At 60.1% G+C, this 50,766-nt stretch carries 37 protein-coding genes and 10 pseudogenes; 16 read left to right on the forward strand and 31 right to left on the reverse strand.

Features of this window, described 5'->3' with window-relative positions; translation table 11 throughout:
• Positions 1 to 50 precede the first annotated feature (50 nt).
• Positions 51 to 944, reverse strand: coding sequence for a LysR family transcriptional regulator (locus F0169_RS05080; RefSeq protein WP_058411319.1), 894 nt, complete (start codon positions 942 to 944; stop codon positions 51 to 53).
• Positions 945 to 1,098: 154 nt separating this feature from the next.
• Here F0169_RS05080 and amaB point away from each other — a divergent pair, with 154 nt between their 5' ends.
• The 9 genes and pseudogenes from amaB (at position 1,099) to F0169_RS05130 (ending at position 12,121) form a co-directional block, all read left to right on the forward strand.
• Positions 1,099 to 2,589: an L-piperidine-6-carboxylate dehydrogenase gene (amaB, locus tag F0169_RS05085; protein WP_152745904.1), complete on the forward strand. Its 1,491-nt coding sequence runs from the start codon at positions 1,099 to 1,101 to the stop codon at positions 2,587 to 2,589.
• Between the two features lie 174 nt (positions 2,590 to 2,763).
• Complete coding sequence (gene amaA / locus F0169_RS05090; RefSeq protein WP_152745905.1) at positions 2,764 to 4,047, forward strand: L-pipecolate oxidase; 1,284 nt, start codon at positions 2,764 to 2,766, stop codon at positions 4,045 to 4,047.
• A 360-nt stretch (positions 4,048 to 4,407) separates the two neighbouring features.
• Positions 4,408 to 5,543, forward strand: a pseudogene (locus tag F0169_RS05095) (branched-chain amino acid ABC transporter substrate-binding protein).
• Positions 5,544 to 5,657: 114 nt separating this feature from the next.
• The gene (locus F0169_RS05100) at positions 5,658 to 6,572 is read left to right on the forward strand and encodes an ABC transporter permease subunit (RefSeq protein WP_152745906.1); all 915 of its coding nucleotides are present in this window, start codon (positions 5,658 to 5,660) and stop codon (positions 6,570 to 6,572) included.
• Positions 6,573 to 6,574: 2 nt separating this feature from the next.
• Positions 6,575 to 7,852, forward strand: a complete 1,278-nt coding sequence (livM, locus tag F0169_RS05105; RefSeq protein WP_152745907.1) for a high-affinity branched-chain amino acid ABC transporter permease LivM — start codon at positions 6,575 to 6,577, stop codon at positions 7,850 to 7,852.
• Positions 7,849 to 8,724 carry an ABC transporter ATP-binding protein gene (locus F0169_RS05110; protein WP_058411313.1) on the forward strand — a complete coding sequence of 292 codons (876 nt, stop codon included), beginning with the start codon at positions 7,849 to 7,851 and terminating at the stop codon, positions 8,722 to 8,724. Before livM ends, F0169_RS05110 begins: the two co-directional genes overlap by 4 nt.
• Positions 8,721 to 9,437, forward strand: coding sequence for an ABC transporter ATP-binding protein (locus tag F0169_RS05115; RefSeq protein WP_152745908.1), 717 nt, complete (start codon positions 8,721 to 8,723; stop codon positions 9,435 to 9,437). Before F0169_RS05110 ends, F0169_RS05115 begins: the two co-directional genes overlap by 4 nt.
• An 819-nt stretch (positions 9,438 to 10,256) precedes the next feature.
• Positions 10,257 to 11,021 (forward strand): SDR family oxidoreductase, encoded by a 765-nt coding sequence (locus F0169_RS05125; protein WP_058411311.1) that lies wholly within the window; start codon positions 10,257 to 10,259, stop codon positions 11,019 to 11,021.
• A gap of 194 nt (positions 11,022 to 11,215) precedes the next feature.
• On the forward strand, positions 11,216 to 12,121 hold the full coding sequence (locus F0169_RS05130) for a cation diffusion facilitator family transporter (RefSeq protein WP_172979337.1): 906 nt from the start codon (positions 11,216 to 11,218) through the stop codon (positions 12,119 to 12,121).
• A 99-nt stretch (positions 12,122 to 12,220) separates the two neighbouring features.
• Here the strand turns inward: F0169_RS05130 and F0169_RS05135 are convergent, their stop codons facing one another.
• The 5 genes from F0169_RS05135 to ureE form a co-directional block, all read right to left on the reverse strand.
• On the reverse strand, positions 12,221 to 13,342 hold the full coding sequence (locus F0169_RS05135; RefSeq protein WP_152745909.1) for an AGE family epimerase/isomerase: 1,122 nt from the start codon (positions 13,340 to 13,342) through the stop codon (positions 12,221 to 12,223).
• Between the two features lie 168 nt (positions 13,343 to 13,510).
• Positions 13,511 to 14,083, reverse strand: coding sequence for a HupE/UreJ family protein (locus tag F0169_RS05140; protein WP_152745910.1), 573 nt, complete (start codon positions 14,081 to 14,083; stop codon positions 13,511 to 13,513).
• 25 nt (positions 14,084 to 14,108) lie between these two features.
• On the reverse strand, positions 14,109 to 14,723 hold the full coding sequence (gene ureG / locus F0169_RS05145) for an urease accessory protein UreG (protein ID WP_017849719.1): 615 nt from the start codon (positions 14,721 to 14,723) through the stop codon (positions 14,109 to 14,111).
• A 38-nt stretch (positions 14,724 to 14,761) separates the two neighbouring features.
• Positions 14,762 to 15,436 (reverse strand): urease accessory protein UreF, encoded by a 675-nt coding sequence (locus F0169_RS05150; protein ID WP_152745911.1) that lies wholly within the window; start codon positions 15,434 to 15,436, stop codon positions 14,762 to 14,764.
• Positions 15,433 to 15,933 (reverse strand): urease accessory protein UreE, encoded by a 501-nt coding sequence (gene ureE, locus F0169_RS05155; protein WP_058411306.1) that lies wholly within the window; start codon positions 15,931 to 15,933, stop codon positions 15,433 to 15,435. The genes F0169_RS05150 and ureE overlap by 4 nt, the downstream gene beginning before the upstream one ends.
• A 281-nt stretch (positions 15,934 to 16,214) precedes the next feature.
• Between ureE and F0169_RS05160 the strand changes: the two are divergent.
• Positions 16,215 to 16,379: pseudogene (locus F0169_RS05160) on the forward strand (C40 family peptidase); the annotation flags it as partial.
• 5 nt (positions 16,380 to 16,384) lie between these two features.
• Here the strand turns inward: F0169_RS05160 and F0169_RS05165 are convergent.
• Positions 16,385 to 17,016, reverse strand: a pseudogene (locus tag F0169_RS05165) (TetR family transcriptional regulator).
• 176 nt (positions 17,017 to 17,192) lie between these two features.
• Complete coding sequence (locus F0169_RS05170) at positions 17,193 to 17,564, reverse strand: hypothetical protein (RefSeq protein ID WP_152745912.1); 372 nt, start codon at positions 17,562 to 17,564, stop codon at positions 17,193 to 17,195.
• Positions 17,565 to 17,931: 367 nt separating this feature from the next.
• Here F0169_RS05170 and F0169_RS05175 point away from each other — a divergent pair.
• A pseudogene (locus tag F0169_RS05175) lies at positions 17,932 to 19,996 on the forward strand (AsmA family protein).
• A 137-nt stretch (positions 19,997 to 20,133) separates the two neighbouring features.
• Here F0169_RS05175 and F0169_RS05185 read toward each other — a convergent pair.
• A complete protein-coding gene (locus F0169_RS05185) occupies positions 20,134 to 20,664 on the reverse strand; it encodes a ferritin-like domain-containing protein (protein WP_058411302.1) in 531 nt (176 codons plus the stop codon).
• A gap of 160 nt (positions 20,665 to 20,824) precedes the next feature.
• Positions 20,825 to 21,714, reverse strand: a pseudogene (locus tag F0169_RS05190) (DMT family transporter).
• Between the two features lie 180 nt (positions 21,715 to 21,894).
• On the opposite strand from F0169_RS05190, the gene F0169_RS05195 reads away from it, so the two are divergent.
• A complete protein-coding gene (locus F0169_RS05195; RefSeq protein ID WP_058411300.1) occupies positions 21,895 to 22,197 on the forward strand; it encodes a PsiF family protein in 303 nt (100 codons plus the stop codon).
• A 194-nt stretch (positions 22,198 to 22,391) separates the two neighbouring features.
• Positions 22,392 to 23,404: pseudogene (locus F0169_RS05200) on the forward strand (AI-2E family transporter).
• Positions 23,405 to 23,606: 202 nt separating this feature from the next.
• On the opposite strand, the gene F0169_RS05205 reads toward F0169_RS05200, so the two are convergent.
• The gene (locus F0169_RS05205; RefSeq protein WP_152745914.1) at positions 23,607 to 24,875 is read right to left on the reverse strand and encodes an Hsp70 family protein; all 1,269 of its coding nucleotides are present in this window, start codon (positions 24,873 to 24,875) and stop codon (positions 23,607 to 23,609) included.
• Between the two features lie 238 nt (positions 24,876 to 25,113).
• Here F0169_RS05205 and F0169_RS05210 point away from each other — a divergent pair, with 238 nt between their 5' ends.
• Positions 25,114 to 26,052: a DnaJ C-terminal domain-containing protein gene (locus F0169_RS05210; RefSeq protein WP_099237383.1), complete on the forward strand. Its 939-nt coding sequence runs from the start codon at positions 25,114 to 25,116 to the stop codon at positions 26,050 to 26,052.
• A 79-nt stretch (positions 26,053 to 26,131) separates the two neighbouring features.
• Positions 26,132 to 33,139, forward strand: a complete 7,008-nt coding sequence (locus F0169_RS05215) for a dermonecrotic toxin domain-containing protein (protein WP_152745915.1) — start codon at positions 26,132 to 26,134, stop codon at positions 33,137 to 33,139.
• Between the two features lie 139 nt (positions 33,140 to 33,278).
• Here the strand turns inward: F0169_RS05215 and ureC are convergent, their stop codons facing one another.
• The 20 genes and pseudogenes from ureC to F0169_RS05315 all read right to left on the reverse strand — a co-directional run bounded on the left by ureC (position 33,279) and on the right by F0169_RS05315 (position 49,998).
• Positions 33,279 to 34,979 carry an urease subunit alpha gene (ureC, locus tag F0169_RS05220; protein WP_058414485.1) on the reverse strand — a complete coding sequence of 567 codons (1,701 nt, stop codon included), beginning with the start codon at positions 34,977 to 34,979 and terminating at the stop codon, positions 33,279 to 33,281.
• Between the two features lie 103 nt (positions 34,980 to 35,082).
• Positions 35,083 to 35,388: an urease subunit beta gene (locus F0169_RS05225; protein ID WP_106577667.1), complete on the reverse strand. Its 306-nt coding sequence runs from the start codon at positions 35,386 to 35,388 to the stop codon at positions 35,083 to 35,085.
• Positions 35,385 to 35,918: a GNAT family N-acetyltransferase gene (locus tag F0169_RS05230; RefSeq protein ID WP_152745916.1), complete on the reverse strand. Its 534-nt coding sequence runs from the start codon at positions 35,916 to 35,918 to the stop codon at positions 35,385 to 35,387. The genes F0169_RS05225 and F0169_RS05230 overlap by 4 nt, the downstream gene beginning before the upstream one ends.
• Positions 35,919 to 35,923: 5 nt before the next feature.
• Positions 35,924 to 36,436, reverse strand: coding sequence for a GNAT family N-acetyltransferase (locus F0169_RS05235; RefSeq protein WP_058414488.1), 513 nt, complete (start codon positions 36,434 to 36,436; stop codon positions 35,924 to 35,926).
• A 9-nt stretch (positions 36,437 to 36,445) separates the two neighbouring features.
• Positions 36,446 to 36,747: pseudogene (gene ureA, locus F0169_RS05240) on the reverse strand (urease subunit gamma).
• Between the two features lie 85 nt (positions 36,748 to 36,832).
• Positions 36,833 to 37,672, reverse strand: a complete 840-nt coding sequence (locus tag F0169_RS05245) for an urease accessory protein UreD (protein ID WP_058414489.1) — start codon at positions 37,670 to 37,672, stop codon at positions 36,833 to 36,835.
• A 31-nt stretch (positions 37,673 to 37,703) separates the two neighbouring features.
• Positions 37,704 to 38,402 (reverse strand): urea ABC transporter ATP-binding subunit UrtE, encoded by a 699-nt coding sequence (gene urtE / locus F0169_RS05250; protein ID WP_152745917.1) that lies wholly within the window; start codon positions 38,400 to 38,402, stop codon positions 37,704 to 37,706.
• Positions 38,403 to 38,482: 80 nt separating this feature from the next.
• Complete coding sequence (gene urtD, locus F0169_RS05255; protein WP_152745918.1) at positions 38,483 to 39,331, reverse strand: urea ABC transporter ATP-binding protein UrtD; 849 nt, start codon at positions 39,329 to 39,331, stop codon at positions 38,483 to 38,485.
• Positions 39,328 to 40,407 (reverse strand): urea ABC transporter permease subunit UrtC, encoded by a 1,080-nt coding sequence (gene urtC, locus F0169_RS05260; RefSeq protein ID WP_152745919.1) that lies wholly within the window; start codon positions 40,405 to 40,407, stop codon positions 39,328 to 39,330. The genes urtD and urtC overlap by 4 nt, the downstream gene beginning before the upstream one ends.
• On the reverse strand, positions 40,407 to 41,909 hold the full coding sequence (gene urtB / locus F0169_RS05265) for an urea ABC transporter permease subunit UrtB (protein WP_152745920.1): 1,503 nt from the start codon (positions 41,907 to 41,909) through the stop codon (positions 40,407 to 40,409). The genes urtC and urtB overlap by 1 nt, the downstream gene beginning before the upstream one ends.
• Positions 41,910 to 41,935: 26 nt before the next feature.
• A pseudogene (gene urtA / locus F0169_RS05270) lies at positions 41,936 to 43,200 on the reverse strand (urea ABC transporter substrate-binding protein).
• A gap of 241 nt (positions 43,201 to 43,441) precedes the next feature.
• On the reverse strand, positions 43,442 to 44,452 hold the full coding sequence (locus F0169_RS05275; protein WP_152745921.1) for a FecCD family ABC transporter permease: 1,011 nt from the start codon (positions 44,450 to 44,452) through the stop codon (positions 43,442 to 43,444).
• Positions 44,449 to 45,389, reverse strand: a pseudogene (locus F0169_RS05280) (ABC transporter substrate-binding protein). The gene F0169_RS05275 and the pseudogene F0169_RS05280 overlap by 4 nt, the downstream one beginning before the upstream one ends.
• Before the next feature lies 1 nt (position 45,390).
• Positions 45,391 to 46,179 carry an ABC transporter ATP-binding protein gene (locus tag F0169_RS05285; protein WP_058414497.1) on the reverse strand — a complete coding sequence of 263 codons (789 nt, stop codon included), beginning with the start codon at positions 46,177 to 46,179 and terminating at the stop codon, positions 45,391 to 45,393.
• A 209-nt stretch (positions 46,180 to 46,388) separates the two neighbouring features.
• On the reverse strand, positions 46,389 to 47,873 hold the full coding sequence (locus F0169_RS05290; RefSeq protein WP_241679057.1) for a PepSY-associated TM helix domain-containing protein: 1,485 nt from the start codon (positions 47,871 to 47,873) through the stop codon (positions 46,389 to 46,391).
• Between the two features lie 93 nt (positions 47,874 to 47,966).
• On the reverse strand, positions 47,967 to 48,368 hold the full coding sequence (locus F0169_RS05295; protein ID WP_152745922.1) for a DUF2946 domain-containing protein: 402 nt from the start codon (positions 48,366 to 48,368) through the stop codon (positions 47,967 to 47,969).
• A gap of 11 nt (positions 48,369 to 48,379) precedes the next feature.
• A complete protein-coding gene (locus F0169_RS05300) occupies positions 48,380 to 48,862 on the reverse strand; it encodes a copper chaperone PCu(A)C (RefSeq protein WP_152745923.1) in 483 nt (160 codons plus the stop codon).
• A gap of 46 nt (positions 48,863 to 48,908) precedes the next feature.
• Positions 48,909 to 49,304, reverse strand: coding sequence for a DUF2946 domain-containing protein (locus F0169_RS05305; protein ID WP_152745924.1), 396 nt, complete (start codon positions 49,302 to 49,304; stop codon positions 48,909 to 48,911).
• Between the two features lie 97 nt (positions 49,305 to 49,401).
• Positions 49,402 to 49,692 (reverse strand): addiction module antidote protein, encoded by a 291-nt coding sequence (locus tag F0169_RS05310; RefSeq protein WP_152745925.1) that lies wholly within the window; start codon positions 49,690 to 49,692, stop codon positions 49,402 to 49,404.
• A gap of 3 nt (positions 49,693 to 49,695) precedes the next feature.
• Positions 49,696 to 49,998: a type II toxin-antitoxin system RelE/ParE family toxin gene (locus F0169_RS05315; protein WP_122249817.1), complete on the reverse strand. Its 303-nt coding sequence runs from the start codon at positions 49,996 to 49,998 to the stop codon at positions 49,696 to 49,698.
• A gap of 523 nt (positions 49,999 to 50,521) precedes the next feature.
• On the opposite strand from F0169_RS05315, the pseudogene F0169_RS05320 reads away from it, so the two are divergent.
• Positions 50,522 to 50,766: pseudogene (locus F0169_RS05320) on the forward strand (DUF6124 family protein); the annotation flags it as partial.

The raw sequence follows: 50,766 nt of genomic DNA on the forward strand, positions 1-50,766 counted from the left end.
AACACATTCAAACTGTGGGAGGGGGCTTGCTCCCGATGGCGGTAGTTCAGTCACTCAATAACCTGCTCCATCATCCACCTCACAAAATCGCGCACCTTGGGCACTTCCGCCGAGTGCTCGGGGTACGCCAGGTAATACGCGTCCTGGCTCGGCAACGCATGCTGCCAGGGAATCACCAGCTTACCCTCGGCCAATTCCTCTTCCACCAGAAACCTTGGCAGCAACGCCACGCCGCAGCCCACTTGCGCCGCACGAATGCACATATAGACGGTGTCGAATCGCGGCCCATGGTAGCTGTGCTCGGTGTGCAAACCCTGGCTGGCGAACCAGTCATGCCAACCCTGCGGTCGTGAGGCGTTTTGCAGCAGCACCAGTTCGCTCAATTGCGTGGGGTCGCTGAACGGCTGCGCGGGCAGGCTCTCGGGCGCACACACCGGCACCAGTTCTTCGCTGAACAGTTTCAGGCTTTCGGTGCCAGGCCGCGAGCCCTGGCCGAAGTAGAAGGCCATGTCGGCCTTGCCTTGCAGCAGCTCATCGGGTGCCTGTTCATTGCACAGGTCGAGGTGGATGTGCGGGTGCCGCAAGCGCCAGCCCTTGAGGCGCGGCACCAGCCAGCGTGCGCCGAAGGTGTAGGGCGTGGACACGCGCAGCACTTCGGTCTCGCCGCCATAGGAGCGCAGGTAATGCGTGGACATCTCGACCTGCGTGAGAATTTTGCGCACTTCCACCAGGTACAAATCGCCCGCCGGGGTCATCTGCAAGCGGCGGCGCACCCGGCGAAACAGCAGGTGTTGCAGCAATTCTTCCAACTGCGCCACTTGCTTGCTCACGGCGCTTTGCGTGAGGTTCAGTTCCTCGGCGGCGCGTGTGAAGCTCAGGTGGCGGCTGGCGGCTTCGAAACACTGCAGGGCGGTGATCGAGGGCAAATGTCTTCGGTTGAGCACGGCATGCCTCTTTTTATTCTTTGCATGAATAAACGGAATGATATCTCGCCTAATCGTCGTTTGTTGGCACGTCTTCTGCCAGCTAAAAATAAACCCACGGATCGTCGTGTGGGCCGCGGCGCAATTTTTTCTGTATAGATTGAAGGAGTGACCCATGGTTGCCGCATTGCTTGACCGTCTCGGGATTGACCCGGCGCTGTACCAGTCGGGTAAACACCCTGTGCATTCGCCGATTGATGGCAGCGTGATCGGCAACGTGCACTGGGAAGGTGCCGCCGAGGTGGAGCAGCAGGTCAGTCGCGCCGAGCATGCATTCGACGCTTGGCGCAAGGTGCCGGCACCGCGACGCGGCGAGTTGGTGCGCCAGCTCGGCGACGTGCTACGCGAATATAAGGCCGACCTGGGCGAATTGGTGTCGTGGGAAGCCGGCAAGATCACCCAGGAAGGCTTGGGTGAAGTGCAGGAAATGATCGACATCTGCGACTTCGCCGTCGGCCTGTCCCGTCAGTTGTACGGCTTGACCATCGCCTCCGAGCGCCCCGGCCACCATATGCGTGAAACCTGGCACCCACTGGGCGTGGTCGGGGTGATCAGCGCGTTCAACTTTCCGGTCGCCGTGTGGGCGTGGAACACCACGCTGGCGCTGGTCTGCGGCAACGCGGTCATCTGGAAACCGTCGGAAAAAACCCCACTCACCGCGCTGGCCTGCCAGGCGCTGTTCGAGCGCGTGTTGAAAAACTTCAATGACGCGCCCGAGTACCTCAGCCAAGTGGTCATCGGCGGCCGTGACGCTGGCGCAGCACTCGTGGATGACCCGCGTGTGGCCCTGATCAGCGCCACCGGCAGCACCCGCATGGGCCGCGAAGTGGCGCCCAAAGTGGCCGCACGTTTTGCCCGCAGCATTCTGGAGCTGGGCGGCAACAACGCGATGATCCTCGGCCCCAGCGCTGATTTGGACATGGCCGTGCGCGCCATCCTGTTCAGCGCCGTCGGCACCGCCGGCCAGCGTTGCACCAGCCTGCGCCGGTTGATCGCGCACGCGTCGGTCAAGGATGAAATCGTCACCCGGCTGAAAGCTGCGTACGCCAAAGTGCGCATTGGCCACCCGCTGGAAGGCAATCTGGTCGGCCCGCTGATCGACAAACACGGCTTCGAGACTATGCAGGACGCCCTGGAACAAGCGTTGAGCGAAGGTGGCAAGGTGTTCGGCGGCAAGCGTCAGTTGGCAGATAAATTCCCGAACGCCTACTACGTGTCGCCAGCGATTGTGGAAATGCCCGAGCAAAGCGAGGTGGTGTGCACGGAAACCTTCGCGCCGATTTTGTATGTGATCGGCTACACCGACTTCAGCGAAGCGCTGCGCCTGAACAATGCCGTGCCGCAAGGCCTGTCGTCGTGCATCTTCACCACGGATGTGCGCGAGGCGGAACAGTTCATGTCGGCGGTGGGCAGTGACTGCGGCATCGCCAACGTCAACATCGGCCCGAGCGGCGCGGAAATCGGCGGCGCGTTTGGCGGTGAGAAAGAGACCGGTGGCGGGCGCGAGTCGGGTTCGGACGCGTGGCGCGGGTACATGCGCCGCCAGACCAATACCGTGAACTACTCGCTGGAATTACCCTTGGCGCAGGGCATTACCTTCGACTGAGGTTACTGAGGTTACTGAGGTCAATGTGGGAGGGGGCTTGCTCCCGATTGCGGTGTGCCAGTCAACAGAGATACAACTGACACACCGCCATCGAGAGTAAGTCCCCTCCCACAGTTGATCGGGTTGGTCATTAACAATAACAGTTGTTTGTTGGGTCCTCTGCGGAGTCTGGCAATGCGCTTACGCGAAGCATGTTTGTGGGAACAACTCACCCCCGGCCGCCCGGACCGTGCTGCGCTTAACGGCGAGGTGAAGGTTGATGTGTGCGTGATCGGCGCCGGCATCACCGGCCTCTCGGCGGCGATTCATTTGCTTGAGCAGGGCAAAAGCGTCGCCGTGCTTGAAGCGCATCGCACCGGCCATGGCGGTTCGGGGCGCAACGTCGGGCTGGTTAACGCGGGCCTGTGGATTCCCCCGGACGAGATCGAGGCCGGTTTCGGCGAAGCGGTCGGCAGCCAGCTCAACCGCATGCTGGGTGCGGCACCGTCTTTGGTGTTCAGCCTGATCGACAAATACAGCATCGATTGCCAATTGCGCCGCGAGGGCACCTTGCACATGGCGCACAACGCGCGTGGCGAGGCGGATTTACGCAGCCGTGAAGCACAATGGAAGCGCCGTGGCGCGCCAGTTGAATTGCTCACCGGCCAAGCCTGCGAGCAAGCCACCGGCACCCAAAAGATCGCCGCCGCCTTACTCGACCGGCGCGCCGGCACCTTGAACCCGATGGCCTACACCTGTGGTTTGGCGAGTGCCGCCGCCGGTATTGGCGGGCAACTGTTCGACCATTCCCCGGTCACCCAGCTTGAACGCCAGGGTTCATTCTGGTCGGTGCAAACCGCGCAAGGTTCGGTGCAGGCGGCGCACGTGGTGATCGCCTCAAACGCCTACACCGAAGGCGAATGGACCGAACTGCGGCGCAATTTTTTCCCCGGTTATTACTATCAGGTCGCCTCGGCACCGCTGACCGGCGACGCCGCCCAACAGGTGCTTCCCGGCGGGCAGGGCTCATGGGACACGCGCCAAGTACTCAGCAGCATCCGCCGCGACGCCGATGGCCGCCTGTTGCTCGGCAGTTTGGGCAACGGTAACCAAAAACCTGCGTGGTTCCTCAAGGCGTGGGCCGATAGGGTGCAGCAGCATTACTTTCCCTACCTCAAAGCGGTGCAATGGGAATACACCTGGACCGGCTGCATCGCCTTTACCCCGGATCACCTGATGCGCCTGTTTGAACCGGCACCTGGCCTGTTGGCAGTCACGGGCTATAACGGGCGTGGCGTGACCACCGGCAGCGTGGTGGGCAAGGCGTTCGCTGATTATGTGTGTGACCAGAATGCCCAGGCGTTGCCGATTCCCTTTGCACCGATGCAGCCGCTGGCCAGCCCGGGCCTGCGCAGTTGCCTGTATGAAGCGGGGTTTTCGCTGTATCACGCCGGGCAATGCCTGCGGATCGTCATCTGATCAGCGAAAGGCGGGTTTTTCTTAGCAGGCTACTCATCTGTATTGGTGCGAGTTGTAGCAATCACGCACTGTAAATGTGCAGTTCCGTTACGCACGTTGTTACACGGGCAGGAACTGTCGTTTATTCGTCTGGTCGCGGGTGCGACCTGTCAAGGTTGTACCTTTTTTGCCTGCGGTTGCACCTGTGCGAGCCAGACGGTTGCACGTGCAGCCAAAAGGAGGTGCCGAGCCCTGAATAATAATGACACCGTGTCTTTTTGAAGAATAAAAACGTAATGGCACGCGCCTTGCTCTGAGCTTTGAGTGAAGGGTTGAACACAAGTCGTTGTGCCAATAATCAAAAATATCGGAGCACCACTCATGTCCCAGACGTTTTACAAGAAAGGTTTTCTGGCCCTCGCCGTTGCCGCGGCGTTGGGTGTTTCTACGTTTGTTCAAGCTGATGTGAAGATTGGCGTTGCGGGGCCGATGACCGGCGCCAACGCGGCTTTCGGTGAGCAGTACATGAAAGGTGCCCAAGCGGCAGCCGATGTGATCAACAAAGCGGGCGGTATCAACGGCGAGCAGATCAAGCTGGTCGCGGCGATGACGCCTGTGAGCCCAAGCAAGCGGTGGCCGTGGCCAACCGCCTGGTCGACCAAGAGAAGGTGATCGGCGTGGTCGGCCACTTCTGCTCCTCGAACACCATTCCAGCCTCTGAAGTGTACAGCGACGCGGGCGTGATCATGATCACCCCGGGCTCCACCAACCCGACGGTCACCGAGCGCGGCCTGTCGGCGGTGTTCCGCATGTGCGGGCGTGATGACCAGCAAGGCATCGTCGCCGGTGACTACATCGTCGACGTGCTCAAAGGCAAAAAAATCGCAGTCATCAACGACAAGGACACCTACGGCAAAGGCTTGGCTGACGCCACCTCAGCCCAGTTGACCAAGCGCGGCGTCAAGCCGGTGCTGGAAGAAGGCCTGACCCGTGGCGAGAAAGACTTCAGCGCCCTGGTCACCAAGATCCGCTCCGTAGGGGCTGACGTGGTTTACTTTGGCGGCCTGCACCCGGAAGCCGGCCCGTTGGTTCGCCAACTGCGTGAAGCTGGCCTGAAAGACGTCAAGTTCATGTCGGATGACGGCGTGGTCACCGACGAACTGGTTGCGACCGCCGGTGGCAAGCAGTACGTGGATGGCGTGTACATGACCTTCGGCGCCGACCCGCGCCTGCTGCCAGACAGCAAAACCGTCGTGGAAGAATTCAAGAAGAGCGGCTACGAGCCTGAAGGCTACACCCTGTACGCCTACGCCTCGGTTCAGGCACTGGCGGCTGGCTTCAACGGCGCCAAAAACAACAAAGGCGAAGACGCCGCCAAGTGGCTCAAGGCTAACCCGGTGAAAACCGTGATGGGTGAAAAAGCCTGGGATTCCAAGGGTGACCTGAAAATCTCCGACTACGTGGTTTACCAGTGGGACAAAGACGGCAAATACCACCAGCTGGAAAAGCAGAAGTAAGCCTGAGCGCCACATAACCCCTGTGTGAGTGGCGCTGTGATCGATCTCTGTTTTTTCCTCCAGAAGGGCCGCACACCCATGGGTGTGCAGGCTCTCACCGCGTGAGATTGCGTTATGGATGGTATTTTCCTGCAGCAACTGGTCAATGGCCTGACCCTCGGGTCGGTCTATGGCCTGATCGCCATCGGCTACACAATGGTCTATGGCATCATTGGCATGATCAACTTCGCCCACGGCGAGGTTTATATGATTTCCGCTTACCTGGCGGCGATCAGTCTGGCACTGCTGGCTTACTTCGGCATCGAATCCTTCCCGCTGCTCATTCTCGGCACCCTGGTGTTCACGGTGGTTGTCACCGGCGTTTACGGCTGGGTCATTGAACTTGTCGCCTACAAACCGCTGCGCAACTCCACCCGACTGGCACCGCTGATCAGCGCCATCGGTATTTCGCTGATCCTGCAGAACTACGCGCAAATCGCCCAAGGCGCCAAGCAACAAGGTATTCCAACCCTGCTGGCCGGCGCCTGGCGTGTCGATATTGGCAGCGGGTTCGTGCAGTTGACCTACACCAAGGTGTTTATTCTGGTGGCCGCGTTTCTCGGCATGGGGCTGCTGACCTACATCATCAAGTACACCAAGCTCGGCCGCATGTGCCGCGCCACCCAGCAAGACCGCAAGATGGCGTCGATCCTCGGTATCAACACCGACCGCGTGATCTCCTACGTGTTTGTCATCGGCGCCGCCATGGCCGCGCTGGCCGGCGTGCTGATTACCCTCAATTACGGCACGTTCGACTTTTACGCAGGCTTCATCATCGGCATCAAGGCGTTTACCGCAGCGGTACTCGGCGGCATCGGTTCCCTGCCTGGGGCCATGTTGGGCGGGATTATCCTGGGTATCTCCGAGTCGTTGTTCGCGGGGATGATCAACTCTGACTACAAAGACGTGTTCAGTTTCTCGCTGCTGGTGGTGATTCTGATTTTCCGTCCTCAGGGCCTGCTGGGTCGCCCGCTCGTGGCTAAGGTGTAAACATGTCTGCTGCCAAACCTATTGATATCAAGAAGAGTGTGGTCGATACGGTCTTAGCCGGGCTGATAGCGCTGATCGTATTCGGGCCAATCGTCGGCGTGGTGCTCGACGGCTACAGCTTCAACCTGCAACCTGCGCGTGTGGCTGCCCTGGTCGCCATTGTGATGGTTGGCCGCTTCGCCATGAGCCTGTTCCTGCAAACCCCCAAGGGCCTGAAAGTGCTGCAGGGCTTTGAAAGCAGTGGCTCGGGCGTGCACGTGCTGGCGCCGGACTACAAATCACGCCTGCGCTGGATCATCCCGGTGCTGATCGTGATTGCTATCGTGTTCCCGATCTTCGCCAACAAGTACCTGTTAACCGTGGTGATCCTCGGGCTGATCTACGTGTTGCTCGGCTTGGGCCTGAACATTGTGGTGGGCCTGGCCGGTTTGCTCGACCTCGGTTACGTGGCGTTCTATGCGATTGGCGCCTACGGCCTGGCGCTGGGGTACCAATACCTCGGCCTCGGGTTCTGGACGGTGTTGCCGTTGGCCGCCATCGCGGCGGCGCTGGCGGGCTGCATACTCGGCTTCCCGGTACTGCGAATGCACGGTGACTACTTGGCCATCGTGACCCTGGGCTTTGGTGAAATCATCCGCTTGGTGCTGAACAACTGGCTGTCGTTTACCGGCGGCCCGAACGGCATGCCGGTGCCTTCGCCGACCTTCCTCGGCCTGGAGTTCGGGCGCAAAGCGAAGGATGGCGGCATTCCGTTTCACGAGTTCTTCGGCCTCGATTACAACCCCAACATCAAGTTCATGTTCATCTACATCGTGCTGTTCCTGGTGGTGCTGGCTGTGCTGTACATCAAGCATCGCCTGACCCGCATGCCGGTCGGCCGCGCCTGGGAAGCCTTGCGTGAAGACGAGATCGCCTGCCGTTCGATGGGCCTCAACCACGTACTGGTAAAACTGTCGGCGTTCACCATCGGTGCCTCCACGGCCGGTTTGGCCGGGGTGTTTTTCGCCAGTTACCAGGGGTTCGTCAACCCGTCGTCATTTACCTTCTTCGAGTCGGCGCTGATCCTCGCCATCGTGGTGTTGGGCGGCATGGGCTCGACGGTGGGCGTGGTGATCGCGGCGTTCGTATTGACCGTCGCCCCGGAGCTGCTGCGCAGCTTCTCTGAATACCGCGTGCTGCTGTTTGGCGTGCTGATGGTGGTGATGATGATCTGGCGCCCACGCGGCTTGATCCGCATCAGCCGCACCGGTGTGACACCGCGCAAGGGGGTGGCGCCATGAGCAAAGAAATCGTGCTGTCGGTGGAACACCTGATGATGCACTTCGGTGGCATCAAGGCCTTGAGCGACGTGAGCCTCAAGGTCGAGCGCAACTCGATTTTCGCCCTGATCGGCCCCAACGGCGCCGGCAAAACCACCGTGTTCAACTGCCTCACCGGCTTTTACAAAGCCAGCGGCGGCAAAATCGAACTCAACGTGCGTGGCAAGCAGACCAACGTGATCCAGTTGCTCGGCGAGCGGTTTAAGGCCGTCGATTTCGTGTCGCCGAAAAGCTTCTTCAGCCGGGTGTACTACAAGATGTTCGGTGGCACCCACCTGGTCAACCGCGCAGGCCTGGCGCGTACATTCCAGAACATTCGCCTGTTCAAGGAAATGTCGGTGCTGGAAAACCTGCTGGTGGCCCAGCACATGTGGGTCAACCGCAACATGCTGGCCGGCATCCTCAATACCAAGGGTTACCGCAAGGCCGAAAGCGACGCCCTCGACCACGCGTTTTACTGGTTGGAGGTGGTCGACCTGGTGGACTGCGCCAACCGCCTGGCCGGTGAGCTTTCCTATGGCCAACAGCGCCGCCTGGAAATCGCCCGCGCCATGTGCACGCGGCCGCAGATCATCTGCCTTGACGAACCGGCAGCGGGCCTCAACCCTCAGGAAACCGAAGCCCTCAGCGCGATGATTCGCCTGCTGCGCGATGAGCATGACCTCACGGTGGTGCTGATCGAACACGACATGGGCATGGTGATGAGTATTTCCGACCATATCGTGGTGCTTGACCACGGCAACGTGATCGCCGAAGGCGGCCCGGACGCGATCCGCAACGATCCGAAAGTGATCGCCGCCTACCTGGGCGCCGATGAAGAGGAGCTGGTATGAACGGGCCTATCCTCGAACTGAAAGACCTGGACGTGTTTTACGGCCCGATCCAGGCGCTTAAAAAAGTCTCGCTGCACATCAACGAAGGTGAAACCGTCAGCCTGATCGGCTCCAACGGCGCGGGTAAATCCACGCTGCTGATGTCGATCTTTGGCCAGCCACGCGCCGAGTCGGGGCACATTCTTTACAACGGCGTCGACATTACCCACAAGTCGTCGCACTACATCGCTTCCAACGGTATTGCGCAGTCGCCGGAAGGGCGGCGGGTGTTCCCCGACATGACCGTTGAGGAAAACCTGCTGATGGGCACCATCCCGATTGGCGACAAGTTTGCCGCCGAGGACATGCAGCGCATGTTCGAGCTGTTCCCACGGCTCAAGGAGCGGCGCACCCAGCGCGCGATGACCATGTCGGGTGGTGAGCAGCAAATGCTCGCCATCGCGCGCGCGCTGATGAGTCGCCCCAAACTGTTGTTGCTGGACGAACCGAGCCTGGGCCTGGCGCCGATTGTGGTGAAGCAGATTTTCGCCACCCTGCGCGAGTTGGCGGCCACCGGGATGACCATCTTTCTGGTGGAGCAGAACGCCAACCATGCACTGCGCTTGTCGGACCGGGCGTATGTGATGGTCAACGGCGAGATTCGCCTGACCGGCACCGGCAAAGAGCTGCTGGTGAACGAGGAAGTGCGCAACGCCTACCTCGGCGGGCACTGATCTAAAGGCTTGATGCAACAACCCATGTGGGAACCGGCTCTCTGTGGGAGCTGGCTTGCCTGCGATGGCATCTCCTCGGTCTAACTGAAAGACCGAGGTGCTTGCCTCGCAGGCAAGCCAGCTCCCACATGAAACGGTTCCCACATTTTTTTTTGGGGTGTTTTCAGTGCCCCGCCAAATTGTGGAAAACAAATCTGCACACCCTCTAAAGCGCGACATATAGCCGCCGCAAATGCCTGTTTTGTCACAGTTTTGACTTGTCCCCATTCGCTGTGGAACCGGCTGTGGGTAACGTGGGAGTAGCTGGCTGAAAGCCTTTGATTACGGGGCTTGCAGCGCGGTGGTTGTTTTATGATCAGCGGCTTTTTCGCGACCTGTCGAGGGGTTTGTCAACCTGTTTAAAGACACAGGTATATGACCGATTTATGTAAAGTCAGCCTGTGGATAAGTCTGTGACTAAACTCTGGAAAGACCTCCACAGAGGCCGGAATGACTGGCCTGGAGCCATCGTTCTAAATGACCTTCAGTGCACACGCGTACATACGCCCCGGCCCAGGTCAAGCAAAAAACTTTCTAAAACCGCCTGCAGGCCTTGTATAAAGCGGCCTGAAGCTTTTTGCACTTGCCCCCAAAGACTGTGGGCGCAGTTGTGGATAACCTGCGCGTATATGGCTGCAGGCCACGGTTCATAAGGCGTTGCGCGTATTGGTTAAAAACTGATCAGGTATTCGCGAGTTGGTGCGCTTAGCGGTTGCCGCAACGAGCGCGTAAGGGCATTCTGCTGGCTGATTTTTTCTCGATGCCCGCAAGGAGAACACCATGTCCGACACGCTGTTTATTACTGGCGCAACTTCAGGCTTCGGCGAAGCGTGTGCCCGTCGTTTTGCCGACGCCGGCTGGAAACTGGTGCTCACCGGCCGTCGTGCCGACCGCTTGAATGCCTTGGTCGAAGAGCTTTCCAGGCAAACCGAAGTGCACGGCCTGGTCGTCGACGTACGTGACCGCAAGGGCATGGAAGACGCCATCGCCAACCTGCCGCCAGCCTTCGCCACGCTGCGCGGGCTGATCAACAATGCCGGGCTGGCCGTGGGCACCGACCCTGCGCCCAAGTGCAGCCTCGACGATTGGGAAACCATGGTCGACACCAACATCAAAGGCCTGCTGACCACCACCAGCCTGCTGCTGCCGCGCCTGATCGCCCACGGGCGCGGCGCCGGTATCGTCAACCTCGGTTCCATCGCCGGCAGTTACCCGTACCCGGGCAGCCACGTGTATGGCGGCTCCAAGGCATTCGTTAAGCAGTTCTCGTTGAACCTGCGCTGCGACCTGCAAGGCACCGGCGTACGCGTGACCAACCTTGAGCCAGGCCTGTGTGAGAGCGAGTTCTCGCTGGTGCGCTTCGGCGGTGACCAGTCGCGCTACGACGCAACCTACGCAGGCGCCGAGCCGATCCAGCCGCAAGACATTGCCGACACCATCTTCTGGGTGATGAACACCCCGGCGCACGTCAACATCAACCGCCTGGAGCTGATGCCGGTGAGCCAGACCTGGGCCGGGTTTGCGATTGAGCGTGGCGCCAAGTAAGGCGTTAGACCGAGTCGCCTGCATCGCGAGCAAGCCCGCTCCCACACTTGACCGGGTTCCAGCATGAGAGTGCGGTCAATGTGGGAGGTGGCTTGCTGCCGATGGCGGCATATCTGCCAAAACACGACATAAGGTACACTCCTCCGCTGAAGCCCATGCGCACTGTATGGCTTTAGGTGTTAACAGGAGGAAATGTGAGTAACCGGGGTGAGCAGGCACTGCTCAAACAATCGACCATCCTGATGTTCGCCGTTGCGATCGCCGGGATTGTCACGGGTGTGATGTCTGGCGCCCAATCGATTCTATTCGACGGCTTTTTCTCGCTGATCGCCACCGCCATCAAGGTGTTGATGCTGATCACCGCCAAGCTGATCGCTAAAAAAAGCAACCAGCGCTTCCAGTTCGGCTATTGGCACCTGGAGCCGATGGTGCTGCTGATCGAGGGCAGCTTTTTGCTGTTGATCGCTCTCTACGCGTTTCTCAATGGCGTGTTCGGCATCATCAATGGCGGGCGTGAGATCGAGTTGGGGCTGGTGATTGTCTATGCGGCGGTATTTACCGTTGTCGAATTCGCCTACTTTTTCTATGTGCGCTACCGCAACCGCAGGCTCAAATCATTGCTGATCCAGTTCGACAATATCAGTTGGCTGGTGGACGCGATGCTTTCCGTGGGCTTGCTGATCAGTTTTCTCGCCGCGCTGTTGCTCAAGTCCCAGGGCTATGACGAGTGGGCGGTGTACGTCGACCCGCTGATCCTGATTGTGTTGGCCCTGAGCATGCTGGCGCCGGCGTTCAAGATCCTGCGCCCGGCGTTGCGCGAGGTGCTGGGCATCGCCCCGGACCACCTGGACGACACGGTGCGCGAGGTCATGGACGCGGCGCAGGCCAGGCATGGTTTCGACGACTACATGACCTACGTGCAAAAGCACGGGCGGGCGCGGTTTATCGAGATTCATGTGGTGTTGCCGGCGAATTACCCGGTGGCTAACGTCGCCACTCTCGACGCGCTGCGCGAAGAAATATCCACAGCGCTCGGCACCCCGGACGCGGCGCGCTGGTTGACGATCAGCTTTACCGGGGATCGCAAGTGGATTGCGTGAAGCTTTCGCGAGCAAGCCCGCTCCCACACATGCTCGCATTCCAAAGGTTGAACGCGGTCAAGTGTGGGAGCGGGCTTGCTCGCGAATAGGCCCTGGCAGTCAGCTCAGATGCTGGATCAAACCCTGGTAGCAGGTTGCCAAGTGATACGGCGTAGTCGACGGCATGTCGCGGCGGCTTACGGCACCGCTGGCATCCAGGCATTCATGCCAGCCTTTGGCATGTAAAAAGTGCTGTTGCAGCGCGAGCAATTGGCGCTGCAACACCGCCTCACTGCCGGGGCGCAAGGTCAGTGCGCGCAGGTATTCGGCCTGTGCCCAAATCCGTTGAGTGCCGTCGCGCACGCTGCCGTCCAAGGCGAGCATGCCGCTGACCGCACCGCTCTGGTTATCCACACCCTTAAGCTCTGCGTAGGCAAATGCCCGCGTCAAAGAGGCATGCAGCGGTGTGCCGCGCAGCACCGCCGAAGATTCGAGCAGAAAGAACCACTCGAACTGGTGCCCGGGTTCAAACCAGTTATCCACAGCCCCCAGCGGTTTTTCCATCATCACGCCGTGTTGAGGGTCGATGAAGCGTTGCTGCATGGCCGTCGCCAATCCCAGCAAGGCCGCTTGTACATTGGCGTCGTCACGCGCAGCCAAGGTGGCGAGGAAGCCTTCGGCCAAATGCATCAACGGGTTTTGCAGCGGGCCGGAGTTGAGGCACGACCAGTGTCGCTCCAATACCGCTTCGTACAAGCCATCGCCGCTGGCGAAACGTTCGGCGACCACCGCCAGGGCCGCATTCAGTACCGACTCCACTTGCGGCTCACGCACCTTGGCCCAGTAGTGGGCGCAGGCGAAGATAATGAAGGCGTGGGTGTAAAGGTCTTTGCGCGAGTCCAACGGCTGGCCGGCCGGGTCGATGCTGTAGAACCAGCCGCCGTGCTCGGCGTCATGAAAGTGCTGTTGCAAGGAGCGGAACAGCGCGGCGGCACGTTCTTCGGCAAAGCCCGCGCCGGGCTCGCCGATCAGGCTGGCGAACAGGTACAACTGCCGGGCGCACGCCATGGCGCGGTAGCGTTGCGGGGGCAATGGCCGGTGGTCGGCGTCCAGCGCCTCATACGGCAGCGCCAGTTCAGCATTCCAGCCCGGGCCTTGCCACAGTGGCACGATCAGGTGGTGGAAGTGCGTGAGCACGGCATTCAACGAAGGTTGGGAGGCGGAGTCTGGAGCGATGGGCATCGGCTGGCGTCGTCACGGCAGGGGCGTAGGCGCGCATGTTAGCAGGCTTGGGATGGATGGTGGTTTTGAGACCGCCTTCGCGAGCAAGCCCGCTCCCACAGTGGATGTGTGAATACAGTCAACTGTGTGCGGGCTTGCTCGCGAAGAGGCCCTCAGCAGCGCCGCAAATCAGCCCGCCAGCAACCAAACCCCGGTTGCCGCCGACGCTGCACCGGCAACCCGCACCAGCGGTGCGGCTGCGGCTGGCAGGAAGCGCACCACGGCATAACCGGCAGCATGCAGCATTGCCGTCGCACCGACGAAGCCTGCGGCATACGCCCAAGGGCTGGACATGGCCGGCAGCTCAAGGCCATGCGCCACGCCGTGGAACAGCGCAAACAATGCCGTCGCCCCCACGGCCACGAACAGCGGTGGTCGCACCGCCAGCGCTACCGCCAGGCCCAGCGCGAGGACCGACGCGGCAATCCCGCTTTCCAGTGCCGGCAACGCCAGGCCTTCAAAGCCGAGCAGGCCGCCAATCAGCATAGTGCCGACAAACGTGCACGGCAGCGCCCAACGCGCCGCGCCTTTTTGCTGGGCCGCCCACAGGCCCACGGCGAGCATGGCGAGCAAGTGATCGATGCCGCCCAATGGGTGGCCGATACCGGCCATCAGCCCGTTATCGCCATGCCCGGGGTGAGCGAAGGCGAGGGCGGGGGTGAGCAGCAGGGCGGCGGTGGCGAAGAGTTTTTTCAGGCCCATGAGCAGGCTCCTTTTTAAAGTGAGATCAGGCAGCGGTCAGCAAGCCCTGACGTTCGATAAAGGCGACGATTTCATCCAGGCCGACGCCGGTTTTCTGGTTGCTGAATACAAAGGGTTTACCGTTGCGCATGCGCTGGGTGTCGCTGTTCATCAGTTCCAGCGAAGCACCTACCAGCGGCGCCAGGTCGATCTTGTTGATCACCAGCAGGTCGGATTTGCAAATACCGGGCCCGCCCTTGCGCGGCAGCTTGTCGCCCGCGGACACATCGATCACGTAGATGGTCAGGTCCGACAACTCAGGGCTGAAGGTCGCCGACAGGTTGTCGCCGCCGGACTCGACCAATATCAAGTCCAGGCCGGGAAAGCGCCGGTTGAGTTGGTCCACCGCTTCCAGGTTGATCGAGGCGTCTTCGCGAATCGCCGTGTGCGGGCAGCCGCCGGTTTCAACGCCGATGATGCGTTCAGGCGCCAGGGCCTGGTTGCGCACCAGAAAGTCTGCGTCTTCGCGGGTATAAATGTCGTTGGTCACCACGGCCAGGTTGTAGCGATCGCGCAGGGCCAGGCACAGGGCCAGGGTCAGCGCCGTCTTGCCGGAGCCCACCGGGCCGCCGATGCCGACACGCAAAGGTTGTGTGTTCATGTGCTTCTCCAAGATATAAGGCCCCCAATAAAAAGCGTTTAGGAACGGAACAGGCGGCTGTACTGGCGCTCGTGGGCCATGCACGCCAAGGCCAGGCCAAACGCGGCACTGCCCAAGGAATCAGGTTCGATGCAACGGGCGTCCTGTTGGGCTTGTTGCAGCAGCGGCAACAGTTCACTGGTCAGGCGCTGGGCGGCTTGCTGGCCCAGGGGCAGGGTTTTCATCAGCACGGCGAGCTGGTTTTCCAGCCAACTCCATAGCCAGGCGGCGAGCGCGTCGTCGGCGCTGATGTGCCAGGCGCGGGCTGCCAGCGCCCAGCCCAAGGCCAGGTGCGGTTCGGCGCATTCCTGCAAAAATGCACGCGCGGCCGCGTCCAGCTCCGGTAAACCATTCAGCAGTTGCTGCAGCGAATAACCCATCTGCCGGCTCTCGTGATACAGCTCGCGGGTCTCGCGGCTGGCGCGGTGTTGCTCGCACCACTGCGCAAGACGCGGCCAATCCTGCTCGGCGGCGGCCTGGCAATGCGCGAGCAGCAACGGTGCTTCGAAGCGCGCCAGGTTGAGCAACAACTGGTCGCTGATCCAGCGGCGGGCGCTTGCGGCATCGGTCACGCGGCCATTTTCCACGGCCATTTCCAGGCCTTGGGAGTAGCTGTAGCCGCCAATCGGCAATTGCGGGCTGGCCAAGCGCAGCAGCGCCCACGCTGGGTTCATAGGCGCACGCCGAACTGGTGCAGCTTGGGCGGGTAATTGAAGTCTTCGTCGCCATGGCGCGAATGGTGATGGCCGCCGCCGTAGGCGCCGTGTTCCGGTTGGAACGGCGCTTCGAGGGTTTCGGTGTGGGCGCCTAACTGATCAAGCATGGCCTTGAGCACGTAATCATCGAGCAGGCGCAACCAGCCATCGCCGACTTGCAGCGCCACATGGCGATTACCCAGGTGATAGGCGGCGCGGGTCAGTTCAAACGCGCTGCTGCACGTAACGTGTAGCAGTTGTTCAGGCCGAGCATTGACGCGTACGACACGTCCGTCTTCAGCTTGCAGGAATTCGCCATCGCGCAGCGGCGGCTGGCCGCGCTCCAGGAACAGGCCGACGTCTTCACCGTCGGCACTGAAACAGCGCAGGCGGCTTTTGCTGCGCGCTTCGAAATTCAGCAGCAGTTCTGCGGCCCAAAGGGCTTGCGGGGCGATTCGGCGGTGTATCACCAGCATCGGAAGGCTTCCAGCTATGAGCGGTTGGGGATCAGCAATAAAAGACTTAGAGCAAGGGGCTTGCCAATCACGCAGGCAGTTCGGAAAACCCTGTAGGCAAGCGCGGTTATGCAACCGAACGGTGCGCGAGCCTGCACGGGTAGCGCTTTAATTTGGTGCGACAATGGTTTTATAGCACTGGAACGGGGCGTTCCGAGTGGAAATGAGAAAGCGCCTGTATGAATATTCCTTCATCTAACTCGCTCAGGTGTTTTTAAGCCTGTTCCTGCGCGTCCATCGCGCGCGCCGATGGGCGCGGTCAGGTCGGCCACGTCGGCCTGTATATCGGCGAAGGCAAGTTCATCCATTCACCGAGTACCGGCAAGCGCGTGCGTATCGACTCGCTCAGCAGCCGCTACTGGAACAAGCACTACACCACGGCCAAGCGCTTCCACACGGCGGGCTGACCGGCTTACTCGGTGCTGCCCAGCCCTTGCCAGTGCTTGAGGCCGATGAAGATAAAGCGCAATTGCTGGGTGATTTTTGCTTGGGGTGTCAGGTGCGCAGGCAGCGCTTGGGCGGGCGGGTCGATGATGTCGGGCAAGGTCGCGAACACACTCTTGACGATCAGGTCGGCCATGACGTGCAGCCCTTCAGCATCCAGGTGCTGGAGTTTGGGCATGCGCGTAAGGTCGGCAGCCAGGTCGCTGGTGATGTCTTCGCGCAACGCGCCGATGGCTTGGCGCACCGCCAGGCAGCCGCCGTATTGTTCGCGGGCGAGGAACAGGAACTGTGAACGGTTGGCCGAGACCACATCCAGAAAAATGCGCACGGAGGCATCGATGATGCCGCCCATCACGAATTCATTGTGGCGCACCAGGCGAATCGTCGCGCGGAAGGTCTGGCCGACTTCACTCACCAATACCAAGCCCAGCTGGTCCATGTCGTCGAAATGACGATAAAACCCGGTGGGTACTATGCCGGCGGTTTTCGCCACTTCGCGCAGGCTGAGGCTGCGAACCCACGGCCACACTCCATCAGATGGCGGGCTGCGTCCATCAAGGCGAGTCGGGTCTGTTGCTTCTGTTCGGCGCGGGGCAGCATTGGCGGGCGGGCTTTGTCGGCAAGTCAGCGAAGCACTCTAGCAAAACAGCTTCGTCGGCGTCGAACTTGGCGCACGCTATGCGCGGCAAATGGGGGGCACAGGCGGTTTAAAACCAATCTTTAGAAAGTCAAAAGCCCGATCCACAGACCGGGCTTTTTTCTGGGCTACCACAGGCTTAGCTCTGTGCTTGATGCAGGTCTTGCAAACGGTCTGAACCACCTTCAGCAACACCTTCGGTGTAAGCGCGTTCGTTGGCTTTTTCCGAACCGCCTTCTACCAGGCCTTTTTGTTCCAGGCGATCACGGCCACCTTCGGCAACGCCTTCGGTGTAGGCACGTTTGTTGGCGTGTTCCGAACCATTTTCGGCAACAGCGCCACTGGCGTAGTCACGGTTTTCTTCTTCTTGCGAACCGCTGCGGGCCAGGGTTTGGCTGGTTTGCACGGCTTGGGCGGAATTCTGTGGGGTAGCTTGTTCAGCGGCTGGCAGGGCAAAAGCGCTGGAAGCCAGGACCGACAGCATAACGGTAGCGAGTAATTGGCGTTTCATGAGGGTTGCTCCTTGGGAGTGCGATAAAGTGGGTACATGGCTAATGCTACTCTCGATAAGTCGATATAAAAGTTCATAAACACAATGGTAATAATCAACAGAATTGATTGTTCCAGGCGGAGGCTCTAGCACGCACCTCTCAAGCCCGCGGTTTTGCACCAAGGTGGGTATTTTCGACTCGCTTGTGGGTAACACCGGTGCAGTGTTGATGGTTTATTCGACTGCGGCTGTAGGATGAATCGCTTTTTTTGCGATGAATTCGTACTCCGGCTAAACCCCCAGACCGTTTGTCAGTCGTAGCCTTATGAGCTGTAGTTAAAAGGTGCGCGCAGCGCGCACCCTCAGTCGTACTCAGGAGTTATGTGCAATGACGCGCACTCGTAAAATCGTCGCTTGGAGCTGCGCCAGCTTCGTTGTGTTAATCGCCGTGGTGGTATTGGTTCTGGTGTTCTTTGACTGGAACCGCATCAAGCCGCCGCTCAATGCCAAAGTCTCCGAAGAGTTGCATCGCCCGTTTGCTATCAATGGCAACCTGGCGGTGGTGTGGGCGCGTGAGCCGGATGAAGGCGGCTGGCGGGCGTGGGTGCCGTGGCCGCACGTGATTGCCGAAGACCTGAGTTTGGGCAACCCCGACTGGTCGAAAAAGCCGCAAATGGTCACGCTCAAGCGCGTGGAGCTGCGTATTTCGCCGTTGGCGCTGTTGGTGCAGCGCGTGGTGATCCCGCGTATCGACCTGACCGAGCCGAGCGCCGACTTGCAGCGCCTGGCCGATGGTCGCGCCAACTGGACCTTCACCTTCGACCCCAAAGACCCCAACGCTGAACCTTCCAGCTGGTGGTGGACATCGGCGCGATTGGCTTCGACAAGGGCCATGTAACGCTCGACGATCAAACCCTCAAGACCCAACTCGATGTGATCATCGACCCGCTGGGCAAGCCGATTCCGTTTGGTGAAATTGTCGGCGACGCCGATGCCAAAAAGGCCTTGGAAAAAGGCTCGGCGCCGCAGGACTACGCGTTTGGCCTCAAGGTCAAAGGCCAGTACCACGGCCAGAAACTTGATGGCACCGGCAAGATCGGTGGCCTGATCGCCTTGCAGGACGCGACCAAGCCGTTCCCGTTGCAGGCCCAGGTTAAAATCGCCGCACCCGCATTGCGCTGGCCGGCACCCTGACCGACCCGCTGAACCTCGGCGCGCTGGACCTGCGCCTGAAACTGTCCGGCAGCAGCCTCGGCAACTTGTACCCATTAACCGGCGTGACGCTGCCGGATTCGCCGGCGTACTCCACCGACGGCCACCTGATCGCCAAGCTGCACGAAGCCAGCGGCGCCTCGTTCAGCTACGAGAATTTCAACGGCAAGATCGGCGACAGCGACATCCACGGCAACCTTGGTTTTGTGGCCAGCCAGCCACGGCCCAAGCTCAGTGGCGCGCTGGTTTCCAACCAGTTGCTGATGGCCGACCTCGCGCCGTTGATCGGCGCAGACTCCAATGCCAAGCAAAAAGCCCGGGGCGGTGAAAGCAAGCAGCCTGCGACCAAAGTGCTGCCGGTGGAAGAGTTCCGAACCGAGCGCTGGCGTGACATGGACGCCGATGTGGAATTCACCGGTAAACGCATCGTGCACAGTGCCGACCTGCCGTTCACCGACCTCTACACCCACGTGGTACTCAAAGACGGCGAACTGAGCCTCGAACCCCTGCGTTTTGGCGTGGCCGGCGGCAAGCTTGATGCGCAGATTCGCTTGAATGGCCGCACCACACCGATGGAAGGCCGCGCCAAACTCACGGCTCGCAACTTCAAGCTCAAGCAGCTATTCCCGACGTTTGAGCCGATGAAAACCAGCTTTGGTGAACTCAACGGCGATGCCGATATAACCGGGCGTGGCAACTCTGTAGCAGCGCTGCTGGGCAGCTCGAACGGCGATCTGAAAATGCTCATCAACGACGGCGCTATCAGCCGTGGCCTGATGGAAATCGCCGGGCTTAACGTGGGCAATTACGTGGTGGGCCGGCTGTTTGGCGACAAGGAAGTGAAGATCAATTGCGCGGCGGCGGACTTCGGCATCAAGACCGGTCTGGCGACCACGCGCTTGTTTGTGTTCGATACCGAGAACGCGATTATTTACATCGATGGCACCGCGAATATGGCCACCGAGCAGTTGGACCTGACTATTACGCCGGAGTCGAAAGGCTTCCGCCTGTTCTCGCTGCGCTCTCCGCTGTACGTCAACGGGCCGTTTATCAAGCCGAATGCCGGGGTCAAGGCGGTGCCGCTGATGCTGCGTGGCGCGGGCATGGTGGCGCTGGGTGTGGTTGCCGGCCCTGCAGCAGGGTTGCTGGCACTGGTTGCACCGAGCACGGATGAACCCAACCAATGTGCCCCGTTGTTGCAGCAGATGCAGCAAGGCAAAGCGCCGAAGACCGTGAAGTAACGATCAAACCCCATAAACCAATGTGGGAGCGGGCTTGCTCGCGATGGCGGTGGTTCAGTCAAGATGTATATCGACTGTTACTCCGCTATCGCGAGCAAGCCCGCTCCCACAGGGGTGGGGTGTTGCAGTGTTGCTGATTACAGGCTGCTGAGGATGTCAGCCATGTCGTCTGCGTGTTCTTCTTCCTGTGCCAGGATTTCTTCGAACAGGCGGCGAGTGGTTGGGTCCTTGTCACCGATGTACTGGATAATCTCGCGATAGCTGTCCACCGCGATGCGCTCGGCCACCAGGTCTTCGTAGACCATTTCCTTCAAGCTGTTGCCCGCCACGTATTGAGCGTGGGAGTTTTTCGACAGCAGGTCCGGGTTGAACTCCGGCTCACCGCCCAATTGCACGATGCGCTCGGCGAGTTTGTCGGCGTGCTCGGCTTCTTGGGTGGCGTGCTCAAGGAACTCTTCGGCGGCAACGTGTGCCTTCACGCCGGTTGCCATGAAGTAGTGGCGCTTGTAGCGCAGTACGCACACCAATTCAGTGGCCAGCGAGCCATTGAGCAGGCGAATGATCTCTTCGCGGTCGGCGTCATAACCCTCGGTCACGGCACCGTTTTCGACATTCTGGCGGGCGCGTTGGCGCAGCGTCGCAACGTCAGTCAAGTTTGCTTCAGTCATCTCAATCTCCTGGTGCTAATCCGGTTTTACGCCACGCTCTACCGGCGTGATCGCTCGAAGTTGTGAGTACTTGAGGCAGCAAAAAGTTTTATCGGATTTGCCCGCAGCGTCATACGTCAGGCTCAACGGTGGGAGCGGGCTTGCTCGCGAAGGCGATGTATCAAGCGACGCGGGCAGCCTGACTGCGCACCGGCGTGGTCCAGCGCTCCGACAAAATCACCCCGCCCAAGGTCAGCAAGCCACCGACCAGGTGGTACAGCGCCAACGCTTCCTTCAACACCAGCGCCGCAATCAACGCGGTGATCAACGGCAGCAGGTTGAAAAACAGCGTCGTCCGGCTTGGTCCCAGGGTTTTTACCGAGTGCATCCACGCCAGCGGCGCGAGCATCGACGCCAGCAAGCATGCGTACATCACCAGCGGAATATTCGCCCAGCTCAAACCGGCTTTGGTCGAAAACAGGAACAGCGGAAACAGCACCACCACTGCCACCAGCACCTGCAAATACAGCAACACCAATGGCGGCAGGCGCAACTGCCATTTTTTCAGCAGGGTGCTGTAGACCGCGTAGGCCAGGGTGGCCACCAGCATCATGCCATCGCCCAGGTTGACCCCATGTTGCAGCAGCGCGCTGAGGCTGCGGCCGACACCACCACCACCACGCCTGCGAACGACAGCACCGCGCCGGCCAGCGCGCCAAACGTCAGGCGTTGGCCGAGGCTGATAATGGCGGCGGTCAGCGCCATCAGTGGCATCAGCGAGAGGATGATGCCCATGTTGGTGGCGCTGGTCAGCGTCGCAGCGTAGTAGGCCAGGCTTTGATACACCGCCATGCCGAGCACGCCGAGGATGAAGATCTTGCCCAGGTTCGGGCGGATCAGCGGCCAGTTGGCAACCACCGGCTTGAGCATGAACGGGGTAAACAGCAGCGCCGCCAGCAACCAGCGGTAAAAGCCGATTTCGGCAGGGAAGATCGCGCCCACGGCCAATTTGTTGATAACCGTGTTACCGGCCCAGATAAAAATGGCGAGCAGGGGATACGCATATTGCATCTAAAAAAACCAAGTGGGTTGAAGAGGCGCGATTATCCCCTGTCTGGAAAAATCCTGTACGGCGATCAAGGCTGCCGCAGTATCGGCGGTCGAATATTTATGGCCCCTGACAGGTAACAGGCTTTGACTACACTGCTGGTAGGCCGTGCCCCTTCGGCACGGTAACAAGGAGAAAACTCCATGAAGATGCTGCGTATTCCGCTGTTGATGATGGGCTTGCTGTTGTGTTCTCAAGGGTTTGCCGCGACCGCCCAGCAAAATAAAATGACCACCTGCAATGCTGAAGCCAGCACCAAGACGCTTAAAGGCGATGACCGCAAGGCCTTTATGAAGACCTGCCTGTCGGCGCCGGCGGCCAACGACGCGAAGACCCTGACCCCACAGCAGCAGAAGATGAAAGACTGCAATGCGTCGGCGAAAACCAACGCCCTGGCCGGCGATGCGCGTAAAACCTTTATGAGCACCTGCCTCAAAGGAAGCTGATTACGCGAATCCGCTGTGGGGGCGGGCTTGCTCGCAAAAGCGGTGGGTCATGCAACACATCAGTGACTGGGCTACCGCATTCGCGAGCAAGCCCGCTCCCACACTGACGGTGTTCACAGCAATCAGACCTCTCGCTTGATTGTCTCAAGGCTGGCAGACTGCCCATCCTTTAACGCCGTTCGTTTTGAGGCTGTATGCCAACGTTTTCTCAGCGTCACGTGTTGTTGCTGGTCAGTTGCGTCATCATTTTCGGTGGTTTACTGCTGGTTCTGCCGCTCAAGCTGCTGCCCAGCCTGTTGGCCGGCCTGCTGGTGTATGAACTGGTCAATATGCTCACCCCGCAGTTGCAACGGCTGATCGAAGGCCGCGCGCGCGTTGGCTGGCCGTGGCGTTGCTGGGCACCTTGATCGTCAGCGTGCTGACCTTGATCTTCGCCGGCGCCATCAGCTTTTTGCTCCACGAAGCGGAAAACCCCGGCGCTTCCCTGGATAAATTCATGGGCGTGGTCGACCGCGCGCGTGGCCAGTTACCGCCGTTCCTTGACGCGTACTTGCCGGCCAGCGCCGCCGAGTTCCGCGTGGCCATCGGCGATTGGCTGAGCAAACACCTGAGCGAGCTGCAGCTGGTCGGCAAAGACGCCGCCCACATGTTCGTCACCCTGCTGATCGGCATGGTGCTGGGCGCGATCATCGCCCTGCAACGCGTGCCCGACGTGACCAAACGCAAGCCACTGGCTGCCGCCTTGTTCGACCGCCTGCACCTGCTGGTTCAAGCGTTTCGCAACATCGTATTCGCGCAGATCAAGATTGCTGCGCTCAACACCGCCTTCACGGCGATCTTTCTGGCGGTGGTGCTGCCGTTATGCGGGATTCACCTGCCGCTGACCAAAACCCTGATCGTACTGACCTTCCTGCTCGGCCTGCTGCCAGTGATCGGCAACCTGATGTCGAACACGCTGATCACCATCGTCGCGTTGTCGCTGTCGATCTGGGTGGCGGTGGCGGCGCTGGGGTATTTGATCGTGATTCACAAGGTCGAGTACTTCCTCAACGCGCGAATCGTCGGTGGGCAGATCAGTGCCAAATCGTGGGAATTGCTCCTGGCGATGCTGGTATTCGAAGCCGCATTCGGCCTGCCGGGCGTGGTGGCGGGGCCGATTTATTATGCGTATTTGAAGAGTGAGCTGAAGCTGGCGGGGATGGTTTGACTGTATTCCGGCAGGGCGACTGAAGAGCCGCCCTGTTCCCGCTTAGGACGCAGGGGTTTCAGGTGTACACAGATCAAACTGTGGGAGCGGGCTTGCTCGCGATGGCGGTGTGACAGTCAATTAATGTGCTGGCTGTCACACCCTCATCGCGAGCAAGCCCGCTCCCACAGTTGATTTTCAGTGTTGGTGACATCGGGGCCGGTCAGTTGCCGTAGCGCTTGCTGGCCTCAATCGCCAAACCGCTGCCGATGCTGCCGAAGATATTCCCTTCCACGTGCCGCGCGTTCGGCAACATCGCCGAGATGCTGTGGCGCAGCGCCGGAATGCCGCTGGAACCGCCGGTAAAAAACACCGTGTCCACTTGCGCCACGTCTACCGAGGCGTCGGTGAGCAATTTGGTCACGCTGTTGCGCACGCGCTCCAGCAAGCCATCAATCGCCGACTCGAACAGCGTGCGGCTCAGGTCCACACTCAAGCCCGGTTCAACCCGGTCCAGCAGCACGTGACGGCTGTGTTCGTGGGTCAGCTGGATCTTGGTTTCTTCGACTTCCATGGCCAACCAGTGCCCGGCACGCTGTTCGATCAGCTTGAACAGGCGGTCGATGCCGCCGGTGTCTTCGATGTCGTAGCGCATGCTGCCCAGCGCCAGTTGGGATTTTTGCGAGTACACCGAGTTGATGGTGTGCCAGGTGGCGAGGTTCATGTGGTGGCTGGTGGGCATGTAGGCGCCGCTTTTCATGCGGCTGCCGTAGCCGAACAGCGGCATCATGCCGGCGAGCGACAGTTGCTTGTCGAAGTCGGTGCCGCCGATGTGCACGCCGCCGGTGGCGAGGATGTCGTCGTGGCGGTTGTCGTTATGGCGACGGTCCGGCGACAGGCGTACCAGCGAGAAGTCTGACGTACCACCGCCGATGTCGACGATCAGTACCAGCTCTTCCTTTTGAATGGTGGACTCGTAGTCGAAGGCTGCCGCAATCGGTTCGTACTGGAACGAGATGTCCTTGAAGCCGATCGCGCGTGCCACGTCCACCAGGGTATTTTCGGCTTCCTGGTCGGCCATCGGGTCGTCGTCGACGAAGAACACCGGGCGGCCCAACACGACTTCTTCGAACTCGCGGCCGGCGGTGGCTTCAGCGCGGCTTTTGAGTTGGCCGATAAACAGCCCAAGCAGGTCGGTGAACGGCATGGCCGTGCCGAGTACGCTGGTGTCGTGCTTGATCAACTTGGAACCGAGCAGGCTCTTGAGCGAGCGCATCAGCCGGCCTTCGTAGTTTTCCAGGTACTCGTGCAGGGCCAGGCGGCCGTACACCGGGCGACGTTCCTCGAAGTTGAAGAACACCACCGACGGCAGGGTGATTTTGTCGTCCTCCAGCGCGATCAGCGTTTCCATGCCGGGGCGAATCCAGCCGACGGTAGAGTTGGACGTGCCAAAGTCGATGCCGCAGGCACGGGCTGGGGATGAGTTTTCCATGTCTATCGGGTTCCGGTTGAAAAACGGCCGCGCAGTGTATGCCAGTCGAAGGCGGATGCGTAGGCCGACCATCCGTTAAATCGTGCTTGAAACCTCAGGTTTTGCCCCCACATCTGTTGCATACGGCTAGCGCCGATAACACTTTGACGCACCCTCAGGCCACAACACTCAACAGGTGCAAAGCAGCGCACGTTGTGCCCAAGGCTGTGCGATCTCGATTAAGGATGGTGAACCGCCGATGGATTTCAAAGACTACTACAAGATTTTGGGTGTCGAGCCGACGGCCGACGACAAGGAAATCAAGGCCGCCTACCGCAAGCTCGCGCGTAAATATCACCCGGACGTGAGCAAGGAAAAAGACGCCGAAGAACGCTTCAAGGACGCCTCCGAAGCCTATGAAGCGCTTAAAAGCGCAGACAAACGCGCGGAATACGACGAGCTGCGCAAATACGGCCAACATGGCCAGCCGTTTCAGGGCCCACCGGGCTGGCAGAGCCGTGGCGGTTTTGGCGGTGGCCAGAACACCGAGGACTTTTCGGACTTTTTCAGCTCGATCTTCGGCAACCGTGGCGATGCCTTTGGTGGCGGCCAGCGCCGGCCTGCCGGGCGCAAGGGCCAGGATGTCGAGATGCACTTGACGGTTTCGCTTGAGGACACGCTGTCCACCGAGTCCAAGCAGATCAGCTTTCAGGTGCCGCAATACGACGCCTCGGGTCGGCACGTGAGCAACACCACCAAGAGCCTCAACGTGAAGATCCCCGCCGGGGTGGCCGACGGCGAGCGCATCCGCCTCAAGGCTCAGGGCGCTCCGGGCATTGGCGGTGGGGCGAATGGCGACCTGTACCTGATCATCAAGTTTGCGCCGCACGCCAGGTTTGAAGTGGACGGCGAAAACCTGATTATCAACTTGCCCCTGGCACCTTGGGAGCTGGCGCTGGGCGCAGAAGTGGCGGTGCCGACCCTCACCGGCAAGATCAACCTCAAGGTGCCCGCCGGTAGCCAGAACGGCCAGCGCATGCGTGCCAAAGGCCATGGCTTACTGAACAAGGCCGGGCAGCGCGGCTACCTGTTTGTGCAGCTCAAAGCCGTGATGCCCAAGAGCAGCGACGAGGAGGTCAAGGCGTTGTGGCAGGAACTCGCACAGAAAGCGGCGTTCAATCCGCGTGAGCATTTTTGATCGGTATAACTATCTAGGCTTCTCAGGCAAGGCTATTCGATAGGTTGGTTGTTTTACAGCCCATCATGGATAGCCCGCTATGTCAGAACAACCCGTCACTTCTACCCCCGAAGGCACTTTCAACGTTGACCTTCGGGGCGTGCATTACGACTTCCTCAAAGACCGTGTGCCCGCCTGGTTCAATCAGGCCACCGCACAACGCCAGCAAGAACTCGCCAGCCATGAAATGGAGCTGCCCAATTGGTACCTGACTGCCACGGTTCAGCAACGGGCGGCACTGGCCGACAGCCATATCCGCTATCGCGAGACCTTGAACCAGGTGGAAAACAACCTGGGCAACATTCAGGATGTGTTGGCGTTTGCCGAGCAACCGCTTAAAGAGGCGATCAAGCAACGCTTCAACCTGGACCTGGACGTCAAAAACGTCTATTTCGCGCGCAAATATGGGTATAAAGGCCGCGACGATCTGTTCGGTGCGTTTGTCTTCGACCAGACCCGTGACCCGGCGTTACGCTATGAGTACCGCACGGTATCCTTGCTTGAGGCCGCCCTTGCCAATTTTGAACCTGACGAAGAACAAGCAAGTTCCTGTAACGATTGCCAGATCATAACGACCTTGAGCGCGTCTTATGGCGGTGATGTCATCCCGACTTTAAGTGTGTTCAAGTCGCGCGCTCTGGCCATCGCTCCACATGAATTTATCCAGATGTGTCGCACCCTGGACGTGGGGAATTTGTATCAGCAGCACATCAAAGCCATCGTCGAACCCACAGATGACGCAAAACGCAGCGCACTGCAAACCCAACTGCAAGAGCATCATCGCCAACAGCTGGCGTTGAGTGCCGAAATTGCCTCTCACAAGATCGAGTGGGGCATCAGTGCCGATGCCTACCAGATGATCAAACAGGTCATCACCGACCAGAGCAGCGCCACCCTCGATGGCAAGCCGGTGACATTTGCCGCGCTGAAAGTGTTTGGCAGTGTATTGGTGGGGCCGGTGATGATCGGGCCAGACCGTAAAGACAGTGGCAGGGTTGAACGCCTGGTGGTGTTCATCCCCAATGACCCACAGCAGCCGCTCAAGGAATACGCCTCCAGCGCCGAGTTCATGGTTGAGCTCAGGGGCCGCTTGCACAGTGCCTCGTACCGGCGCTTTTTCAGCCGATTCGTGCCTCAGCGCGAGCAGGGCGTGTTTTTTCAGCAATTTAATCTGTTGTACAAACCTGCCAACGGCAATGGCGCAGCAGGCGATTACCCACAGGTGCCAAGGCCGGTAAGGTTGCCCCTGGATGCGTTGGACATTAATGGCGACCTGTGGGAGCAACTGCGCGAGGCCCAGGTACGCAAGATCTTGGCGGATGCCCGCGCCGTGGCCGTGCCTACCGGGGACGAGGACAGCAAGGCGCGAATGGAGCGCTTGTCGAGCTACCTGGACGCTGTGCTCAGCGTGTTCAACCTCGCCGCTTTCGTGGTGCCGGGGCTGGGGCCGATAATGCTGGCCGTGGGTGCGGCGCAGATGTGCACGCAAGTGTATGAAGGCATAGAAGCCTATGAGCAAGGCGATATGAAAACCATGTGGGCGCACTTTTCCAGCGTGGCCCTGAATGCGGCAATGCTGGGTGTCGGGGCCAAGGTGTTACCCGAAATCAAGCTGGCGAGCATGGTCGACAACCTCAAACCGGTCACGCTGCCTACGGGTAAGCAGGTGTTGTGGAACCCGGACCTTACGCCCTATAAGGTGCCCGTCGAACTGGCTCCAGACGCCAAGCCAAACACCTTGGGACTCTACCAGCACAATGGGCGGACAGTGTTGCCGCATGAAGGTGACCACTATCAGGTCAGGCAGGAGGCCGATACCGGCCAATACCGCATTCAGCACCCCAGCCGTCCCGGCGCCTATGAACCGCAACTGGCACATAACCATGCCGGCGCCTGGAGTCATGAAGTCGAAGAGCCACTGACCTGGGACAAACCGACTCTGATGCGGCGCCTGGGGCTGGAACAACGTGGGCTTGGCAGTGAAACGTTGGAGCAGGCCCGTATCGCCAGTGGCGTCGAAGAGGACACCTTGCGGCAGACCTTTGTCGAGCATGAGCGGGTGCCTTTGCTGCTGGAAGACACCCTCCAGCACTTCAAGGTTCATCAGGCGCTGACGACTTTTGTCGAGCAAATGTACAGCAGCGACCCGGCGCTTTACGCCAAGGCTGACCCGGCGCTGCAACTGAACATGATGCGGCGTAGCGGGATGTTGCCCGTCGACGTAGCGCTTCGAGTTCTGGACGGCAACAACCGGATACTTTGGCAAGATGATGCCTCGGCGACTGCTTCCAGGCGCGTGGTGGTTGTCACTGAAAGCCAAATGGCGCGCGGTGGGTTGCTCGATCAAGTGTTGAGTACCTTGCAAAGCGTTGACCCCATTCTTAAGGAAATCCCCGGCAGTGCCGAAGATTCGCTGGCAGTGCGGGCCGGCAAGTTGCGCGAACATATCGCCAATGTCGTCGATACGTTCAAGGGCCAACTGGTCGAAGAGCGCTACAAAGCGCTGAGCGCGACCGACGACCCGGATGTGGGGCTGGTACTGGGTACTTACACCCGGCTGCCGGTATCGATGGCTGCCGAGTTGGTCAAAAGCCTGACGGGCGAACAATTGCAGGCCTTTCGCGACAGCGGGGTTCTGCCTGAGGAGCAGCGTCAGCAGGCGCGATGGTTTGAACAGGAAACACGCGTGTCGCGTGCCTATGAAGGGCTGCATCTGGACACCCTGGCAGACATCGACAGCCAGCGCCTGGCCTTGCACACCCTGGAAACCTTGCCTGGATGGCGGCCCGGAACGCGGGTGGAACTGCGCCAATATTCGGCCGAGGGCACGCTGCTCGATGCTATTGGTTCTGCGGACTCAACAACCCCCATGACCTTGGTGCTCAAAGACAACGGCTTGTTTGAAGCGCCCGTGCCCAGGGACTTTTACACCGCAACCTGGGAACTGCTATCTGCCGCAGAGCGCCAGGGCCTCAGGTTCACCGATGTGTTGCAAATGAAGGCCGCGATTGTTCAATCGCCGTTGCCTCGTGTACCGCTGCGCGCGGTGTTGCTGGAGCATCCGGTGCGCAGGCCAGCCGTTGAAGCGGGGCTGCGCTTGCTGGGCGGTGGTCGTGGGTTTCGAAAGCTTGTGGCCGGCGTTTTTGGTCCATCAGAGGCGTCGATAAACGCTCGGGTGCGCAAATTGTACCCCTCCCTGGACGATGAGGCGGTCGCTGCCTTTATCCAGTCATTGGGTAAGGATGTTAACGCTGGGTTGAAACTTCGGGAAGCTGAGTTCGAGACGCTGAAGAAGGAATTGGATGTTTGGGTTCACGCCAATACACCGGAATCAGAGCGGTTGGACCTCTCTGCCCCAGCACCTTTCATCGCCCAGGAGATTATCGGCCAATGGCGTCGCACGGGCAGAGGCCCCATGCAGTTACGAATGGGTTGGGACCCGCTGGAGCTGCCGATATTGAGCGCTAACTTCAGTCATATCGAAACGCTTGAGCTCTCCGGTGTAAGGCGTTTTGGCAACGCTGACGCTTTCCTTAAAAAATTCACCCACCTCAAAGGTTTGAGGATTAGCAGTTGCGGGCTCACCGAGTTGCCCGCCGCCATTGGTGAAATGAACAACCTGACCTCGCTGGATCTGGCCTCTAACAGCCTTCGCTTGACCCCACAAAGCGCCAGAATGCTGAGCACCCTCGGCAACCTTGAAGAACTCTACCTCACCAATAACCCGCTGGGGATTGCTCCGGACTTCAGTGCGATGACCCGCTTGAGAGCGCTGAGTTTGAGAAATACGCAGCTGGATCAGTGGCCAACGGGGCTGGACGCGCGCACAGGTCTGGAGCTGGTTAACTTGAGCCATAACTTTTTGCGTGAGGTACCCGAGCAATACCTCAACCCGACCGATGAACAGCTGGACGCGACGGCGCGACTCAATGGTGTCACCTTGCTTGAGGGCAACCCATTCCCCGCTGATTACTGGCAGAAGTTTGATAACTATTGGCGACGCCTGAATCAAGCCCTGCCGGAGTTGGTCAAAAGCGCTCGCGACGGCGCGTTCGACAGTGACAACCCCAGGCTTGAAAAGATTCGACGCATGTACCCGGACAAACCCATGTACGAGGCCAGGGAGTTTATCTGGGGGTTGGGCGAGGGCGCCGATGCAGAACTGGCCAGGCTTGAACTGGAATTCAACACGTTGGACCGGCAGTTGAACGCCTGGACGTTTTCGGGCGGCGGTGAACGCCAACGCTACGTGCGGGCCGATCAACGGCAAGCCAATGCAGGCGGGCTGGACGATCGTAACCAGGCCCAGCAACGGATCCGCGCTTGCTGGCGCCGGGACACCGCGCAAAAGCTTAACAATGACGGGCAACCGATAGGCCTGGAACTGGACTTGAGTGGCCTGACATTACCGAGCTTGCCGGACTTGGATGTCGATTTCAGCCATGTTGGCTCACTCAAGTTGAACAACATGAACCTCAGCACTTCGCCGGAAGGGTTCCTTACGCGTTACCGGCATCTGCGCTGGCTGGACCTGTCAAATAATCAGCTGCGCGAACTGCCTCCGGCCCTGGGGGAGATGCATGGCCTGACCCGCTTGTTTTTGCAGAACAACCAGATTCGCCTGAGTCCCGAAACGGCGCAGATTCTGTCGCAGCGCGTGACCCTGCGAGCGCTATGGATGCAGGGTAACTCGCTGGGCATTGCGCCGGACTTCAGCCTGATAACCGATATGCGTTCACTCTCCTTGAGCAACGCAGGCATTGATACCTGGCCTGCCGGTTTGGCGGAACAACCGAACCTGGACCAGATAGACCTGCGCAATAACAACATCACGAGCATTCCGGCCTCAGTCATTGCGCCGCCTGACGCACAGTTGGCGCAAACCGCACGGGTTAATAATGTGACCTCGGTATCCGGTAATCCTTTGACCGAGGGTACCCTGCAACAGGTCAGGCAATACAACCTGCGACTTGAACAGGCAGACCTGGCATCAGCGCAGAATCCCAACCTGTTGGTCGCCACCGCGCTGCACCCACGTGCCGCGGTTGTGCCCAGTGTCGGTGTGCAGCAGCCGTTCTTGCGGTGGACCCAGGATTTGTCTGTGGACCAGGTGTCAGCCAGACAGACTCAGTGGCAGGCACTGCGTGGTGAAGAGCGCGCCGGCCCGTTCTTCGACATCCTCAATCGCCTGCAGCAAGCTGGTTCCGGGCATGCCGACCTGCAACGTCGCGTCTGGGAAGTGATCGACGGCATCAGCGAAAACACACCTGAATCGGAAAAACACCGCGAGGAACTATTTGGCCAGGCCGGCGAGCCAGGTTGCTGTGATCTCGCCGCGTTCTCCTTCAGCAATTTGGAAGTCAAGACGCTGGTCTACAGGGCGCGCGCCCAGGCTGCCGGGCAGGTGCAAGGCGCGCAGCTGTCGAATTTGTCCAAAGGTTTGTTCCGTTTGCACGAAGTCGACAAGGTTGCCTCGGCAGACATCCAGCGCAGTGAGGCCATCGTCCGTGACCCCGCAGTGTCGATGGCCGATAAGTTGCCCCATACCCAGCGCTTGTCGGAAGAGGTGGAGATCAGGCTGGCGTATCGCTTCGGCCTCAAGGACCGGCTGCAATTGCCGGGGCAGCCGCAAAATGTCAGGTTCACCAGCCTGGTTGGCGTCACGCCGGCGATGCTGGATGCTGCCTACGCAAAAATCATCGCCCTGGACAACTCCGTCGCAGAGTTTCAGGCGCTGTTGTCCCGTGAGTTTTGGCAGGATCATGTGACACACAAGTACCGCGAGCAATTTGATGCGCAAAGCGAGCCCTATCAGCAGCAGTTAAGCGCACTGCATGAGAAGCACGTTGCCAAGTCGTTGTCCGACACGGTCTATAAAGCCAAAGCCGATGAGTTGCAGGCGCAGCTGGCGATTAAGGAAGGCGCCCTGATCCAGGCGCTGAGCCGACAGGAAATCGCGGAGATTCTGCTGCCACGCGAAACCCTTGAAGTGCTGATTGAACCCAGCACGAACACAACGCGTGAGTTACAGCTCTCACAGTCGCGAGCCATCGAGTTCAATGGCAAACAGTACTTTGTGGCAAGCCTGCCGGATGCGGATGGCGAGCACTACCTGTTGTGGGTGCAGGCGCCGGATAATCCGTTTGTGTTGGCCAGTAGCGGGATCATCGCCAAGCCCAATGCCGAGGGGGTCTGGAAGCGACCACGTACGCCGGGAGGTATGAGGCCCGCGGTTTCCGATGATGAATTTGAAGACGCACCCGAGTCCATGCCGATGGCTCCCTACACGGCGCAAGAACTCAGTTTCATGAGACGTGAGGTTCATTTTACTGAAGCGCCAAATCGCGTCGGCAGTTATAACCGCGCGAACAACGCTAAGTACCCGCTGAGGGACTATCAGGGCAGGCCGATACGTATTCGAAAACTGCAAAGAAACGTCGAGCTGGTGGACCAGGGCATTCAATACACTTCAGATCAGGTCAAACCTTACATTAAGTTTGAAGGGTATGAGGAAGTGGGCGCCCGTTATGAAGAACAACTGCAGTGGCGTACGTTCACTGCGCAGGATATGAAAGTGCCCCAGGAAAGCGCGTTGATAGGGCAGTCCATGGTGGTAGCCAACAGACGTATCGTCAAAGGCGAAATAGTCGGCGTTTATGGCGGGACAGTACTTCCCACTGGAATGTTTGGCCCCTCAGGTCAAACCTACACGATGCTGGTCAGCGAACGACCGGTGTTTGGGGGCATGCACATGGGCAGGGAGCCGGTCCACCTGTCCGGGGACAACATCCTCTCCAGGATCAATACCAACTTTGAATATGATGTTGATGGCAAACCCGTACGCCAGGCCTTGGGGGGATATAACGTGGAGGCAGTGCCATTCGACGTTGAGGCGGATATGTGGCTTGGCGTGGGGCCTGAGGCCATACTAAAAAGAAAGAAATTTACACTGACGACGGTATTTGCGACCGAGGATATTGCGGCCGGCACCGAGCTGCGAATGGATTATCAATACACCGAAGGCATGATTAAAACGCTGTTCGTATAAGGCGCTGTTGATCAGCTAAACCACCGTCGGCGTGGGAGCGGGCTTGCTCGCGATTGCGGTGTGTCAGATAAGTATTTTTCAACTGACACACCGCCATCGCGAGCAAGCCCGCTCCCACTGTTGACTGCGTTCGGCTTGGCTAGAACAAAAAGTAGCGCTGGGCCATCGGCAGCACTTCCGCCGGTTCGCACCACAGCAACACGCCGTCGGCCTTGACCTGATAGGTCTGCGGGTCCACCTCTATATCCGGCAGGTAGTCGTTGTGGATCAAGTCGGTTTTCTGCACGTTGCGGCAACCTTTGACCACCGCGATTTGCTTCTTCAAACCCAACGCTTCGGGCAACCCGGCGTCCTGCGCAGCCTGGCTGATAAAGGTCAGGCTGGTGGCGTGCAAAGCGCTGCCAAAGCTTGCGAACATGGGGCGGTAGTGCACCGGCTGCGGGGTGGGAATCGACGCGTTGGCGTCGCCCATCAGGCTTGAAGCAATCGCACCGCCCTTGAGAATCAAGGTCGGCTTGATGCCGAAAAACGCCGGGCGCCACAGCACCAGGTCAGCCCATTTGCCCACCTCGATGGAGCCGACAATGTGGCTGACGCCGTGGGTGATCGCCGGGTTGATGGTGTACTTGGCGATATAGCGTTTGATGCGAAAATTGTCGTTGCCGGGGCCGTCACCGGGCAGCGCGCCGCGCTGCTTTTTCATCTTGTCGGCGGTCTGCCAGGTCCGCGTAATCACTTCGCCGACGCGGCCCATGGCCTGGCTGTCGGAGCTGATCATCGAGAACGCGCCGAGGTCGTGCAGGATGTCTTCAGCGGCGATGGTCTCGCGGCGGATCCGGCTTTCGGCGAACGCCACGTCTTCGGCGATGCTTGGGTCCAGGTGATGGCAGACCATCAACATGTCCAGGTGCTCGTCGATGGTGTTGCGGGTGAACGGCCGGGTCGGGTTGGTGGAGCTGGGCAACACGTTCGGCAAACCGCAAGCCTTGATGATGTCCGGCGCGTGGCCGCCACCGGCACCTTCGGTGTGGTAGGTGTGAATGGTGCGGCCCTTGAGCGCGGCGAGGGTGGTTTCGACGAAGCCGGATTCGTTGAGCGTGTCGCTGTGGATCGCCACCTGCACATCGTACTGATCGGCCACGTTGAGGCAATTGTCGATGCTGGCCGGCGTAGTGCCCCAGTCTTCATGCAACTTCAAACCAATGGCGCCGGCCTTGACCTGTTCGATCAACGGCTCGGGCAGACTGGCGTTGCCCTTGCCGGTAAAACCGATGTTCATCGGGAACGAATCGCTGGCTTGCAGCATGCGCGCCAGGTGCCACGGCCCCGAGGTGCAGGTGGTGGCGTTGGTGCCGGTGGCCGGTCCCGTGCCGCCGCCGATCATGGTGGTCACGCCGCTGGTCAGCGCTTCTTCGATCTGCTGCGGGCAGATGAAGTGCACATGGCTGTCGATGCCGCCGGCGGTGAGGATCATGCCTTCACCGGCGATCACTTCGGTACTGGCGCCGATGGCCATGGTTACGCCCGGTTGAATGTCCGGGTTGCCGGCCTTGCCGATCGCGTGAATGCGCCCGTTCTTCAGGCCGACGTCAGCCTTGACGATGCCCCAGTGGTCGATGATCAGCGCGTTGGTGATCAGCGTGTCCACGACCTCATGGGCGAGCAATTGGCTCTGGCCCTGGCCATCGCGGATCACCTTGCCGCCGCCGAATTTGACTTCTTCGCCGTAAACGGTGAAGTCCTGCTCGACTTCGACGAACAGCTCGGTGTCGGCCAGGCGGACCTTGTCACCGACGGTGGGGCCGTACATGTCGGCATATGCCTGACGACTGATTTTCATGTGTGTGAACCCTGAAAAATGTGTGTTGAATGTGAGTCCGTCATCGGCAGCAAGCCCGCTCCCACCTTTGACGTGTGGGAGCGGGCTTGCTCGCGAAGAGGCCCTAAAGGTCGCCCATAATCCGGCCAGCAAACCCGAACACCCGCCGCCCACCGCTCAAATCGACCAACTCGACTTCACGACTCTGCCCCGGCTCAAAGCGCACCGCCGTGCCCGCCGGAATATTCAGGCGCATGCCACGGCTCGCGGCGCGGTCAAAGGTCAGCGCGTCATTGGTCTCGAAAAAATGATAATGCGAGCCCACCTGAATCGGCCGATCACCGCTGTTGGCCACGCTCAGGCTGACGGTGCGCCGGCCCACGTTGAGTTCGATGTCGCCAGGCTGGATCTGATATTCGCCAGGAATCATGCAGGTTGCCCCAAGGTCTTGAAGTAGATGGCGGTCGGCGTATAACGCCCGTCCGGGCTTTGGCAATAGTCGGGCAACTCACCGATCTTGGTGTAGCGCAACGACTGGTAAAAAGCTTCGGCACCCGAACCGGCCTCGGTGTCGAGGTACAACAGGCCGCGCTTGTGCTGGCGCGCGGCGAGTTCCAGAGTGCTCATCAATTGCTGCCCCAAACCATGGCGGCGCGCGTTGCTGTGCACCAGCAGTTTTTGCACCTCGGCGCGGTTCTGGCCATTGGCTTTCTGGCACAGCGCCAATTGCACGCTGGCGATCACTTTTTCGTCGCGCACCACCACCCACAGCAGCAGGCTCGCGTCTTCAATGCTTGCCTGCACCCCGCTCAGATAGGCACGCGCCTGGGCCTCATCGAAGTCATCCATGAAACCCACCGAGGCGCCATGCTTGACCGCGTCGAGCAGCAGCTCGATCAAGCCCTGGCGGTAATGCGCAAAACTTTCAGCATTCACTCGACGCAGTTGAGCAGTGTTCATCGATCTCACTCCTTGGGCGGTTCGGCGCCCGGATTCAATGTCAGTTGCATAAAGGTCAGGTCCAGCCAGCGGCCGAACTTGATGCCCACGTGCGGCATCTGCCCGGTGGTGACGAACCCAAGGCGCTCGTGCAGGCGCACAGACGCCTGGTTGCCGCTTTCGATGGCCGCGACCATCACATGCTTGCCGCAGGCGCGGGCACGTTCGATCAGTGCTTGCATCAGGCGCGGGCCAAGGCCTTTGCCGCGCTGGTCATTGCGTACATACACCGAGTGTTCGACGCTGTAGCGGAAACCCTCGAAGGGCCGCCAGTCGCCGAAAGAGGCGTAGCCGGTGACTTCAGCGTTTTCCACCGAAACCAGAATCGGGTATGCCTGCGCCTGGCGTGCGCTGAACCAGGCCTGACGGTTGGCCAGGTCTACCGGTTGTTCGTTCCAGATCGCCGTGGTGTTGAGCACCGCGTCGTTGTAGATGTGCAGAATCGCCGGCAAGTCTTGCCAGGTGGCATCACGAATCATGGCCGGGCCTCACGCGATAGGCTGATGGACGGTGACCAGCTTGGTGCCATCGGGAAACGTGGCCTCCACCTGAATGTCGGGGATCATTTCCGGGATGCCCTCCATCACTTGTTCGCGGCTGAGCAGCGTGGTGCCGTAGTGCATCAGTCGGCGACCGTGCGGCCATCGCGGGCGCCTTCCATCAAGGCGGCGGAAATGTAGGCGATGGTTTCCGGGTAGTTGAGCTTCACACCCCGCGCCAGGCGACGTTCGGCGACAAGGCCTGCGGTGAAGATCATCAGTTTGTCTTTTTCCCGTGGGGTCAAATCCATGGTTCAAGGTCCTTCGTGGCATACATTCTTAAATACAACAGAGATCCAGGGTGGGAGGCGGCTTGCGCCTCCCGCCTTGTGATCTTCATGTGCTCCAGATTCGGGGTGCGACGGCCGCTCGCCCAAGCACCGCCGGGCGCAGCAACTTCCATAGATCAATCAACCAGCCCCGCGCGTGCAGCGCTTCACTGGCCAGGCAGCGCGCCACCAACACACCCGGCAACTGGGTCAGGTCGCCGCGCACCGCATGCGGCAGGCTGCGGCAGGCCTCAAGCAATTCAGGTTCGATGTCGCCAGTCAGCAGCAACGTCGCAAACACCGGTTGCCCGTCCAGCCCGATGGGCGAGTCGAGCAAGCCATCGGCGCCCACAATGCGCTGGCGCTCATGCCAGAGCAACTGGCCGTCGCGGCGAATATCCAGGTGCGATTGAAAGTGGCCGAGGTCGAAACGCTCGCCACTGGCGGGGCGGCCGAGGGCGACCACGTCCCAATAGAACAGCCGCGCATCGCCTTGCAAGTCGATGCGCGTGGTGAGTTCGGCCTGGGCGGCGCTGAACACAATGGTTTCCTGCGGCAGCCATTCCAGCGTCGCGCCGGCTTCCACGCTCAAGTCGAGCTGTTGAAACGCCGGGCCGCTGGCGCGATACCACTTGGCCGCGCCGGGGCTGGTCAATTGCGCCCAGGCGCCGGCGCCGACAGTGGCGCGAATATCCAAACGGTCACCACCGGCAATTCCGCCCGGCGGGTGCACGATGATGTGCTGGCACACCTCGGGGCCTTCGGCGTACAGGTGCTTTTGCACGCGCAGCGGGCCGACGTGGCGGCGCATCACCGGGCGCGTGGTGTCGCCGAAACGCGCGTAGCCGAGTTCCAGCTCGGCGTGCCAGCTGGGGGTGAACAGGGCAGGGGAAACGGGCAGGTTCATGGTTCAGTGCTTATCGTTAGGACGCTACAGATTAGATGGTAACCAAGCCGCGCACACCCTCACTTTCCATATTTTCACCTCGGCCTTGTTGGACGATTTCCCCGCGTGACATCACCAGATACTGGTCGGCCAGCTCGGCGGCGAAGTCGTAGAACTGCTCCACCAGCAGGATCGCCATGTCGCCGCGCGCCGCCAGTTGCTTGATCACCGCGCCGATCTCTTTGATCACCGACGGCTGAATGCCCTCGGTCGGCTCATCCAGAATCAACAGGCGCGGGCGGCTGGCCAGGGCGCGACCAATCGCCAACTGTTGTTGTTGGCCACCGGACAAGTCGCCGCCACGGCGGTGCTTCATTTGCAGCAAAACCGGGAACAACTCATAGATAAATGCCGGCACTTCCTTGGCTTCGGCGCCCGGGAAACGCGACAGGCCCATCAGCAGGTTTTCTTCCACCGTCAGCCGCCCGAAAATCTCCCGGCCCTGGGGCACGTAGGCGATACCGGCGTGCACGCGCTGGTGTGGTTTGAAGCCGGTGATGGTCTTGCCTTCCCAGTTCACCGCGCCTTCTTTGGCCGGCAGCAAGCCCATCAGGCACTTGAGCAGGGTGGTTTTGCCGACGCCGTTACGGCCGAGCAGGCAGGTGACTTCGCCGATCTTCACGTCAAAAGACAGCCCGCGCAAGATGTGGCTACCGCCGTAGTACTGGTGCAGCTTGTCGACTTGCAGCATGTTCAAAATCTCCTCAAAACCACCCTGTTTGCCGGGGCTTGCTAGCGCTTCCTGTGGCGAGCGTTCGCTTAGAGCTTGTGTCAGCGGCCGAGGTACACCTCGATCACCCGCTCGTTTTCCTGCACCTGTTCCAGCGACCCTTCGGCCAGCACGCTGCCTTGGTGCAACACGGTCACGTGGTCGGCAATCGAGCCGACAAAGCCCATGTCGTGCTCCACTACCATCAACGAATGCTTGCCCGCCAGGCGCTTGAACAGTTCAGCGGTAAACTCGGTTTCGGCGTCGGTCATGCCCGCCACCGGTTCGTCCAGCAGCAACAGTTGCGGGTCTTGCATCAACAGCATGCCAATTTCCAGAAACTGCTTTTGCCCATGCGACAGCAGCCCGGCCGGGCGCTGCACCGAGGCGGTCAGGCGCAGGGTGTCGAGCACTTCATCGATGCGGTCTTTCTGCTCGCCGCTCAGGCGTGCACGCAGGCTGGCCCACACCGACTTGTCAGCCTTTTGCGCCAGTTCCAGGTTTTCGAACACGCTGAGCGCTTCGAACACCGTGGGTTTCTGGAACTTGCGCCCGATGCCCGCCTGCGCAATCTGCACTTCGCTCATGCTGGTCAAATCGAGGGTTTCGCCAAACCAGGCCTTGCCATGGCTCGGCCGGGTCTTGCCGGTGATCACGTCCATCAGCGTGGTTTTGCCCGCACCGTTGGGGCCGATGATGCAACGCAATTCGCCGACGCCGATGTACAGGTTCAAGTCGTTGAGCGCCTTGAAGCCATCGAAGCTGACGCTGACGTCTTCCAGGGTCAGGATAGTGCCGTGGCGCGTGTTCAGGCCGACGCCTGCGGCCTGGCCGATGCCGATCGCATCACGGCCGCTGCCCGCATCAAGAATGGGTTCGAGCATAAATTCCGCCGTCGCTGTGACTCTCATTGTTCACCCCGTTTCTTCAACAGGCCGATCACACCCTTGGGCAAATACAAGGTGACGAGGATGAACAACGCGCCCAAAAAGAACAGCCAGTATTCCGGGAAGGCCACGGTGAACCAGCTCTTCATGCCGTTCACCACGCCCGCGCCGAGTAACGGCCCGATCAAGGTGCCGCGCCCGCCCAAGGCTACCCACACGGCGGCTTCAATCGAGTTGGTCGGCGACATTTCGCTGGGGTTGATGATGCCCACTTGCGGCACGTACAACGCGCCGGCCAAGCCACACAACACCGCGCTCAACACCCACACAAACAACTTGAAACCACGCGGGTCATAGCCGCAGAACATCAGGCGGTTCTCGGCATCGCGCAGTGCGGTCAATACCCGCCCGAACTTGCTCTGCGCCAAGCGCCAGCCGGTGTACAGGCTCGCCACCAGCAGCACCACCGTGGCCACAAAAAGCACCGCCCGCGTGCCCGGTTCGGTAATCCCGAAGCCCAAAATACTGCGGAAATTGGTGAAGCCGTTATTGCCGCCAAACCCGGTCTCGTTGCGAAAAAACAGCAGCATCCCGGCAAAGGTCAGCGCCTGGGTCATGATCGAGAAATACACGCCCTTGATCCGCGAGCGAAAGGCGAAGAAACCGAATACCAGCGCCAGCAAACCCGGCGCCAGCACCACCAGGCACATGGCCCAGAGGAAGTGCTCGGTGCCCACCCAATACCACGGCAATTCGCTCCACGACAAAAAGGTCATGAACGCCGGCAGTTCATCGCCGGACGCCTGGCGCATCAGGTACATGCCCATCGCATAACCGCCGAGGGCAAAAAACAAACCGTGGCCGAGCGACAACATCCCGGCATAACCCCACACCAAGTCCAGCGCCAGCGCGACAATCGCGTAGCACAGAATTTTGCCCACCAATGTCAGGGTATAGGCCGACACGTGCAGCGGGTTTTCCGGTGACAGCAGTGAACACAACGGCAGCGCCAACAGCAGGGCCAACATCACCCCGCCGAGCGCTATGGTCATCTTGGGGCCGACCTTTTGCGTGGCCGTAAGCATCAATGGCTGGTTCATCAGTCGATCACCCGTCCTTTCAGTGCGAAGAGTCCTTGCGGGCGCTTCTGAATAAACAGAATGATCAGCGCGAGGATCAGGATTTTGCCGAGCACGGCGCCGATCTGCGGTTCGAGAATTTTGTTGGCAATGCCCAAACCGAAAGCCGCCATTACGCTACCGGCCAACTGGCCGACACCGCCGAGTACCACCACCAGGAACGAGTCGATGATGTAGCTCTGGCCGAGGTCCGGGCCGACGTTGCCGATCTGGCTGAGTGCTACGCCGCCAAGGCCGGCGATGCCGGAACCGAGGCCAAACGCGAGCATGTCTACGCGCCCGGTCGGCACGCCGCAGCAGGCGGCCATGTTGCGGTTCTGGGTAACCGCGCGCACGTTGAGGCCCAAACGGGTTTTGTTCAGCAGCAGCCAGGTCAGCACCACCACGCACAGCGCAAACGCGATGATCACGATGCGGTTGTACGGCAGCACCAGGTTGGGCAGCACTTGAATGCCGCCCGACAGCCACGCCGGGTTCGCCACTTCAACGTTCTGCGCGCCGAACACCAGGCGCACCAGTTGGATCAGCATCAAGCTGATGCCCCATGTCGCGAGTAGCGTTTCCAGAGGGCGGCCATACAGGTGACGAATCACCGTGCGTTCCAGCACCATGCCGATGGCGGCGGTGACGAAAAACGCCACCGGCAGCGCAATCAGCGGGTAGAACTCAATGGCGCCGGGCACATAGCGCTGCATCATTAATTGCACGACGTAGGTGGAATAGGCGCCGAGCATCAGCATCTCGCCGTGGGCCATGTTGATCACGCCAAGCAGCCCGAACGTAATCGCCAGGCCCAAGGCGGCGAGCAGCAGGATTGAACCGAGCGACATGCCGCTGAAGGCTTGGCCGAGGATCTCGCCGAACATCAATTTACGTTTGACTTGGGCCAGGCTGGTCTCGGCGGCGGTGTGCACGGCGGCGTCGGTTTCGACACCCGGCGCGAGCAACGCTTCAAGGCGCGTGCGCGCCAGCGGGTCACCGGTACCGCCCAGCAAACGCACGGCTTGCAGGCGAACGGCCGGGTCGCTGTCGACCAGTTGCAAGTTGGCCAGGGCCAAACTGAGGGCGGTGTGTACGTCCTCATTGGTTTCGGCGGCAACGCGCTGGTCGAGGAATTTGAGTTGCGCAGGTTGTGCGCTTTTTTGCAGGGTTTGCGCGGCGCCAAGACGCACTTTGGGGTCAGCAGCGAGCAGTTGCTGGCTGGCTTGTACGTTGTCGATCAGGCCGCGCAGACGGTTGTTCAGGCGCACGGTTTTGGTTTCACCGTTTAGCGTAAGTTGACCTTGTTGCAGCGCGTCGACCAGCTCGATACGCGCCGGGTCGGGCTGAGCGGCCCAGTCCTGCAGCAGTTTGGCTTGCTGCGTCGGGTTGGCCACGAGGAAATCTTCGGCGTCGCTGGCATGTGCGGCGAAAGGCAGCAACAGCAGGGCGGCGAGGATGAAGCGGTGGAGGGCAGTGGGCATAGAAAAGTGTCCTGATCATGCGCGGCTTAGTTGCTCTTCACCGCGTAATCCGGCTTCTTGTCATTGCCAGGAATGTACGGGCTCCACGGCTGTGCACGGATCGGCTCGTTGGTCTGCCATACGACGGAGAACTGCCCATCCGCCTGGATCTCGCCGATCATCACCGGCTTGTGCAGGTGGTGGTTGGTTTTATCCATGGTCAGGGTAAAGCCCGACGGCGCGGCGAAGGTCTGGCCGGCCAGTGCTTCACGCATTTGTCGACGTCGGTGGACTTGGCTTTTTCCGCCGCCTGCGCCCACATATGAATGCCCACATAGGTGGCTTCCATTGGGTCGTTGGTCACGGCTTTATCCGCGCCCGGCAGGTTGTGCGCCTTGGCATAGGCCTTCCAGTCGGCGACGAATTTTTTGTTCACCGGGTTCTCGACCGACTGGAAGTAGTTCCAGGCGGCAAGGTTGCCCACCAGCGGCTTGGTGTCGATGCCGCGCAGTTCTTCTTCACCCACCGAGAACGCGACTACCGGTACGTCGGTTGCCTTCAAGCCCTGGTTGGCGAGTTCTTTGTAGAACGGCACGTTGGAGTCGCCATTCACGGTGGAGATCACTGCGGTTTTGCCGCCGGCGGAGAATTTTTTGATGTTGGCGACGATGGTCTGGTAATCGGCGTGGCCGAACGGGGTGTAGACCTCTTCAATATCTTTATCCGCGACGCCTTTAGCGTGCAGGAACGAACGCAAAATCTTGTTGGTGGTGCGTGGGTAAACATAGTCGGTGCCCAACAGGAAGAAACGCTTGGCACTGCCGCCTTCTTCGCTCATCAGGTATTCCACCGCAGGGATCGCCTGCTGGTTCGGCGCCGCACCGGTATAGAACACGTTAGGCGACATCTCTTCGCCTTCGTATTGCACCGGGTAGAACAACAGGCCGTTGAGTTCTTCGAACACCGGCAGCACCGATTTACGCGACACCGAGGTCCAGCAACCAAACACCACGGCGACTTTGTCCTGGGTCAGCAACTGGCGGCCTTTTTCGGCAAACAGCGGCCAGTTAGACGCCGGGTCTACGACCACCGGTTCGAGCATTTTGCCGTTGACGCCGCCCTTGGCGTTGATCTCGTCGATGGTCATCAACGCCATGTCTTTAAGCGAGGTTTCGGAGATGGCCATGGTCCCCGACAACGAATGCAGGATGCCGACCTTGATGGTCTCGGCGGCCTGTACAGTCCAGGTCAACCCCATGGCGACAATGGATGCCGACAAAGTAAAAGCCTTGATCAAGCTACGACGCTGCATGGTGCGATCTCCGTAAACCGATATTTTTGTGGGCAGATACGCAGGACTTTGCAAAGGCTGTGCCTGCGGCACTTAACACCGGGTTAAAGGGCAACTGAGCGCTGAGGCTGACGGTGGCGCGCACCAACTTGGCGCCGCAATCGCCACCGAGTGCACGGCAGGCCCTTAAAAAGGGCGCAGGCACAGGCAGGCAGTGCGATTGCGCGATTTGGTCTGCGCCGGTAACGGCTGAACGCTGACCTCAGCGTTTGCGCATCAAGCCGATAAAAAACAGCCCGCCGATGGCTGCCGTCGCCACGCCAATCGGTAGGTCTTCGGGGGCGATCAGGGTGCGGGCTGCGACGTCCACCCACACCAGAAACACACTGCCCAGCAGTACGCACACCGGCAGCAATCGGCGGTGCTCGGCGCCGACCAAACGGCGGGCGATGTGCGGCACCATCAGGCCGACAAAACCGATGGAACCGCTGATGGACACCAGCACGCCGGTCATCAAGGACGCGACCAGGAACACTTTCAGCCGCACGTTGCGCGCGTTCAGGCCCAGGGTCACGGCGGTTTGCTCGCCAGCCATCAAGGCATTCAACGGCCGCGCCATGCCCAGCAGCAATACCAGCCCCAGCAGCACGGTAGCGGCGGGGATCGCCAGCAGCTCCCAACGCGCCAGGCCCAAGCCGCCAAGCATCCAGAACATCACCGCCGACGCGGCGCGGTGGTCGCCCATAAACAGCAGCAGGTTGGCCACCGCCATCATCACGAACGACACCGCCACGCCGCACAGCAACAGCCGGTCACTTTCCAGGCGGCCGTTACGGCTGGCCACCGCCAGCACCACCAGCATGCTCAACAAGGCCCCGATAAACGCGGCAATCGGCAAGGTCAGCACACCGATGATTTGCCCCACATGCAGCACCACAATCACCGCGCCGAGGGTGGCGCCGGAGGTCACGCCCAACAGATGCGGGTCGGCCAGCGGGTTGCGCGTCACCGCCTGCAACACGGCACCGATCAACGCCAGCCCAGCGCCCACCAGCGCACCCAGCAGCATGCGCGGCACGCGGATCAGCCACACAATATGTTCCTGCCCCGCGCTCCAGTTGACGGCACCGATACCGAACGCCTTGTTCAGCAAAATTTGCCACACCACCTCCACCGGCACCCGCGCCGAGCCGAACCCCAGCGAGACCACACACGAGACCAGCAGCAACGCGCCCAGCGCAATCAGCAACAGCCTGTAGCGACGAGTGATCATTCGCCGTGAAACCCCTTGGCCAGCGTTTCAACCGCCAACACGTTGTCGATACCCGGCGTTGCCTGCACGTAGGGGATCACGATAAAGCGCTGGTTCTTGATCGCGTCCACCGACTGCAGGGCCGGGTTATTGAGCAGGAACTGTTGTTTTTGCTCGGCGGTGGTTTCGCTGTAGTCGACGATCACGATCACCTGCGGGTTGCGCTCCACCACGGTCTCCCAGTTGACACGGGTCCAACTGCGTCGACGTCATCGAGAATATTGCGCCCACCGGCGGCGGCGATCAGCGCGTGCGGCATGCCCAGGCGGCCGGACGTCATGGCGCGGTCTTCGCCGCTGTCATACAGGAACACGCGCGGTTTGCTGGCAGGCAGGTGTTTTTGCACCTCGGCAACCTGCGCCTGCATCTGCGCGATCAAGGCAGCGGCGCGGTCTTGCACATCGAAGATCTTGCCCAGGTTGCGCAGGTCGTTATAGGTGTCGTCCAGCGTGGCGGCCGGGCGCTTCATCACAAACGCGCACGACTCGGTCAGCTCATACACGTTGATCCCCAAGGGTTGCAGGGTTTGCGGCGTGAGGTCACCGCCCACGCGCATGCCGTAGTCCCAGCCGGCGAAGAAGAAATCGACGTTGGCATTCAGCAGGGTTTCCACCGACGGGTACTTGCTCGCCAGCTCCGGCAGGCCGTCGAGGATCGCCGCCATTTGCGGCGTGACCGACTTCCAGCCGGTGACGCCGCTGTAACCGGCCATGTGCGATTTGAGGCCGAGTGCGAGCATCATCTGCGTCATGTTGATGTCGTGGCTGACCGCGTGTTTCGGCGCTTCCTGAAAGGTCACGTCGCGGTTGCAGCTTTTGATGGTCACCGGGTAATCGGTCGCCGCGGCGAAGGCGTGGGCAGTGCCGAACAACAGGGCGAGAGAGAGCAGGGCGCGCAGGTCATGGTTGGGTTATCCAAGTGATTCGGGGGTAGCCGGACAAGGGGTGAGTGTCGATCAGGGCGTCGACGCCAAACACGTCGCGCAGCAACTCGACGGTCAGTACGTCGTGGGGCGTGCCGCTGGCGACGATGCGCCCGTGGTTGATCACGTACAGGCGGTCACAGAAGGCGGCGGCCAGGTTGAGGTCGTGGATGCTCGCCAGCGTGCCGATGTTCAAGCGTTTGACCAGCTTCAGAAGCTCCAGCTGATAGCGCGGGTCGAGGTGGTTGGTCGGCTCATCCAGAATCAGCAGTTGCGGTTGCTGCGCCAAGGCGCGGGCGAGAATCACCCGCTGTTTTTCACCGCCCGACAGCGTGGCAAACGCATGGTCTTCGAAGTCCTGCATGCCCACCGACGTCAACACGCTGCGCACCCGTTGCTGGTCGTGCAGCGTGTCGCCATCGAACAAGCCTTTGTGGGGCGTACGGCCCATGGCGACCACTTCATCCACACGCAAACCGAAGGCATCGGGGAACTCCTGCAGCACCACGGCGACGCGTTGCGCACACCACTTGGCGCTGTGTTTCCAAACGTTCTGATGCGCGAGCAGCACCTCGCCGTGTTGCGGTTTGCTGAACCGGTAAGCACAGCGCAACAGGCTGGTCTTGCCGCTGCCATTGGGGCCGATCAGCCCGACAAACTCCCCCGCACCGACCTGCAGGCTGGCGTCACGCAGTTGGAACTGGTGGCTGCAATGGTCGTGACCCGGTGGGGTCCAGGCCAAGCCGGTTATAGCGAGTGACGTCATCAATGTTCTCAAGGTCAGCGCAAATCAAAAATGTGGGAGCAAGCAAGCCCCTTGTTCATCGGTTGATCAGTCTTACTGGAAGGGTTACTCGCCGCAGGGCGCGGCGAGCAACGATAGCGCAGAAAGTGTTATAAGTTAACACTTATTGGCTGCGACACACAGGTCGCGCAAGGCTACACAAGGGCTCTGTTTTAGGTAGCTCGCCTGTTTCACGCGGAACCTGAAGCAGATTCACGTGGGCTAAAAAACCGCGCCAACACCAGACGATCCAGCGCCCACACCACGATCAACGAGGCGCCTACCAGCGGAAAAATGATCGCCAGCGCGAGCATGATCAGCATCGCGGTTTTCCACTTCGGCAGGTCATGGCGCAACGGTGGAACGCCCAGCCCACCGGCTGGCCGGCGCTTCCACCAGATCACCAGACCACTCACCGCACTGAGCAGAATCATCAGGCAAATCAGCAGCACGATCAGTTGGTTGACCCAACCGAACATCTTGCCTTCATGCAGCATCACGCCGGTTTCGGTGGCGCGTGCCAGCGTGTTGTAGTGCGCCCAGCGCACATCGGCGAGCACCTTGCCGGTGTACTGATCCATGTGCAGCGTGGCGTCGTTGCGCGGGTCGTCGGCAAATACCGCGACGGTGAACACGCCGGTGGCCGTGGTCGGGAAGGTGATGCTGTAGCCGGGCTCGACCTTGCGTGAGTTGGCCATATCGACCACCTGTTGCAGGCGCACCGTCGGCGCGGCGGGGCCTGCCTGCATCGCGCCGTGGTTCATGTGTTCGGCGTGGTCGCCGGACATCGGCATTGGCGTGTTCTCCATCGCCCACGGCACGGTCTGTTGGCTCGCGGTATTGAGGCTGCGCGCTTGCTGGTCGGACTGCGGCACGTTGTTCCACATGGCCGCCGGGAAGCGATTCCACAAGTCGGCGTATTGCTTGCCCCAGAAGCCGGTCCAGGTCATGCCGCTGAGCAGCATCACCAGCAAAAACGCCGCGCCCCAAAAGCCTGCGACCGCATGCATGTCACGCCAGAACACCCGGCCACGTGTGTTAAAGCGAGGCCACAACACCCCGGCCGACGACTTGCCGCGCGGCCACCACAGGTACACGCCAGAGACCACCAGCATCACGCCCCAGCCAGCGGCGAGTTCCACCAGGCGGTCGCCGACCGTGCCGATCATCAGCTCGCCGTGGAGTGCGCGGGCGATGGCTTGCAGGTTGTATTTGGCATCCTGCTCGCCGAGCACTCTGCCGCGATACGGGTCGACGAACACGGTGACGTCGCGCCCGCCGTCATGCATCACAAATTGCGCGCTGCGGGTGGCATCGGCAGGCGGCAGGTATTTGCTGATCGTGCCTTGGGGGAAGGCCGCTTGCGCGCGTTGCAATTGTTCATCGGCACTTAACGCGTGCGCAGCGGGTTGCACGTTGAGCAAGTCGCCGTACATCAGCGGGTCGAGTTGCGGTTTGAACAGGTAAATGATGCCGGTCAGCGCCAACAGCACCATAAACGGCGCCACAAACAGCCCGGCGTAAAAGTGCCAACGCCAAGCCAGGTTGTAGAAAGAAACTGTTTGAGAACCCTTGTGGGAGGGGGTTGGCTCCCGATGTTTTTTATGGCCGGTGCCGGTTGGCGCGGGGCTTTCGGGAGTGTGATCAGCGTGGGTGTCAGCAGAAAACCTGGACATGACAAATTCCATCCATCAATCGTAAACAACACGGCCAGCAGCCTGCGGCTGTCTGTTTAAAGTCGGCCTGGGTGAAGTAACGTTATGCAGTGCTTACGCAGTGATGGGTGGCGCGCGGCTGCGGGCGCCGGGGAAGATGTTCTGTCGGGCATGGCCCAGGCGGATGGCCGGGGTGAGGGCGCTGGCCGTTGGCACAGTGCCAAGCGTCAGGTACGACACACTGCCAGGCAGTGCCGGGCAACTGAACAGCAGTTCGCAATAGCCGCACTTGGCCCACAGCGCATGATGTTCGTCGGGGGCTTTAGGGTGATGGGCATCGCCGTGACTGCCCGGCATGTCCATGGACATTTCCATCGGCATAGCGGCGTGGTGATCCATCGGCATCGCTTGGGAAATCAGCGGACCGATAAAGATCATCAGCATGGCGAACAGGCTGATCCAACTGCCGCGCATCCGGCGCTGGTGTGGAGACAACCTGGCGCGAGGGGCGCCCATCGGGTGTTGGCCTATTGAGCGTGCTGATGCCCTTGGGTGGCGATCGGCGGCACTTTCTGCACCGACACTTCCACCTCGACCTTGCCGGCTTTTTCGAAGGTCAGGGTCAGCGGGAATTGCTTGCCATCGGCCAACAGGCTGCGGTCTTTAAGGCCCAGCAACATCACGTGATAGGCCATCGGCGCAAAGGTCAAATCACTCTTGGCCGGCACCGTCACGCTGAGCACATGCTGCATCTTCATCAAGTCGCCCTGCATCACATGCTCATGCAGCTCGGCCTTGTCCGCCACCGGCGTCTCGACACTGAGCAAACGGTCGGCGGTAGCCCCGCTGTTATGAATCACAAAATACGCCGCGACGGTCGGCGCATTCGGCGGCAACTCCTGTGACCACGGGTCGCTGACCAGCAAGTCGCCGACCTTGTAGTCTTCGGCATTCGCGGCACTGAACACCGGCAGCAACAACGCAGCCAGTAGCAGGGAAGATTTGAGCATGGCAGTTCTCCAGAACGGTTCTAAACGCAGTTAACGTGCGAAACAGTCAGACCGTGGGGGAGGCGCGCGGGTTAAGACTCGGCCATTGCTGGCGCGGCGCAGGGTTTTGCACTGCCGCTGGCGACACGCCCGGCACCGCATCAAACCGTGTGACATACACCTGCGGCACGTGCCCCGGCAGCGCCACCCACGGTGCAGAGCCTGAGCAACACGCGCAATGCTGCAGGGTCGAATGGTCGTCTTGCTGCGGCGCCGGAATATCCAGTTTGCCCAGCGCAATGGCCTTCAGGCTGGCGCCATTCGACGAACAAAAACTGCCCCACAGCATTTGCTGAACAGGGTCTTGGGAGTGCTGCATCGCGCTGGCCATCGGCATGGCAAAAGCGTTGAACAGCACTGCGAAGCAGGCGATCCACACACTTGCAAAGCGTTGACGGGCCATGGCGGACAATCCGTAGGGTTAAGCGATCAGGCGGGTATTTAGCCTGAACGGGGGGCATAAGTAAAAAGGCGTGGTGTGGTTTGGTGTCACAGGGCTATCAGATAGCGGAGGCGTGGAGCCTCAGGCCAAGTGCTTTCATTACTTTCATGATAGTCGCGAACTCCGGATTGCCAGTGGTGGAGAGGGCTTTGTATAAACTTTCGCGTCCCAGGCCTGCGTCTCGGGCTACTTGGGTCATGCCTTGGGCACGGGCAATATCGTTGAGGGCGGTACGAATCAGCAGGCCGTCACCCGCATCGTCTTCAAAGCAAGTCTCCAAATAGGCGGCCATCTCCAAAGGCGTTTTCAAGTATTTTGCTGCATCAAAACGGGTAAAAGACTCGCTCATGATTTATTCCTCGCTTCCAGGATTTATTGCCAGTTGTTTTGCACGCGTGATGTCTCGGCTTTGTGTCGATTTGTCGCCACCTACCAACAACAGATAAAACACCTTGTCTCGACGCGTGAAGTAAACGCGATACCCAGGGCCGTAGTGGATTCGCATTTCTGACACACCGTCACCGACAGGCTCACAGTCACCGAAATTTCCTGCCTCCGCCATTCGCAGTCTCTTCAAAACGCGTACTTTGGCGAAAGGATCCCGCAGTGCTTCCAACCATCTGACAAACTCGATGGTTTCAATGAACTCAATCATCACGAATCGTATTCCTTGGGATACAGAATGGCAAGTCGCGATGCGCTGCAAAACAAATGCATCCCCATCGCGGACGTTGATGCAAAACCGCGAGAGGCGAGGTTATAGCGAGGGCTTTTGGCTGAACCAGCCAGCTGGTTCGAAAGTGGTTGTAGGGCAGGTCGACTTTTAGGTGGCGAAACCAAGCAACGTCATGTTTGGCTTGGTATCAGTAAACACAGAAATTTCCGACAACGTTTTGAGGTTGTCCCTAGGACACTCGGTCTCTAGTCTGCGTACACCGCTGCAAACTCAGCGGTCGGGCGTCGCGGCCCGTATTTCTTCAGACGTAAAAGCGTCATCGTCTCCTTTCAGTGGGCGCTTTTTTATCGTCTACTGTGCGGCGCTATGGTGGCTGTGCGCGGGATACCTTCGGGTATGCCGGTGTTCTGGAGAATCGGTCCGCGAACCTGCGTACAGCTGCCACCCCCATCGCGTCGCGGCGATCAGTAGCAGCTCCTTTTTACATCTCCGGAGCTTCACAATGATTAAACCCACCCCAAATCCCCCCGTCCTGCTGTTCACCGTGGCCGATGGCATCAGCACCGAAGACCTGTTCGTGAACCTCAGCGAAACACTCGCCTCGGCCAATGCCCTGAGCTGTGACTTGGCCTTTAACCTGGAAGGACCAAAACGCGAGGAGTTGCTGGGCATTGCGCAGTTGATCGAGTTGGCGCAGTTGCTGGCATGAGCGTGCGCACGAACGCGTCGGGCAGACGACCACCGTTT

The sequence above is a fragment of the Pseudomonas kitaguniensis genome, assembly GCF_009296165.1.
Lineage (GTDB): Bacteria > Pseudomonadota > Gammaproteobacteria > Pseudomonadales > Pseudomonadaceae > Aquipseudomonas > Aquipseudomonas kitaguniensis.

What these genes read in the sequence shown, in the direction of transcription:
- amaB (WP_152745904.1), top strand. Translation starts at nt 1,099, where the DNA reads ATGGTTGCCGCATTGCTTGACCGTCTCGGGATTGACCCGGCGCTGTAC.
- amaA (WP_152745905.1), top strand. Translation starts at nt 2,764, where the DNA reads ATGCGCTTACGCGAAGCATGTTTGTGGGAACAACTCACCCCCGGCCGC.
- F0169_RS05100 (WP_152745906.1), top strand. Translation starts at nt 5,658, where the DNA reads ATGGATGGTATTTTCCTGCAGCAACTGGTCAATGGCCTGACCCTCGGG.
- livM (WP_152745907.1), top strand. Translation starts at nt 6,575, where the DNA reads ATGTCTGCTGCCAAACCTATTGATATCAAGAAGAGTGTGGTCGATACG.
- F0169_RS05110 (WP_058411313.1), top strand. Translation starts at nt 7,849, where the DNA reads ATGAGCAAAGAAATCGTGCTGTCGGTGGAACACCTGATGATGCACTTC.
- F0169_RS05115 (WP_152745908.1), top strand. Translation starts at nt 8,721, where the DNA reads ATGAACGGGCCTATCCTCGAACTGAAAGACCTGGACGTGTTTTACGGC.
- F0169_RS05125 (WP_058411311.1), top strand. Translation starts at nt 10,257, where the DNA reads ATGTCCGACACGCTGTTTATTACTGGCGCAACTTCAGGCTTCGGCGAA.
- F0169_RS05135 (WP_152745909.1), bottom strand. Translation starts at nt 13,342, where the DNA reads ATGCCCATCGCTCCAGACTCCGCCTCCCAACCTTCGTTGAATGCCGTG.
- F0169_RS05140 (WP_152745910.1), bottom strand. Translation starts at nt 14,083, where the DNA reads ATGGGCCTGAAAAAACTCTTCGCCACCGCCGCCCTGCTGCTCACCCCC.
- ureG (WP_017849719.1), bottom strand. Translation starts at nt 14,723, where the DNA reads ATGAACACACAACCTTTGCGTGTCGGCATCGGCGGCCCGGTGGGCTCC.
- F0169_RS05150 (WP_152745911.1), bottom strand. Translation starts at nt 15,436, where the DNA reads ATGAACCCAGCGTGGGCGCTGCTGCGCTTGGCCAGCCCGCAATTGCCG.
- ureE (WP_058411306.1), bottom strand. Translation starts at nt 15,933, where the DNA reads ATGCTGGTGATACACCGCCGAATCGCCCCGCAAGCCCTTTGGGCCGCA.
- F0169_RS05170 (WP_152745912.1), bottom strand. Translation starts at nt 17,564, where the DNA reads ATGAAACGCCAATTACTCGCTACCGTTATGCTGTCGGTCCTGGCTTCC.
- F0169_RS05185 (WP_058411302.1), bottom strand. Translation starts at nt 20,664, where the DNA reads ATGACTGAAGCAAACTTGACTGACGTTGCGACGCTGCGCCAACGCGCC.
- F0169_RS05195 (WP_058411300.1), top strand. Translation starts at nt 21,895, where the DNA reads ATGAAGATGCTGCGTATTCCGCTGTTGATGATGGGCTTGCTGTTGTGT.
- F0169_RS05205 (WP_152745914.1), bottom strand. Translation starts at nt 24,875, where the DNA reads ATGGAAAACTCATCCCCAGCCCGTGCCTGCGGCATCGACTTTGGCACG.
- F0169_RS05210 (WP_099237383.1), top strand. Translation starts at nt 25,114, where the DNA reads ATGGATTTCAAAGACTACTACAAGATTTTGGGTGTCGAGCCGACGGCC.
- F0169_RS05215 (WP_152745915.1), top strand. Translation starts at nt 26,132, where the DNA reads ATGTCAGAACAACCCGTCACTTCTACCCCCGAAGGCACTTTCAACGTT.
- ureC (WP_058414485.1), bottom strand. Translation starts at nt 34,979, where the DNA reads ATGAAAATCAGTCGTCAGGCATATGCCGACATGTACGGCCCCACCGTC.
- F0169_RS05225 (WP_106577667.1), bottom strand. Translation starts at nt 35,388, where the DNA reads ATGATTCCTGGCGAATATCAGATCCAGCCTGGCGACATCGAACTCAAC.
- F0169_RS05230 (WP_152745916.1), bottom strand. Translation starts at nt 35,918, where the DNA reads ATGAACACTGCTCAACTGCGTCGAGTGAATGCTGAAAGTTTTGCGCAT.
- F0169_RS05235 (WP_058414488.1), bottom strand. Translation starts at nt 36,436, where the DNA reads ATGATTCGTGATGCCACCTGGCAAGACTTGCCGGCGATTCTGCACATC.
- F0169_RS05245 (WP_058414489.1), bottom strand. Translation starts at nt 37,672, where the DNA reads ATGAACCTGCCCGTTTCCCCTGCCCTGTTCACCCCCAGCTGGCACGCC.
- urtE (WP_152745917.1), bottom strand. Translation starts at nt 38,402, where the DNA reads ATGCTGCAAGTCGACAAGCTGCACCAGTACTACGGCGGTAGCCACATC.
- urtD (WP_152745918.1), bottom strand. Translation starts at nt 39,331, where the DNA reads ATGAGAGTCACAGCGACGGCGGAATTTATGCTCGAACCCATTCTTGAT.
- urtC (WP_152745919.1), bottom strand. Translation starts at nt 40,407, where the DNA reads ATGAACCAGCCATTGATGCTTACGGCCACGCAAAAGGTCGGCCCCAAG.
- urtB (WP_152745920.1), bottom strand. Translation starts at nt 41,909, where the DNA reads ATGCCCACTGCCCTCCACCGCTTCATCCTCGCCGCCCTGCTGTTGCTG.
- F0169_RS05275 (WP_152745921.1), bottom strand. Translation starts at nt 44,452, where the DNA reads ATGATCACTCGTCGCTACAGGCTGTTGCTGATTGCGCTGGGCGCGTTG.
- F0169_RS05285 (WP_058414497.1), bottom strand. Translation starts at nt 46,179, where the DNA reads ATGACGTCACTCGCTATAACCGGCTTGGCCTGGACCCCACCGGGTCAC.
- F0169_RS05290 (WP_241679057.1), bottom strand. Translation starts at nt 47,873, where the DNA reads ATGTCCAGGTTTTCTGCTGACACCCACGCTGATCACACTCCCGAAAGC.
- F0169_RS05295 (WP_152745922.1), bottom strand. Translation starts at nt 48,368, where the DNA reads ATGGGCGCCCCTCGCGCCAGGTTGTCTCCACACCAGCGCCGGATGCGC.
- F0169_RS05300 (WP_152745923.1), bottom strand. Translation starts at nt 48,862, where the DNA reads ATGCTCAAATCTTCCCTGCTACTGGCTGCGTTGTTGCTGCCGGTGTTC.
- F0169_RS05305 (WP_152745924.1), bottom strand. Translation starts at nt 49,304, where the DNA reads ATGGCCCGTCAACGCTTTGCAAGTGTGTGGATCGCCTGCTTCGCAGTG.
- F0169_RS05310 (WP_152745925.1), bottom strand. Translation starts at nt 49,692, where the DNA reads ATGAGCGAGTCTTTTACCCGTTTTGATGCAGCAAAATACTTGAAAACG.
- F0169_RS05315 (WP_122249817.1), bottom strand. Translation starts at nt 49,998, where the DNA reads ATGATTGAGTTCATTGAAACCATCGAGTTTGTCAGATGGTTGGAAGCA.